This is a genomic window from Bacillus songklensis, assembly GCF_042649685.1.
GTDB lineage: Bacteria > Bacillota > Bacilli > Bacillales > Bacillaceae_H > Bacillus_BA > Bacillus_BA songklensis.
The window spans coordinates 57,672-115,342 of sequence record NZ_JBHRZT010000032.1; the positions used below are offsets into that span (position 1 = coordinate 57,672).

Here is a 57,671-nt window from a genome sequence, read left to right on the forward strand (position 1 = left end):
GAAGAATTTACAACGGTGAAATGGGTTTCAATCCAAACAGAAGCTAGAAAATATCCTTTTTGAACTAGATTGGTATAAGCGTAGCATGATTTCTTAATAAAATTGTAACCGCTGTCATCCTGGGGGGGAGAACAACGAAGAATTGTTTAGAAAAAATGACGGATTCAGGGAGCCTTAATCGATTAAAAGGAGTGAATAGTTAATGTTAAAAAAAGGATGGCAAAGGTATCATACAATATGGACAATGTTGTTTTTGGGTTGGTTTGTTTCCTATATAGATCGAACAGCGACCGGTCCCGTTATCACATGGATGATTGAAAACAAAGTTTCATTTTTCTCTAATATTCCTAACCCGCATGAATTTGGGGGATTAATCGGAAGCTTGTTTTTTGCCGGATTTATGCTCAACCAGTTTCCAGGAGGTTATTTGGGAGATAAATTTGGATATCGGCCTGTTATTATTTTAAGCATCGTCTGGGCGGGCGTAGCTACGATATTGACAGGTTTGACAGGCGGACTTGTCATGTTTGTCATGTTACGTGTGCTTCTTGGCCTTGGTGAAGGTATACTTTATTCAAATGATCGTTCCTACATTGTATTTAATACCCCTCCTGAGAAGATAGGCTTAGGAATGGGGGTTGTTATTACTGGATTGTCTGTGGGACTTACTGTTGCAACGATTGGAACACCGTTGCTCCTTGGATTGGCAGAACCGATGATGGGGAAAGAGGCATGGCGATTCCCATTTCTGCTAATGGGTGGTATTAGTTTTCTCGTTGTAATCCTGATGTTCAAATTTATGAGACCGAATTCTAAGCTGAAACAGTCAGTAGATTCTGAGTCTCCAGGTGTGAAAGAGTACTATGGAAAAGCTTTGGTGCAGCTTTGTATGTATTCCGTCGTTTTTCTATCGATCATTATGGCGATTTATTTTGCTTCTACGAAATTAGGAATATCGTCCGTTATGATTGCCTTTATTCTGACCGGTCTAGCCCCGTTGCTTATTCTTTATCTTTATAAAACAAAAAAATCGGACGTATACCCGGTTCTTATGAATCGAAACCTTATTTTTCTCTACTTATCTGCCATTGCGATTATGTGGCACCTTTGGTTTTACGGGTTTTGGTCTGTATCGATCGTCCAGGAATTTGGCGGCGGAGCGTTGATGGGGGCAGCATTGGTTGCTTCATTTAATGGGCTTGCAGGTATCATAGGGTTCCCGCTGGGAGGGAGAATTTCTGATAAGGTAGCGAATAGGAGGAATGGCCGCCGGAATATACTAGCGATTTTGACCGGCCTTTTAACCGTTTCCATTTTCATCTTTACAGCTTATGTACAGCTTGGAAACAATAATCCAGTTATCATGTCTCTGATTTTGTTTGTTTCCGGGTTGTTCTTTTTCGCCTTGCAGCCTGTGGCACATGCGTTAACGGCCGAACTTGCACCAGAGGGGAAACGCGGGACAGCCTTTGGGATGTGGAATTTAATTGCAGAAGTAGGCGCAGTTCTTTCTCCAGTTGTATCAGGGTTTTTACGTGACAGTACGCAAAGCTGGGGAGCACCATTGCTGCTGGATGGAGCCTTGATGGCCGCCAGCTGCTTGCTTGTCATGGCAATTTCAAGCAAGGGTCTTCAATCTTCTTCCCTTCATAAAGAGAATGAAGAAGTGTCCATTGAGAAGCAATCCATTCAGGCCTAAATCAGGAAATGTGTTCGACATAAGGAAGTATCGAGTCTAGGGGGAGTTGGCCGGTTTCTCTGTAAAGGGAAAGCGGCCAATATTCATTATGTCTGATAAGGGTTAGGAGGAGCAGATTATGAATAAAATTTCCATTATAGGAGGGGCAGGGACGCTTGGGGCAACGATGGGTTTTCTTCTTTCACTTGATCAAAAGATAGAAGAAGTCTGTTTGGAGGTTCTCAAGTTCCTATTTTCAGCCGCGTTTCTCTTAATGGCAAAACATTAGTGATTTCAAGAGAGAAAAAAGAGGAAATCTATCAAGAAATGCAAAGCTGGTTTTTACGGTTTAATTCATTAAATATTAACCGTACCACAGGTTGGACATCAGGAATCGGAATGGCAAGGCTGATTAGCAGGTTGGTTGCTTCTGAACCGTCTGAAGTAGCCACCTTAGTCCCATTAAATCCAGGACCAAGGTGGTTAATTTTTATAAATATTTCCCTCCAAAAGATCTTTTAAGGTAGTATGATCCAATAAATCTGCCACAACGTCCCGAATTAGAGCCCATAGGGGTTTTAATAAACAGCCGTTATCTTCAAGAGGACAATATTCATATGAGGTAATGCTTACACATCCCATAGGCGCAAGTGGACCTTCCAAGTCACGAATCACTTTTCCGATGATGATCTTATCGGGTGATTCCTTCAATGTATATCCTCCATATACCCCCCGTTTACTTTTAACATAGCCGTGGCTTTTTAAATGCAACAAAATTTGTTCCAGGTATTGTGGAGGCACTAATGTCTCTTGTGCAATGTCTTTAATCTGCATCAGTTCTTTTTCATCTTTGGCTAAGGTTATTAGAGCTCTTAGTGCGTATTCCCCTTTACTTGAAATCTTCATATGATGGTCACCCCAAAATTAACAACCTTTATACCATGTTATTGTATGTTTAAAAATTATATACATAGGAGTTCGTCCATTTACAATATGGGACAAGCACATCTATATAAAAAAATTCATAATGTAATTTAGAAAGTCGACAAACTTAATCATGTTACTTTGGAATCTTATTTTATGACGAAAAGGAGATTAAACCATAGCTAACACATTGAAATACTTTGTTGCAAAGGCTGATTGAAAAAATTGAAGGTCTGGACAATGAGGTGTGGTTAAAGGCATTTTATATTTAAAACAGGGGGATCATTTATGCGTAAATTAATCATTTTTGCTTTCATTGGGTTTTTAGCACAATTAATTGATGGTTCACTCGGAATGGCGTACGGTGTTACTTCGACCACATTATTACTTACATTCGGAATTGCACCCACCGTTGCTTCGGCATCGGTTCATCTTGCAGAAGTTGTCACTACAGCAGCATCCGGTGCTTCTCATATCAAGTTTGGTAACGTAGACAAACAAGCCGTGTATCAACTCATTATTCCCGGTTCAATTGGCGCATTTGTGGGAGCGTGCTTTTTGAGCAATTTACCAGGAGATGTGGCAAAGCCATTTATTGCTTTATTTCTTATGCTTCTTGGTTTTTACGTACTTTTACGTTTTTTGTTTACATTCGAATCCGGAATACAGAAAAAGTCAATTGAATTAACCCGAAAGCAATCCATCCCTCTTGGACTTATTGCAGGGTTTGCCGATGCCACCGGCGGAGGTGGATGGGGACCCATCGCTACACCGATTCTCTTATCTAAAAAAGGGAGTACAGCGAGAAAAGTTGTTGGTACAGTTGATACTAGTGAGTTTGCTATTGCGGTTTCAGCCACTCTGGGCTTTTTGGTTTCCCTTGGTTGGGAAGAAGTGAACTGGTACTGGGTCATTGCACTCATGATTGGAGGTGTAATTGCAGCCCCGATTGCAGCATGGTTGGTAAAAAAATTGCCTGCTTACCTTTTAGGTGTCCTGGTGGGAGGGTTTATTATTCTGACAAATGCCCGAACTTTAATCAATACATGGTCAGCGGATGCAGCCTGGGTACCTTTTATTTATGCATTTATATTGATTGGATGGTTCTTGGCAATCAATTATTCTATTAGAAAGAACAAGCTAAAATGAGGTGACTCTATTAAAACCAATGTAGACAATTCCTGACTCATTTGTAGATTTAAGAAAAATCGGAAGAATTATAGTTTGGAAGGAGACTTGTATGGGTAAGCAAAAAAAATCAATTTATTCAAAGTCTGCAAGATGGACGAAGTGTTTGGGTGGATGGCACAGAAGTTGATGTTGCGACGGACGAAAACTTTACTGGTACATTATCAACAATCTCCCGCTTATTTAGTATGTTCGATGAGCCAAAACAGAAAAATCTTGTAGGGTATCCTAGTCCTAAAACAATAGAGTTCGTCCATTTAGCTTTTTTGGTACCGCACTCTTATGATGATTTATTGAAGAGAAGAACCACTTTTGAAGTATGGAGTCAATCAACAGACGGTGTTATGAGCCGTTTATCAGACTATGCCAGATCAAGATTAATTCATTATCTTGATAGGATGACAATTTTTTACTCTTTTTCAAACTTTTTTGCCAAAATCCCGTGTTTGTTTATTGGAATAGTTTGTGTTGGGATGCAGGCAATTTAACATTTTTATAGAGAGAAGTTTAGGGAACCGGCCCCAATGAAGCTTCAGCAACTTCCAACAAAAGCTAGAAGGGGCTACATCATTTCTCTTCTATTGCAGGGCAGATACTGGATCGAATTATTTGGTCGTAATCGTGATTTTTAGAGAATATGATGGAATGAAATGGTAATGGAGGAGTGATGACATGAAAAACATTCTTCGTACAGCAGTTGAAAGAAGAAAGCAATACCTCATTCATAAGCTCATTCATTTGGGGGCGTATGAACGGAAAGATTGTCACCTGTTAAATCGTAATTTAACAGACCTGGAGGAGGAGTATAAATACATGATGGAGCAAGAAAAGGGGGAAATAGGGAGAAGATTGACTTAAGCCGAACAGATCATTGGAAGTTGCCTAAATGGTACGTATCCGGTAAGATGCAAAAAGCGAGGGAACCCTTGGTTTACCAAAGATTTCTCGCCTTTTGTTTTTTATAAGAACGGCGATGTTAACTAAGATTGCATATAGGATACAAAATGAGGTATTTTCTCTTCATTTGAAGACTTTAACATCATTTCTAAGCCCCTCAAGTAAGCTTTGTGAGCGAGAGTATCACGCCATGTTGGTTCCATCATTCCTTTTATCTAGCCCGGCTGCTTTAAAAATGCCCAGATTCGTCAATTGAGTCAATTGAGAAGCCATATATTCGGGCGTATAACTCATTCCGCTTTCTAACCAATAAATGATTAACCCTAAATAGGAAGAAGAAGCGTATGTACTTAAAAGATCTTTAGGAACGATGAGTTGCCGATCATCCGGCTGCAAGTTTAACTGGCGCTGGTAGACGGATTCACGAAGAATTTCCACCATTCGTCTCCAAAAACCGGGCCGGCCCCGTTTGCTGAGCATGGTTTTATAAAAGTCGGCATGTTTGCTGATTTGTTCGAACATGCGAACAAAGATGGAGTATGGTTTTGTCGTTTCATCCAGTTTGTATTTTTTTGCCTCAGGTATGTAACGGACGGCTTCCGAAAATTCCTCCAATATTTCATTGATGGTTTGCTCCAGTAAATCGTGTTTACTATGATAGTGGGAGTAAAAAGTGGCTCTATTTACATCTGCTCGTGATGTAATGTCTTGGACCGTGATGAGCTCAAAGTCTTTTTCCATAATCAGAGAAATAAGAGCGTCTTTTAATAATTGGCGTGTTCGTTTAATACGACGATCAATATTTTCAGTCTTATTCAACATTTTGGCTCTCCTTGTACTTTATTTCACAGTTAAACAACACAACAACCCTTTATCGTTGGTTAACCAACAATAAAGCCGAAACTATCGGTTGTTTGTTTTCCATCTTTAGATATAATTACAAACGAAATAAACCAGTAAAATCTTCCTGCAAAACTCTTAATCTGATAGTGCTAAATTTATATTTTAAAGATAAGTGTGGCCCGTTTCAATAAGGGAGAGTGAAATTTTGGGGGAAATGCTGGTGATGGGAAAATGAAATTCTGTGATTTTCAGCGGATGGGTTAATCAAGAACAACGATGAGGTGAAATGATGAAGCGAAAAATAGTATTGATGATTTTATTTGCGGTCATGATCGCAAGCGGGGGGAGCATCGGTTATTATTACTGGTATCAAGGTTCCCATTATGTCAAAACGGAGGATGCGCGCATTCAGGGAGATCAATACAAGGTGATGCCGCAAATTCCTGGGGAAATTACGAGCATTGATGTAGGGGAAGGCGATCTACTTCAACAAAATGAAGTCATCGCCGAACAGGATTTGGCGAATATCGATCCTAGTATGATCAACAAATCGATCATTCGTGCACCGATCAGCGGCAATGTCATAAAAATTTTTTCAAAAGAACACGAGACTGTTGCACCAGGGCAAGCGATCGCTTTAATGGTCAATATGGACGAGCTGTATGTGTCAGCGAATATTGAAGAAACGGAGATTGGAAAAGTAAAAGAAGGCCAGCTAGTTGACATTACAATCGATACGCTGGATGGGCAGATGATTCAAGGAAAAGTCCGAAAAATCGGCCAAGCGTCCAATTCTGCTTTCGCCCTTGTTCCGGCCGTGAACACAAGCGGGAATTTCAACAAGGTGAAACAGCGTATTCCAATTGAAATCGCCATCAGCAAACCGGAAGATATGAAACTTGTTCCCGGAACAAACGTTGAAATTAAAATCCATATTTCATAAAAGGAGGGGTAGATGTGGCATCAACTGCAGTTGCCGCTCCTTCTTCCGCTGAATCGTCAAGAGAACGCTGGCTGGCGCTACTTGCGATTATTTTAGGAGCGTTTGTGGCTATTTTAAATAACAGTTTAATTAACGTCGCCATTCCAAAGCTGACAAGCGACTTAGGATCGACGACGTCCCGTATTCAATGGGTACTGACAGGCTATATGCTGGCCTCAGGGGTCATTATCCCGATTACGGGTTATATGGAAGAGAGAATCGGCTACAAAAAATTTCTCCTGCTCGCCCTGGCTGTGTTTACAGGAGGAACCGCCCTTTGCGCTGTCGCTTGGAGCGACACCTCTCTGATTATCGCTCGTGTCATTGCAGGAATAGGAGGAGGAGTCATCGGACCTCTTAGCATGACCATCATTTATAAGGTGATGCCGCGTGAGCAAATCGGAACAGCTCTCGGTTTATGGGGAGTGTCGGCCATGGTGGCCCCCGCTGTCGGACCGACATTGAGCGGGTACTTGATTGAGTGGTTCAATTGGCGCTTTTTGTTCATTATTTGTATTCCGGTCGCGCTTTTTGCCATGATGATGGTATCCATTTTATTGAAAGAGCCCGCCAAAACGAAGCCAAAGCCGTTTGACTTTGTTGGTTTTTTGCTGGCGGCGATATCGGCAGGAACTCTTCTATATGCATTGAGCAACGGCCAGACAAAAGGGTGGACTTCTTTTGAAATTGTAGCCCTTCTTTTTGTCTCGTTCTGGTCACTCATTTTTCTTTTATTTGTTGAAAAACAAGTGGACAATCCGGTCATTGAGCTATCTTTGTTCAAAAATTTTGTCTTTGTTTTAAGTATTATCGTTTCAAGTCTTGTTATGGTCGGGCTGTATGGTGTGATGTTCATCATGCCGATTTACTTGCAAAACATTCAAGGCGTGACCCCGATCAATACGGGGCTTTTGCTCATGCCGCAGGCAATTTGCATGGCGTTTATGATGCCGGTTGCTGGAAAATTATTTGATAAAGTAGGGGTTGTTCCTTTAGGGCTTACGGGCCTCTCTCTTATGAGCGTCACGACATATGAGATGCATCAGCTGACAGCTGATACGCCGCATGAATGGCTCATCCCGTTGTTAATGATACGCGGAATCGGTATTGGACTTTGTATGATGCCTTTTTCGACTGCGGGAATGAATGCAGTCGAACCACATCTTGTCGGGAAAGCATCAGCTGTGTCCAATTTGATTCGGCAAGTGGCCGCTTCGATGGCGATTGCCGTGTTTACAGTGATTATGCAGCAACGGACAGCCATGCATTTTCAGCATATGACAGACTCCATTCCAGCTAGTTCCGCTCAATCTGTGCAGGGATTGCTTGGAACTTCATGGTCAACAACATTGGCGGGATTGATGCAGCGTGAGGCAACAGCACGGGGGATTGTCGATACATTTATCGTTTCGGCTATTCCGCTGTTTATTTGCCTTCCTCTCGTATTCTTATTCAAGAGGAAAAAAGAAATGAAAGCAACAGAATCTTAAGGATAGAAAGGTGAAAGAAATGAAAGAAGTCAGCATCAAAAAAGCCATGGGAATTCTTTCGCTTGGCGGCTTATTGGTTGTCTCGGGGTGCGGTGCAAGTGCCCAGCAGACATTCAAATCAAGTTCACCTGTATCTGTTGAGGTGAGCGGGGTGCAAGAGGGATTGATCGGAAACGGTAAAGTATATGCCGGTACGGTCACTCCAAGCGAAGAAGTGAAGATTATGTCAAAAATACCTGGAAAAGTCGTTGATATGCCGGTAGAAGTCGGAACAAAGGTTAAAGCCGGTCAAGTACTGCTAAAGCTTGAGGACAAAGATTTGCAAAATTCTTTGGATAAAGCGAATGCAGCAGTAGCGGCAGCGGAAGCCAATGTGGAATCGGCGAAAACGGCACGCGAAGCAAGCATCGCCCAGGCGGACACAGGGGTTGTACAATCAAAAAGCGGTATGGTCCAGTCAAAAAGCGGTATGGTTCAATCGAAAAATGGAATAGTTCAATCAAAAAACGGAATGGTTCAATCAAAAGGCGGTATGGTCCAGTCAAAAAGTGGAATCATCCAATCGGAAAATGCCATGGTTCAAGCGCAGGATAACATCACGAAAGCGCAAAGTGCGGTCATACAGGCAGAAGACGGTGTCAAAGACAATGCCATCACATTGAAAAAAGCGGAACAGGCATTGAAAGACGCCAAAACGAACCATGATCGTATGAAAGGATTGTTTGAAGAATCGCTCGTTTCAAAAGTACAGCTCGAACAAGCTGAAACGGCGCTTGTGAATGCACAAGCAGCTTATGATAGTGCAAAAGTGGCGAGCCATACGGTTCAAAATAAACTGGAAACGGCGAAAAAGGCATTTACAGCTGCACAAGAGGCATATGCGAATGCAAAAGAAGCGTATACGAATGCAAAAGAAGCATATACGAATGCACAAGAGGGCTTCGCCAATGCCCAAGAAGGCTACACTAATGCCCAGGAAGTCTATGAAACGGCAAAAGAAGGTTACGATACAGCATCTGAAGGGTATGCGAGTGCCCAAAAGCAGGCGGAAATCGCAAAAAGCGAATCGGGTATTAAGGCAAGTGAGCAAATGCTGAAGCAAGCGCAAGTGAATGTCAAAGCGGCAAAGGATGCTCTTGATGATGCAATCGTGACTTCTCCCATTAATGGAGTGATCGGCGCCAAATATGCAGAAAAAGGTGAAATGATTTCCAACCAAGCTCCTGTTCTTGTATTGGCAAATTTCGATAAAGTGAAAGTTTTAACATATATTCCGACAAGCGAGATCAACGAAATTGAACAAGGAAGTCAAGTGCAAGTCAATGCCATTGATTTTGACTTTACCACCAAAGGGGTAGTAAAAACGATCAGCCCTTTCGATGAAAAAGGAAAAGGCTATCCCGTTGAAGTCGAAGTTCCAAATCCGAATTTTAAGTTCAAGGCCGGAATGATTGTTGACCTTCGGTTAATTCCAAAAGGTGCAGAGCAAGGTATCCTCGTTCCCGTGAAAGCACTCGAACGTGAAAAGGGAAAAGCGTATGTTTATGTAGTAAGAGGCGACAAAGTAAGCCGCCGGGAAGTCAAGATCGGTAAAAGGGAAGGATCCTTCATCATGGTGAAAGAAGGTCTTTCCGAGAACGACATGATTGTGACAAGCAACTTGGCATTGTTGTCAGATAGTGCAACAATCAGTTATCGTAAAGAATAGTGTAATAGTGTACGTGATCGAATCATAAGCGAACCACCCGTTTCCTGTGTGCCAAAAAGGGAACGGGTGTTTTTGACATTAAAAAAGGACCTCTATTCTTATATAACAGAAAAGAAACTCATGAAATCTTATTTGATTCGAATTGAAAGAACAGGATTGGGAACTGTACCTTGTTATCATTACGGAGAAATTAAGAATGAAAGAGATTGCTTGAAAGAATGGCAATACAGCCAATATTTACTCCTATCATTTTCGAGAAAATTCTTTCATAATAAAATTCTCATAATCCATTACATAGGAGGGTGCAAAAGTGAAGAAGCTTCTTGCTATTTTAATAGCTTTATTTGTATTCATCCCGCTTCAGTCAGCAAGCGCTGCCACTCAGTACACTGTTCAGTGGGGAGATACAATGTGGAAAATTGCTGCTAGATATCAAGTGGGAGTATCAGAGATTTTAAGCAGCAACCCGCAGATCAAGAATCCGGATATGATTTATCCTGGACAAGCAATCAATATTCCTGATTTAAGTCAAACGAAACAGTTTGAACAGAAAGTGATTCAGTTGACGAATCAGGAGAGAGCAAAATACGGGTTAAAACCGCTTGTTGCAGATTGGGAGCTTTCTAGAGTTGCTCGTTTCAAGTCAGATGATATGCGAAACAAAAATTATTTTTCACATACTAGTCCTACATACGGTTCGCCGTTTGATATGATGAAAAACTTTCGTATTACATATCGCAGCGCCGGCGAAAACATTGCGGCGGGACAGCAGACGCCTGAAGCGGTCGTTCAAGCTTGGATGAACAGTTCAGGACACCGTGCCAACATTTTAAATCAAAACTTCACTCATATCGGTGTTGGGTACTCGAAAGGCGGAAGCTACGGAGTGTATTGGACACAAATGTTTATTTCAAAATAAAAAGAACCTTTTCCATCAACTTGTTAAGAAAACGAGTTTGGATGGATAGGTTCTTTTTACTTGTAATGAAATTTAGTGCATTCCTTTTTTGTGACGATTTTACACCAGATACTAATATGAGATATAATATCTATGTATTAGGCTTCTTAAGCTCTTCCTTTATGATTGTGCTATAATTTTATAGTGTCTTTGTCATTTGGTGAGAAAGCCAAGGGAAGGAGAATGATATATCTTGATTAAACTCAAAAATCCTTTTACGGATTTATCAGCTAAAACAGGTAATGGCCGGATCAATGTTTTAATTCCGGCAGCAGTTGCCATTGTATTTTTATATATCGCGGCGATGGACCTTGTATTTTTCCGTTTTATGTTATTGTTATTTACATTTAGTTTAGTCATTTTAGTATTCTTGTTATGTAAAAGAGTGAATCACTTACTCGACAAATTTCCGCTGGATGAGGCAAATGATGAAGCACTTGAAGCGCAAAATTCACATGACCGCTTCCATCATGAAAGCCGGCAGGAAATAGCATATGATCGGAAGCATGAAGCAACGGGAGAGGCATTCCATCCATTCGAGACTGATGAAAAACAAGTGTTGGAGGAGCTTTTTGATAAAGCACGCTTGAAAGAAGAGGAAAAAGAAGCCTACAGAAAAGTAATAAGAGGGGATGCAGCGGAAGTTTCCCATATCAAACAAGAATTACTCGTTTTGAAAAATGAGATTCAACAGGTTGTAAAGGAAAAAACCAACCTGCTATTAAAAAGAGACCATGACAGGGAACAAGTGGTACGATTGCTGCAACCTGAATTTATTATTGACAGCTCTTTTGAAGAACTTAATCAAAAGTTTGAAATGATGAGACATCAGCTGTCTCCGGAAGTCGTCCAATCACTTAAGGAATCCAATTACATCGATGAAGACTTCAAGTTTACAAGAATAGGCTATCGAGAATTGATCAAAACGGCCAAAAAAGTCCATTAACCGTTTTTAGATATGTGATAGATTCGAAACAAGAAAGACTGATATACCTTTGATTGCCGGCACAAGAGGGTATCTTGATGTTATTCATCGGATAACATCAAGATATCCTTTTTCTGTTTGGAAAATTGCCAAAAAATGCTGATAATGCTAGGGTTTCAATGAAAGCGATTACAAATAAACTAAAAATAAAAAATATTCAAAAATATTAAAAAAAGTATTGTGCAAAAAGTACACTCCTGCTAGAATAAAAAAACATAAGGGTGAATTTTTTTGGATTAATCGGGACATAATATGTCTTGGTGGGACTAATTATGTCCAGGGTAAATCCTGAACAAATTTTCATTATCTGAAAATACCGAAAATTCATTCTATTATAATCTATTTCCACTCATAATTAAAGGAGGATGTATGATGACGACAAACGTATTAACCTTATCAGCTTATGAGTTTTACATAAATGGGGAATGGAAAGAAAGCCAGTCAGGGCAGACCATTGATATCAAGTCGCCATATCTTTATGAGGTAATCGGAAGAGTACAAGCGATTACGAAAGAAGAAGTGGATGAAGCGATTTACTTTGCACGCGAAGCACAAAAAGATTGGGCAGAGACTTCCTTGCAAGATCGTGCAAAATATTTATATAAATGGGCGGATGAATTAATCGATATGCAAGACGAGCTTGCTGAAATCATTATGAAAGAAGTCGGCAAAAGTTATAAAGATGCAAAAAATGAAGTGGCACGCACAGCAGACTTTATTCGTTACACGATTGAAGAAGCGCTTCATATGCATGGCGAAAGCATGAGGGGCGACAGCTTTCCGGGCGGCTCTCAATCAAAAATTGCCATCATTCAGCGTGTGCCGCTCGGTGTAGTGTTGGCCATCCCTCCATTTAACTACCCTGTAAACCTGGCGGCAGCCAAAGTAGCGCCGGCATTAATGGCGGGAAATGCCGTCATCTTCAAACCTGCCACGCAAGGCGCTATTAGTGGTACGAAAATGGTAGAAGCCCTTCATAGAGCGGAATTGCCAAAAGGTCTTGTAAACCTTGTAACAGGACGGGGTTCTGTCATTGGCGATTATTTAGTAGAGCACAAAGGAATTGACATGATTTCCTTTACAGGCGGTACAAATACAGGGCTTCACTTAGCGAAAAAAGCAACAATGGTTCCGCTTGTCCTTGAGCTTGGCGGAAAAGACCCTGGCATTGTGCGAGAAGACGCCGATTTGTACGAAGCGGCAAAACATATCATCAGCGGTGCATTCTCCTATTCCGGCCAACGCTGTACGGCTATCAAGCGTGTATTGGTGCATGAAAAGGTAGCAGACGAACTTGTCGGAATTTTAAAAGAAGAAGTGGAAAAATTGTCTGTTGGTTCCCCTGAAAACGGCAATACGGTCGTTCCTTTAATTGATGAGCAATCCGCTGATTTTGTTCAAATTTTGATTGCGGATGCGATTGGAAAAGGCGCTGCAGTTATAACAGGAAACAAGCGTGAACATAATTTAATTTATCCAACTCTTCTTGATTACGTGACAGAGGAAATGCGCGTAGCCTGGGAAGAACCGTTTGGACCTGTATTGCCGATTATTCGTGTGTCATCTGATGAAGAAGCGATCAAAATCGCGAATGAATCTGAATTTGGCTTACAAGCAAGTATTTTTACAAAGGATATCAACAAGGCCTTTGTGATGGCTGACAAAATTGAAACGGGTTCTGTCCAAATCAATGGACGTACAGAACGCGGCCCAGATCATTTTCCATTTATCGGCGTAAAGGGATCCGGTATGGGGGCGCAAGGAATCCGCAAGAGCCTCGAATCGATGACGCGTGAAAAAGTAACGGTGTTAAACATCGGAGAATAATACAAAAAGCGAGGCCCTAGGAGCTGGCTCGTGCAAGCCAGATTAAGGCAGTGATCCCACACTTAAGCTTCACCGATTACACAAAGTTTGGAAGTGGGGCTCTTACTGCCCGTTAATGCGGGATAAAAGAAAAACTTCAAGATAATTGCAATTCATCTCCAAACATTGGACATGGGCGTTTTTTGCTCATGTTCAATGATTTATGTGAATTTACATAGAAAAAGGTGGATAAATTTTTTTGAAAGTGAATTGACCAATAAACCGCTTTCATATATAATGAACTCAAATCAAGTTAACCGTTTAACCGGAGGAACCATGAAACAAAAAGTAACGATCCGAGATGTGGCAAAATATGCAGGGGTATCTCCTGCAACCGTTTCATATGTTATCAATGATGTAAAAAAAGTATCAGATGAAACAAAGGATCGGGTCTCACAGGCCATTAAAGACCTGAATTATCAACCCGATTTTACGGCAATCAGCCTTTCGAAAAAAAAATCGAACATGCTAGGTGTCATGATTCCTTTAGTCGGCGATTCGCTTGCTCCCATTTTTAAAGAAAATCATTACTACAGTGAATTGATTAGCGGAATCGAATATGTGTCGCGAAAAAATGGGTATGATTTTCTCATTTCAGGTATCGGGAAGCCGGAGGACTGCAAAAATTGGGTCATGAAGCGCAACTTGGATGGACTTATTTTTTTAAATTCTTTTCCCGAACATTTATATGAAGAAATGAAAACGCTATCCACCCCCCTTGTGTTAATCGATACATATGAAGGGTACGAAGATTTTTATTCTCATATCCGAATTGATGATGAATTAGGAGGATATCTTGCCGCCAAGCATCTAATTGAATTGGGCCATACATCCATTGGATTTATTGCTCCAAGAATGAAAGGCGAGATTGACCAGAAACGTTTCCGGGGCTTTCAAAGGGCCATGCAGGAAGCCAATTTGTCAATAAATGAAGAGCTGATCTTTGAGAGTAAAAATGGTTCGTTCGAAAGCGGATATTGTATAGGAACAAAGATAGCAGAAATCAATACTGAGATGACCGCTATTTTTGCTACGGCTGATATTTTAGCAATGGGCATCATTAAGGCCCTGAATGAAAATGGAAAACAAGTGCCCAATGATTATTCGATTGTCGGGTTTGATGATTTGATGATTAGCAGATATGCTTCACCAAGTTTAACGACGATTAGGCAAGATGTTGTTAATAAGGGCGTCGTGTCGGCCCAGATGCTCATTGATGCAATTGAATTGAAAGAAACTGACCCGACAGCGATGACTCTCCCGGTTGAATTAGTAGTGAGGGAGTCAACGGCAAGGCTTTCTCTGTAAGCTTTGTGATAGAAGGGATGAAAAAAGGCTCCTGTAATGACCGTTTTCCATAATGAAGGAGCCCTCATCCTTAAGGGGGTGAACGGCGGTAAAGATTGATGGCGATGCACCTTTATCATGTTGAGCTGCGAAGTTAACCGGTTAAAATTACATAAACTCATTTTTCATGTCACCTGCTTTTTTGTGGAGTCAACCACTTCAATTAATAATATATTATATAGAATTATCATTATAAATAAATTATTAAGAAAGCCAGGTGTTAAACGTGATAAAGGTAACAGTATGGAATGAAAATCGTCATGAGCAACATGATCCGGTTGTAAAGGAAATTTATCCGGAGGGCATTCATGGCACGATTGCGGGATTTTTGAAAAAAGAAGGGTTCGAAGTAAGAACGGCAACGCTTGATGAGCCGAAACACGGTTTAACAGACGATGTATTAAACAATACAGACGTATTGATTTGGTGGGGGCATATTGCACAAGGTAAAGTGAAAGATAGAATCGTCAAAAAAGTGCAGCAGCGTGTTCATGACGGAATGGGGCTTATCGTTCTTCATTCAGCTCAATTCTCAAAAATCTTTAGATGGTTAATGGGAACGAGCTGTGACATGAAGTGGCGTGAAGAGGGTGAAAAAGAACGTCTTTGGGTCGTATCCCCAAGCCATCCGATCACTGAAGGAATCGGTGAGTACATCGAGCTGGAAAAAGAAGAAATGTACGGGGAGTATTTTGATATCCCTACGCCGGATGAGGTGATCTTTATAAGCTGGTTTGAAGGCGGAGAAGTATTCCGAAGCGGTTGCACATTTAAGCACGGTAACGGAAAAGTGTTTTATTTCCGACCGGGCCATGAAACATTCCCGACATACCACAATAATGACATTCAGCGTGTCATCATCAACGGCGTCAAATGGGCGACCGGTTGACCGCAAACGCCCGGTATACGGAAATGCAAAGCTGTTAGCAAACATTTCACCAAAAACAAACTAATCAAACATAGGAGAAAGAAATCATGAAAAAATTAAAAGTTGGAGTAATCGGATGCGGCAGCATCGCTCAGCATCGCCATCTACCGGAGTATGCATTCAATAAAGACGTGGAGCTTGCAGCTGTTTGTGATATCAATGAAGAACGTGCCAAACAAGTAGCCGAAAAGTATGGGGTCAAAGCGTATACAAGTTACAAAGAGCTATTGCAAAGCGGCGAAGTCGATGTGGTAAGCGTTTGTACACCAAACTATCTGCATGCTCCGATCTCAATTGCGGCGTTAAACGCTGGTGTTCACGCATTATGCGAAAAGCCGATGGCGACATCCAAAGAAGAAGCGGAAGCGATGATTGAAGCGGCTGAAAAGAGCGGCAAAAAATTAATGATTGCCCATAACCAGCGTTTCGTTAAATCGCATCAAAAAGCGCGTCAGATGATCGAAAGCGGTGAAATCGGCAAGATTTACAGTTTCCGTACAGCATTTGGACATCCTGGACCAGAGGCTTGGAGTGTAGACGGAAAAGAAAGCTGGTTCTTCAAAAAAGAACAGGCGTTCATTGGCGCAATGGGTGACTTGGGGGTTCACAAAACAGACTTGCTTCGTTACGTGCTTGGAGAAGAAATCGTGGAAGTCGGCGCATTTGTGGAAACGAGCGCAAAAGATTTTGCCGATGTGGACGATCATGCCGTTTGTGTACTGAAAACGGAAAGCGGCATCATAGGAACGCTTGCCGCAAGCTGGGCTTACGTTGGAAAAGAAGATAACTCTACCATCATTTACGGAGAAAAAGCAATTCTTCGTTTAGAAGATGATCCGAACTATTCACTAGTCATTCAATATGCAAATGGCGAAGTGGTTAATTATCAGCTTGGCAAAATTCAATCCAATGAAGAAGGCGGCCAGCAAAATTCTCATGTGATTGAACAGTTTGTGGATTGTGTGCTAAACGATAAAGAGCCCCCAATCAGCGGCGAAGAGGGCATGAAATCATTAGCAGTCATTTTGGCAGCTTTAAAATCGAACGATACAAAACAAATCACACGTGTTTAAGCGGGGTGTCTTATGAGCAAGCTTCGAGTCGGAATTATCGGGGTAGGCGGTATTGCACAAAGCCGCCATATCCCTGCCTTTTTACAATTGAGTGATAGATGTGAAATCACAGCGGTAAGCGATGTGAATATTGAGCGTGCAAAAGAGGTATCAGAAACATTTGCGATTCCACACGCGTTTGAAAGCTATCATGACTTGTTAGCGGAAGTGGATGCTGTCTGCATTTGTACGCCAAACAAATTTCATGCAGAAATTTCAATCGCCGCATTGGAAGCAGGCGTCCATGTTCTTTGTGAAAAGCCAATGGCACTGAGTGCGCTAGAGTGTGAAGCCATGGTTGCCGCTTCTAAAAAAGCGGATAAAGTGTTAGCCATTGCTTATCACTACCGTTTTATGAAAGAAGCACAGGCTGCAAAGAAGATGATGATGGAAGTCGGGACGCCGCTTGTGGCAAGAGTGGAAGCATTAAGACGCCGAAAAGTACCGGGATGGGGAGTTTTTACAAATAAAGAACTTCAAGGAGGCGGCAGCTTAATTGATTATGGGTGTCATCTTCTTGATTTAGCCATCTGGCTAATGGGAAATCCCAAACATGTTGCTGTAAGCGGAAGTACGTATAATTCGTTGAGTAAAGTACCGAGCCAGGTGAACCTATGGGGAGATTTCAATCATCAAACGTTTAATGTAGATGATCATGTCACTGCTTACATTAAATTTGAAAACGGCGCTTCACTACTGCTTGAAACATCGTGGGCAGCAAATATTAAAGACGATAAAGAACATGTGAGTATTTCAGGGATTGACGGCGGTTTAAGCGTATTTCCATTCGAGCTTTACACGACTAAAAACGGCATGCTGTTAAACAGTGAAGCAGCATGGCTTCCAGGTGAAGACAATCCAGGCCTTCCACAGGCGAAAAACTTTATTGATGCCTGCCTTGGACGGGATGAGCTTGTGGTCAAACCCGAAGAAGCGCTTCAGGTATCGAGCATTATCGATGCGATTTATGAAAGCAGCAATCCGGGCAATGGAACAGCCGCCACATTGTTATTGAAATAATATTTTAATAGAGGGAGAGAATTTGAGATGAAACTAGGTGTATTTACCGTCCTGTTTGCGGACAAATCATTTGACGATATGCTCGATAAAGTGAAAGCAGCGGGCCTGCATGCCGTTGAAATCGGAACGGGCTGCTATCCGGGAAACAGCCACTGTGACTTGGACGCATTATTGGAAAATGAAGCGCTTCGCAAAGAGTATCTTCAAAAAGTAGAGGATCGCGAGTTAATTATTAGTGCGTTCAGTTGCCACGGCAATCCGATTTCACCGGAAGAAGCCTTCGCGAAAGAGTCGCACGAAACGCTCTTAAAAACAATCAAATTAGCTTCCTTAATGAACGTACCGGTTGTGAACTGCTTCTCCGGAACGGCAGGGGACCACGAAGGGGCGAAATATCCAAACTGGCCTGTTACACCGTGGCCGAACGAATACGGGGACGTGTTAAAATGGCAGTGGGAACAAAAGCTCATTCCATATTGGAAAGAAGTCGGACAATATGCGAAAGAACATAATGTGAAAATCGGTTTGGAGCTTCATGGCGGCTTCTTGGTACATACACCATACACATTATTGAAATTGCGTGAAGAAACATGTGATGCCATTGGTGCAAACCTGGACCCAAGTCACTTATGGTGGCAAGGAATTGACCCGGTGGCAGCCATCAAGATTTTGGCGAAAGAAAACGCGATCCATCATTTCCATGCAAAAGACACCTACATCGATCAGGAAAATGTAAATATGTATGGACTTACTGATATGCAGCCATATGGCGATGTCCAAACGAGAGCCTGGACATTCCGTTCGGTCGGATGCGGCCATAGTTTAAAAGAATGGTCCGATATGATGAGTGCACTGAGAACATACGGCTACGATTATGTAGTCAGCATCGAGCATGAAGATCCAATCATGTCCATTGAAGAAGGATTCATCCGTGCGGTGAAGAACTTGAAGTCTGTGTTGATTGAAGAGTCGCCATTACAAATGTGGTGGGTGTAATGTTTGAAAAGAACATGTAGTATAACAAGGATATTTATGAGGAAACAAAGGGGGTGACTCAAAAGGAGAAAAATCGCCCCTTTTGAGTCACCCCACGCCAAATGGACCGTTATATAAATCCGGTAATACCAAGGGTTTTGATTGACGGTCCATTTTGCATAAAACATAAAACCCATCATTTTTTTGAACTTATGGGACACCCTCTTTGTTATTGATGAAATCAGGAGAGGAAAAAGGGGGATAGCACATAAGGCAGATCGTTCTATTTAACACTTTACAGAAACATCACATATACTGTTAACAACGATGTCAAATTTAAACGTCACCTTATAAGACAAGTGAAAATTTGCAAGAGGAGAGGAATGGTTTGGATGTGGCAGAAAAAGTAGAATCAACAATAAATGACCTTGTTCAACAGTTTAAAGGATACCAAAGCGTGGATGGTGCCTGGCGATATTGCTTAGAAAATGGTCCTGTAACAGATGCGTATTTAATTGTCCTTTTAAGAATACTTGAAATAAATGAGGAAGAGCTGATTCGCCGACTTGTTAACCAGCTTATGGCCAAGCAGGCGGAAAACGGAGCGTGGAAGCTGTTCCATGATGAGGAAGGGAATTTGGATGCAACAGTTGAAGCGTATTACGCCTTGCTTTACTCCGGCTATATAAAAAAAGACGAGAAACGGATGCAAGAAGCAAATCGATTCATCCGGGAAAATGGTGGGATTTCAAATGTCAAAAGCTTGCTGACACAAATTCTTCTTGCATTAACCGGACAAATTCCCTGGCCGGAGAATATAGAAATCCCGATTGAAATGATTCTTTTTCCTAAATGGTTTCCCTTGAATATATTTGATTTATCAGGTCATGCCCGTGTTCATCTTATTCCGCTTATAATTATGGCAGATAAAAATTTTTCGATAAAAAGCCGCTATACTCCTGATATTAGTGATCTTTATGTACAAAATAAACCCTTCAAAAAGTCACACTCTCCCATCGCCCTTTTATTTCAATCATTAAATTTTGGGGCCAGGTCACTCTCCTTTCTCTCTGATCGGCTTCATAAAAAAGCGCTCCAACAAGCGGAAAAATTCATGTTAGATCGAATCGAGCCTAATGGGACACTTCTCACTTACTCCACTTCTACCATTTTAATGATTTTTGCATTTTTAGCCCTTGGGTATTCAAAAAGCTCCGATGTTATAACCAATGCTGTACAGGGTGTAAAAACCCTTGTCTATGCAACAAATGAAGGACCTCATTTACAGTTTGCCGCTTCAACAGTATGGGATACAGCTCTGATTAGTCATGCAATGCAACAAGCCGGTGTTCCATCAACAGATCCAGTCATTCAAAAATCGTTTAGCTACTTACTTTCACGGCAGCAAAACAAAAAAGCAGATTGGAGCATTCATAATCCAAATGCGGAGCCGGGAGGGTGGGGTTTTTCAGACATCAATACAAAATACCCTGATCTTGATGATACTGTAGCGGCCTTACGAGCAATTAAAGATCCAGCATCAGATAATATATCATATCGGGAAGCGTGGAATCGGGGGGTAAACTGGGTTCTTTCCATGCAAAATTCTGACGGGGGGTGGCCGGCTTTCGAAAAAAATACAGACAAGAGCATGTTAAAATTGATTCCGTTTGAAGGTGCCAAGGATTTTGTCGTTGACTCTCCTACACCGGATTTGAATGGAAGAGTTCTTCAATTTCTAGGAAAAGAGACAAATTTGAAAAAAGATGATCGCCAAGTGAAAAAAGCGGTCAAATGGCTAATAAAGCAACAAGAATCCAATGGGTCGTGGTTTGGAAGGTGGGGAATTTCTTATATACACGGTACAAGTGCAGCAGTCATAGGACTCGTTTCTGTAGGGGTATCCAGGCAGCACCCAGCCATTTCACGAGCAGTTAAATGGCTGCTTAGCACTCAGAACAAAGATGGAGGATGGGGAGAATCTTGCAGAAGTGATGAGTTGAGAAAATATGTTCCTTTAGGATACAGCACACCAACTCAAACCGCCTGGGCATTGGAAATGCTGATTGACACACATGAAAAACCGACTGCAGAAATAAATCGCGGGACTGAGTGTTTGATGGAATCATTAACAAAAAAAGACTGGATAAGCACATATCCGACTGGAGGGGGACTTGCCGGCATTGCCTATTTTTATTTTCATAGTTTAAATCATGCCTGGGCCTTACTCACTCTCGCAAAATATAAACAAAAGTATATAGAAAAGAGACCTTTATCATTTTACTCACTCCGCAGATAGAGTGGGAAAAGATTCATATTCATCGTCATCACCTTGGCCATTCTGCGATTTGGCGTTCAGCGTATGGCTGCCCTTACTATTGTTAAGCATACATCGTATTCGAAGAAAACAAATGGCTGGGGAGAAGGAAAAGGAGGTGTCCCAAAACACTGAAGTCCTGTACCTCCCCCCTCCAAAAAAGAAGAAGCAAGTAAGTAACAAACTTTCCTACTCCATTTAAAAATGAATGGGGAACTAATAAATTTCTTTAATGTCGGATAAGCGGATGGAAAAAATTTGTTGTTGTTCGTCTTTTAAAGAAAGAGTTTGCTCGTTCAGATTCAGATTGCAAACGCGTCCCTTACATGTTTTTAATGTTCCGTTTTTATAATAGTTGACCGTCACCAGGTGATTTTCCCGTAATGCTTTTAGAATCATTTTTTAATCTCCTTTCTTTTTTAATGAAGAGTCTGTATAAAAAGTCGCTCGAATAATGGACTGAATTGAGTAAAATACACAACAGCAATTTATATTATTAGTATACATCAGAATTAAGTAAGCGTTTACATTAATGTTTGAACAATTTGTGAAAATTTGAACAAAAAAAGAGATTTATTTGACTGAGAAAAAACCCGGGATTTCACGGAGGTTTGTCAGACGCCGGAACATCAAGATGAAAAAATAAAGGAAACTTCCATCAGTGGGGGTCTTACTGTCCGTTAATGCGGGATAAAATCATTTCAAAGTTGATAACGATGTCTAAAGACACTTTTCATCGAAAAGCCAAAATGGATACGATTGACGTAATAGGATATAACGGAGTAACTTGGGGAAGGGGAATAGAAAAGTCATCATGAACTCTAAGGTGAGAAGTTAAAATAAGAACGACCTTATAGGAAGGAGAAACGAGACCATGAAACAAGTAGCTGTTGCAATCATTCATGGGATGGGAATTCAAAAAGAAGACTATGCAGAAGACATGGAAGTTCTGCTTCAGCAAGCGTTTTTGGAAAAAGCAAAGCCCTTCGTGAGCGGCCCTTTTTCTCCGATTGTGATCGAATCTGTTTACTGGGCAGAAATATTTGGGGACAGGGAAGAAGAGCTATTTCAAAGTTTGGTGATAAACAACCATCTTCGCTATAAAGGGCTTAGACGTTTTGTGATTCAGTATTTGGCGGATGTTATTGCCTATCAGCCTGTTGAAACCGCCAAACATAATTATCATCGTGTCCATCAAAAGCTGGCTGACGTTTTGCGTGTTCTTGCCGGGAAGGCTGGACATCATGCGCCGCTGTGTGTGATTTCACATAGTTTAGGTTCAGTCATTGCCAGCAACTATTTTTATGATTTACAAATCAACCAGGGAAACGCGCAATTGCCTGTAAGCGAATTGTCTCCTTTGGAAAAGGGGGATTCTTTGGCGCTGTTTTATACATTAGGTACGACATTGCCGTTGTGGAGCCTCCGATATGACAACTTTGACAGGCCCATTCAAATCCCGTCCCATAAACTGCACCAGTACTACCCGAACTTAGAAGGAGAATGGATCAATTTCTACGATAAAGATGATATCTTATCATACCCATTAAAACAAGTAAGCCCTGAATACAATCGAGCGGTGAATGAGGATAGGGAAATCAATGCGGGGGATATATGGAAAAGCTGGAATCCGCTTTCGCACTCTGCTTATTTAACCGATAAGGATGTCATAGAGCCGATTGTTAATGGGCTGTTTACGGTATGGGCACATATAAACAACATCGAATTACATGAATAACTGTTTCAAAGTAAGGAACAGTAGAAGCAATGCTCGAAAGATCAATAGCCGACCGAAAAATGACGGCCGGCTATATTTTATTTTGGTTTGATTGCTTCCGCAAATTCTTCCAGCGTTGTCGAATACTTGACATAAATACGGGGAAGAAGATAAAGCTCGTTCGGAACCCCTTTTTTAACATAAGGTCCGGGCGTTGTCGTAACCGCAAAGCGATAGTATTTTTTCGTTTCGTCGATTACCCGATTATTGAAGTCCCCATAAGGATAGGCAAGTGCAATGACCGGTTTGCCTGTAATTCGTTCAATCTTTTCTTTCGATTTCCCGAGTTCGTAATCATAATCCGTTATTTTCCTCAAATCGGGGTGTGTGGCGGTATGTGATTGGATGGAAAAGAAACCGGAATCGGCCAAGATTTTTAATTCCGATTTTGATAAACGATTGGAGCGGCCGATGAAATCAGAAATGACAAATAAAGTGGCGGCCGGCTTGAAACGGGAATCTTTAAGCTTTTGGAACACTTTCAATACATTCAGGTTATTTTTGTACCCATCATCCACTGTAATGAAAATGGGTTTGTTGACTTTATCGATGTTATTCCATTGTTCAAACGTTAACAATGTATAGCCGTTATCCTTCAAATAGGCCATTTGTTTTTCAAAGTTTGCAGGAGTGACATATAAGGCCTTCGAGCCGCTTCCTGTGAATTCATCAATGGAGTGGTAAATGAGAATGGGGACCTGGCGCTGTGCTGCTCCTTTTGATGGCGGCCCCAGTACAAGAAGAAACGAAAAGAGTACAACAAGGATTCGCATGAAATTCCTCCCTCTATCACCTAATCAGTGGAAATGCTCTTGTTCATTATTATTGTTCCGAACTGACTTCATATTATGAAGATGATAGACGAAGAGTTGAATACCATAATGAGACGCTCGAATTAGGATGCTATACATACAGGAGGGTTTTTTATTTAGGGGGACTTAAAAATTGTGTATTGAATATAGATGTAGAAAATATAGATGTAGAAAAAGGAGCGTTTAAAAAAGTGAAAAAAAGGTGAAAAACAAGTTTTTTCTGCTTGTTTTTTTATATAATATTTTTATACTTTTTAAGGCCAGGTGTATGAATTGGAAAAAATTAAAATTGAGCAGGTAATCAATGAGTTGCTAATGCGTTCAGGCAGCGCGGCTCGTGTGCAGCTTGAATCTTATTTTCCGGAAGGCCGTTTGGTCGGAGGAAAATACAGTATGAACCAACACACAATTACAATGTATATTGGAGTAATCACAGAACAGTGTTTGCAAATGTTTTCGTCGCTAGATTATATGATAGATTATTTTACCGTAGTGTTTGCTCATGAACTTGGACATGCTGAAGATCAAGATTTATCAAACCTTGCTGAGCAATTAGAGATATGCTCGACTGAAAGAGAACGAAATATGATTTCCTTAAAGATTGAGGAAAATGCCTGGGAATTCGCCGAGCGGCTGCTCCCTGAAATGGATCAGGCATTTATGAAGAAAATTGTTTTTTATTCTTTGGAGCCATACCGTGAGAAAATACAAATGGAAATCGCCTAATATATAAATCCACATAACTCATGGAACATGGATAAAAAAACATCCATGTTCCATGAGTGAAGCATCAGGGGTTGACAAGAACCTTTGGATTGTGTGCTCATTCAAGATGAGAGAACAGAAGGGCCGTGAATAGAACAAAGTGCGGTGACACGTATTAAAAATGAACGTGGATTTATATAATAAAAGGCTGTTCCCTCTCAATACGTTGAGAGGGAACAGCCTTTTGCGTTCAATACTATAAAACAAAACTTACGATAATAGCGGATAAGACACTGACTAATGTAGCACCGTATAATAGTTTTAAACCGAAGCGCGCTACTGCGTTTCCTTGTTTTTCATTTAGCCCTTTCACCGCACCGGCGATAATTCCGATTGATGAGAAGTTTGCAAACGATACAAGGAATACGGAAATGATTCCTAATGTACGCGGGCTCATTTCTGGTGCCACTTTCGCCAAATCCATCATGGCCACGAATTCGTTTGTTACAAGTTTTGTTGCCATGATTCCGCCGGCTTGAACCACTTCAGCAAGCGGTACACCCATAATAAAAGCAAATGGGGCAAAGAGATATCCTAAAATTTCTTGGAATGTGATTCCGAATGCTAAATCAAATACATTATTGATCGCCGCCATTAATGAAACGAAACCGATTAACATGGCACCGACAATGATGGCGACTTTAAATCCATCAAGAATGTACTCTCCCAACATTTCGAAGAAGCTTTGTTTTTCCTCTTCCTGAATTTCTAAAATATCCTCACGGTCATCTACTGTGTAAGGATTGATAATAGAGGTGATAATAAAACCACCGAATAAGTTGATGACAATCGCTGTTACGACATATTTCGGTTCAATCATGGTCATATACGCGCCGACGATTGACATCGACACTGTTGACATCGCTGATGCACATAGTGTGTATAAGCGGTGAGGCGGTAATTGACCAAGCTGTTTTTTCACCGTAATGAATACTTCAGATTGTCCGACCATGGCAGAAGCGACGGCGTTGTAAGATTCTAGTTTACCCATTCCGTTAATCTTGCTTAATAACAATCCGATTCCTTTCATGATGAAGGGAAGGATTTTGAAATACTGGAAGATTCCAATTAAAACTGAGATAAACACAATTGGAAGCAGCACGTTGATGAAGAACGGCATTGTGCCTTCGTTGGCTATTCCGCCAAACACGAACCCGATCCCTTCACCGGCATATTCAAGCAGCTTCTCAAAGACGCCTGCAATTCCTTTGATTAATACTAATCCAAATTTCGTGTTCAATAATACGTATGATAAGATTAATTGAATGACCACCATGACAGCGATTGGTTTATACTTAATATTTTTACGGTTATTGCTTGCTAAAAGCGCTAAACCAAGGACGACGATTAACCCTATAATAGAAATTAAATATTGCATGATTGCCTCCGCTAAGTAGTATAGTATGACAGAAGTATGGCTGCATCTTGTATACGATTTCAAACCTTGATGCGAAATTACTAACGATAAATATCCTTAAAATGTTATCGATTCAAATCTTTTGAAGAGAAAAAACCGGGTAACAATTCCTGTATAGATGTTTCTGTGACATCACCTTTTAAATTGGTTAAAATGATTTTCGTGTTTTCATCGCAAAATTCCGCGAGAACCTGGCGGCATGCCCCGCATGGAGAGATAGGTCCCTCTGTATCTCCGGTAATAACAATTGCCTTAATGTCTTTTTCCCCATTGGCAACCGCTGTAAACAAAGCCGTTCTTTCTGCGCAATTAGTCAGTCCGTAGGAAGCGTTTTCAATATTGCACCCCAAATATACATTGCCGTTTTTCGTTAAAACTGCCGCTCCTACCTGAAAGGCTGAATATGGTGTGTATGCCTGCTTACGGGCTTTGATGGCTTCATTAATCAGCATCTTTGTATCCATGTTCTATGCTCCATTCATCATATTTTTATAAAATATTGCTCTTCTTTTTTAGAAAAAATAAATAGGAGAGAAGAAAGAAATTACGTTTTTTAAAAACTTCTCACATCTGATGTCTGACATCTGATATCGGACAAACTAACTATAACGTTAAACTACTAAATTTTCAACAAAAAAATGATAGAATCATAAACTTTTAGAAAGCGCTTCATTTGATGTGGAGAACAGTACAATATATCAAGCTGATGTGGTATTGTTAAAGTGTATTTGAAAAGAAAGGGAGGATTTTTCCATGACAGATCAAAATGAAAATAATGTATTACCGCCAAAAACCTGTACGATTGATCGCCTTGTTACTCTAAAGGAAGATGTGGAGAAGGTTATCGCAGGAAAGAAAACAGCTACCCGCCGTAACGGGAGATATGCCGATGTTGGTGAAATAATGACATTAAAAGGCCATAATTATGTCGTTGAACGTGTTTACTCACAATCACTCGGCGAATTAACTGACGAACATGTCCGTCAGGAAGGATTCGAGAGTGTAGAGGATTATAAGCAGTCCATTTTGTCCATTCATCCAGGAATGCCTTGGCTTCCGCAAATGAGAGTGTGGGTTCACGAGTTCCGTCCGATTCAAGAGTAATTTGAATACATGATGACCATGCTATATCGATTGCTTCTTTACATACATATTTTCAGTGTTATCTTGTCTATCGGACCCTTTTTTGTACTCATACCAATAATCAAAAAACTGCGAGACGCCGAAATGCAAGTGCAGCATGCGTACTTGGATACGTTCCGGTTTGTAGTCAGGCTTGCCAAGCATGCCGGCCATGTGCTGGTTATATCAGGCATACTGCTTGTTACCGCAGGTCCCTGGTCATGGGGGACGCCATGGATTTTAGCAACCATTATAATCTTAGCAGGTTCCTTATTCTTCCTGGCACGAGCATTTTCACCAACCATCAGGAGTTTTAATGAACAGGGACGGGACAAAGAAGATCTAGTGCGAAAGCTTAACCGCTCGATCTGGATTTATCTTGGCCTGTTGATGATTATGTTATGGTTTATGGTAACGAAACCTGCCTTGTGGTAAAAATTTCAGGATAAATTTATTCAAACGCTGTAAAGTCGGTTTCAATGCAGGAATATAGCAGAACTTAGAGATAGGGGAGTAAAACTTCCCTATCTTGTTTTATTTTTTGCGGTATGCGGAAAATGAATAAAAAATGATAACAGGTGATCACATGTCAAATGAAGTGAAGATTTCGGTGAGACCGTTAGTAGAATATGTGTATAGAAGCGGCAGCATTGAATCCGGGTTTCGTACAAGCACCACACTTACCGAGGGAACAAGGGCGCATCAAAAGGTGCAAAAAATGTACAAAGAGGCAGATCAAAAGGAAGTATACATGAAAACGGAAATACCCTTTGAAGATTTGACTTTTCAAATCGAAGGAAGATGCGACGGCCTTCTTTTTTCAGGAGAAGAAGTAACAATAGATGAAATCAAATCCACTGCAAAAGATTTACACTCCATTTCGAAAGAGAGCTATCCTGTTCATTGGGCCCAGGCAAAGTGCTATGCATACATGTATGCAAAAGAACATGGGATCCAATCAATCAATGTGCAGCTCACCTATATACATGTTGAAACTGAAGAGAAGAAGCAATTTAAAGAAATGGTGTCGTTCCAAGAGTTGGCAGAATTTATACTGGATGTGGTGAAGCATTATGCACCATATGCTTCATTAAAACAAAATCACCGGGAGAAAAGAGACAGCAGCATTAAGAAACTGGATTTCCCGTTTGAAACATACCGGGAGGGACAACGGAAATTTGCAGGAGCCGTCTACAAAACGATTGCAGAGGGCAAGAGTTTGTTTGCGATGGCACCTACTGGAATAGGAAAAACGATATCAACGATTTTTCCTTCGGTTAAAGCAATAGGAGAAGGCCTATTGCAGCGGCTTTTTTACCTAACCGCAAAAACTACTACAAGAGCGACAGCGGAAGAGACCTTTTCTTTTATGCAAGACAAAGGGCTTTGCATGAATGTTGTGACAATCACAGCTAAAGAGAAAGTGTGCTTTCAGGAGGAGGCAGTTTGCCAGAAAAAGAGTTGTGAGTATGCTGATGGATATTATGACCGGATAAACGGGGCAGTGCTGGATATATTGTCAAACGAAACCATCATGAATCGTTCTGTTATTGAAAAATATGCCCGAAAGCACAAAGTTTGCCCATTTGAATTTTCACTGGATATTGCGTATGCAGCCGATGCGATCATATGTGATTATAATTATGTATTTGATCCCCGGGTCTCTTTGAAACGTTTAGTCGAAGAACAAAAGAAGCAAACGGCACTGCTGGTAGATGAAGCGCATAACCTTGTGGACAGAGCGAGGGATATGTTTTCATCAGAATTAAGCAAGTCCGCTTTTCTTCATGTGAAAAGAGAGTATAAAGGAAAGAGTGAAGCGATCGCTAAGGCAGCAAGCGATGTGAATAACTATTTGCTTGGGCTGAGAAAACGATGTGGAGAACAAAAAAATCTTCTGTTAAAAGAAAGGCAGGATGAGTTTGTAGAACTTCTTGAAGTATTTATCCTCCAAGCTGAAAAGGAGCTTGTGAATGAGTATGAAGGGCAATCACATACAGAGCTACTGGATCTGTATTTTTCCGTCCATAACTTTATACGAATTTCAAAGCTGTATGATGAGCGCTATGTCACATATATTGAATATGAAAGAAGTGAAGTTGTCATTAAGATGTTCTGCCTCGATCCATCTAATCTTTTACGGCAAATGGGCAAGGGCTATTGGTCAAAAGTATATTTCTCGGCTACGCTCGCGCCGCTTCGTTATTATAAAGAGATACTCGGCGGACAAGAAGAAGACCTGGCTGTTTCCATTCCTTCTCCGTTCAGGAAGGAGCAACTTGAAGTATTCATTCAGCCATTGTCTACAAGGTACCATGATAGAGAAAGGTCTAAGGATCCAATTGTAAAGATGCTTTCTAGCATTGTGGAGAAGAATAAGGGGAACTACCTGATATTTTTCCCTTCTTATCAGTATTTAAGTGACATTTACGAACAGTTTACAGAGCAGTATGGAGAAGAAAATACCATTCGCCAGAATGCCAAGATGACAGAAGAGGAGCGGGAACAATTTTTGGCCGCTTTTCAAGTGGATCAAGAAGAAACATTGATAGGGTTTGCCGTATTGGGAGGTATTTTCTCAGAAGGAATTGACTTAAAAGGGAACCGCTTAACCGGGGTGGTTATCGTAGGAGTGGGACTTCCGCAGCTTTCTTTGGAACGAAACATTATAAAGAATTACTTCAATGAAAATGGAAAAAACGGATATGATTACGCATATGTATTTCCCGGGATGAATAAAGTCCTGCAGGCAGGGGGAAGACTTATTCGTTCGGAACAAGATGAGGGAACCATCGTGCTTGTGGATGATCGGTTTTTACAATCGAAATATCAATCTTTCCTTCCGGATATATGGAAACATTACACTCTATGGCAGGAATGAAATTGGAAAGCTGTGTACAAATTACGTTTATTGTGATTTGTACACAGCTTTTTTCCTTCCTTTTTCAAAGGCGGAACATTAACTTCTTGCCGCTTTTTAACGATCTGTTCTCATTTGCTTACAGAAGCTGGTCAACTGGTTTTATTTTTTCTTGTTTTAACAGAAGCAGGAACAGTGCAAGAGTGCTCTGCCCGTTGCTCACATATTTACTAAAAAAGAACGAAGGAAAGGATTTGAGGAGCTCTAAAAGTCCTAAAATGATGAGAACACGCCCTTTTTCTTTTTGATAACGTCCTTTTTTATTTTAAAAGAATAAGATGTAGATGAATTTTTCTGCAAACGGAAAATTTGCTGAGGAAGCGGCAGCGCATGATACAGCCAAAAACGGGTGATAGATTTCCCGCGTATATGAATCTGGTTATAGGATCGAAATCTCGGAAAAGCGAAAGCAAAAAGGAGTTTTTATTATGTGTGGAATAGCAGGATATCTTACTTATTCTGATCAAAGAACAACGGAAGAAATGGAAAGAATATTAAAGAGAATGACCGGTACGATTATACATCGGGGTCCAGATGGGAGCGGATCATGGATAGATGTTGAAAAAGGAATCGCTTTGGGACACCGGCGTCTCGCTATTATCGATTTATCCTCTAATGGGAAGCAGCCGATGGTCTCGGCGAGCGGCCGCTATGTGATGACATTCAACGGGGAAATCTATAACTATCACGAATTGCGTGCAAGACTGCCGGAATATCCGTTTCGTGGTCATTCCGATACGGAAGTTATGATGGCCGCTATTGAAGCATGGGGGGTGGAGAGGGCATTAAAGCACTTTACAGGAATGTTTGCGTTTGCTCTGTGGGACCGCCAGGAAGGTCTATTGCATTTAGCACGTGACCGGATGGGAGAAAAGCCTTTATATTACGGCTGGATTGGAAATACTTTTGTATTTGGTTCAGATTTAGAAGCACTGCGTATCCATCCTCAATTTAACAATGAGATTGATCGAAATGTTCTTTCCCTTTATTTACGCTTTAATTACATTCCCACTCCTTATTGCATTTATAAAGGTATATATAAACTGCCGCCAGGAGCCTACGCAACTGTAAAAAGAACCGAGCAGAACCAAACAATAAGCCCGGTGTGTTATTGGAAAATAGAAGAGACTATTGTACACGCTAAAAACAATCCAACTTTTCAAACAGAAGAGGAAGCTGTCCATACATTGGATGAATTGCTGAAAGAAACGATTAAAAATCAGATGATTGCAGATGTACCCCTTGGAACCTTTCTCTCAGGAGGAATTGATTCATCTACCATTACAGCAATTATGCAAGCACAAAGCAGCAAACCGATAAAGACGTTTACGATAGGATTTACTGAAAAAGGATATAATGAGGCGAAACATGCCAAGATGGTGGCCCGTTATTTAGGTACAGATCATACGGAGTTATATGTTACTCCTGAAGATGCAATGAATGTTATCCCGCGGCTGCCTGTTTTGTACAGTGAACCTTTTTCCGACTCTTCTCAAATTCCGACGTTTTTAGTTTCTCAAATAGCACGTTCTAAAGTGACAGTCAGTCTGTCGGGTGACGGCGGCGATGAACTATTCGGAGGCTACAACCGCTATTTATGGACCACGCAAATTTGGGATAAGACCCGCTGGATTCCATACGGATTGAGAAAAAGTGCTGCGGGCGCTTTTACAAAAATTTCACCCCGGATGTGGGATTACTTCTTCTCTATTATTTCTCCTCTACTGCCGCAAAAATACAAGCAAACAATACCGGGTGACAAAATTCATAAAATGGCAGAAATCCTTGCTGAAAGAAGCGCAGAAGATATGTATTTTAAATTGGTTTCCCTTTGGAAATCCCCTTCTTCTATTCTCCTAAATGCAGAAGAACCTCTTACATTTCTCCATCAAAACAGGAATTGGGAAGTCCCGGGTAATGTGATGGAATTAATGATGTATTTGGATGCAAAGACCTACTTGCCTGATGATATTCTTGTGAAAGTCGACAGGGCCAGCATGGGAGTAAGCCTTGAAACACGGGCTCCATTCCTTGATCACCGTGTGGTTGAATATGCTTTCCAATTGCCGTTAAATATGAAAATCAAAAACAATAAAGGAAAATGGATCTTAAGGGAGGTTTTATACAAATATTTACCGAGTGAACTAGTTGAGCGTCCTAAAATGGGATTTGGATTGCCAATTGATGTTTGGTTAAGAGGACCGTTAAGGGAATGGGCGGAAGAATTGCTCGATGAAAAAAGTTTGTGTAATGATGGATTCTTCGATGTCTCCCCTATCCTTGAAAAGTGGAGGGAGCATTTGTCGGGGCGGCGGAATTGGCAGCATTATTTGTGGAATATTTTAATGTTCCAGGCGTGGTTGAATAAACACAAAGGAAAACTGCCATCACATACTGACATAGAGCTTTAAAGACTTAGTCTCCTTACTAATCTAAAAGCCAGAGGAATATGAAGATGAAAAGACAGTTTAATAAAGTTATTTTTGTAAAACATTTACAGGATGACACATCAAAAAAGCTTATAGATGGGTCTGCTATTGTATTTTTATTAAATGTTGCGGCTATCGGAGTTTCTTTTTTGACTGAAATTGTTTTGACCCGAACATTGGGAACGGCAAATTACGGACATTTCACATATGCGATGGCCTGGTTGAATTTAATGGTTTTGACGGGAAGAATGGGATTTGATACAGCGGCTGTCCGTTTTGTAGCTGAGTACCAAGAAAGGGCAAATGGGAGTCTATTAAAAGGTTTTATAACCCGAAGTCAGCAAATTAGCATATGTTGTTCATTTAGTTTATCAGTAATTGTACTGTTTTTTGGCTATGTATTGATGGATGAAGCAACATTTAGGACTTTCGCCATGTGTGCATTAATTGTCCCTTTTTGGAGCCTTTTATTTATTTACAGTGCCTATCTTCAGGGAACAAAATTCTATGCTCTAAGTGTCTTTCCTCAACAAATCGCAAGGCCATTACTGATTATTTTAATAGTTTTAATGATAAACGGCCTGTTTAATATCAAACCGAATTCATTTCATGCTATGTTGTCCGTTTTGCTAGCCGTTGTTTCTACGCTAATCATGGTCAGAGTTTTTTTTCAAAATAAAGTTCACCGCCTGTTTAGAGATATCCGTCCCCGATATAAAACAGCCTATTGGTTTAATGTTTCCTTTCAATTATGTTTAATTTCTTTTTTTAAGATTGCTTTAAGACAGATAGATATCATCGTACTTGGCATATTTGCCAATGCTTCTGCTGTCGGCGTTTATTCTATTGCGATAAAGATTTCTGAATTAACCACCTTCGGGATGATGGTAACAAATGTGATTGTTGCACCGATGATTTCTCAAATTTATGCACGAGGAGATAAAGAATTGTTGCAAAATACAGTCTCTTCTACAATCAGAATCATCTTAATCGCTACAGTCCCTCTTTCTATAGTTATGGCTATATGCGGGAAATGGATTCTAGGTTTGTTCGGCGCTGATTTCATGATTGGTTATACTGCTCTGGTCATTTTGATTATAGGGCAAATTGTTAATTCGGCATGCGGACCGGTAGGGTTCCTTATGAGCATGACCGGTCATCAAAATCAAAGTGTGACTGTATTTGGATCAAGCATTTTATTCAACCTGATACTGAGCTTATTGCTCATTCCGCCATTCGGGCTGATTGGAGCTGCCTTTTCTACATCACTTACGACTGTATTTTGGAATTTATTACTTTCTTACCTAACCTGGAAGAAGGTGGGCATCAAGACAAGCGTTTTTAAATAAAGGGCACTAGTAAAATGTGCTTTGTCTAGAACAAGAGATACCCCATTTTCATATAAAGAATAGAGAAAATATACAACGTATGAGAGGGGGCTTACAAAAGCATTTGTTGATAACAAGTATATAAGAACAATATTTTATTCTTCTTTAACGAAAGGACTGAATGAAACAATGGAACAAGATGGTATCCAGCTGTTTACTTACTCCAAGTTGATTCGAAAACGATTTTGGGCCATTTCTACATTTACATTGATTTTGACATTAGTCGGTGCGCTAATCACTTTCTTCTATATTCCGCCCGTCTACGAAGCTAGGGTTCAAATGTTGGTGAATCAAACAACGGGAGAAGAAGGGGCAGCTGTAATTGGAGATGTTAATAACCAGTTAAAGCTTGTTAAAACCTACGGTGAATTAATTGAAAGTCCTCGGATCATGGGCCCTGCAGCAGAAGAAGCTCCCGGAGTAAAAAGCCAAAGGGAGTTAAAAGAAAAAGTAAGGGTTGAAACACAGACTGACTCTCAAGTATTGACCATTGTAGTCAGAGGTGATAATACAGAAGAGGCAGCTTCAACAGCGGATATCATTGCAGATACTTTCAAAAACGAAATTCCCGACCTCGTAGGTGTTGATAACGTTCAAGTTTTGTCAAAAGCTCTGGCTGATCCTAAGCCCGTTCAACCACAACCATTGCTGTATATCGGGTTAACCCTTATCTTCAGCTTAATCCTTTCAACTGTATTCGTATTCTTGCAAGAGATATGGAGACAAGAATCAAAAAAGGAGAGCGGTAGCTAACAACCTTGCTGAAAATGCTCTGATTAACAATGACGGATCTATTATTAGAGCAGCCGTATACAAAAAGAAGAATGGGGGGATGAATCTTGTGACTCAAACACGGATCATTGATTGGCTCCAAAATTTATGGATATCCATCTTAATAATAAGTCCTTTAGTGATTATGATTAAAGCTGTTCCCCATGATTGGGCAGGCTGGGTTTTAGTTTATTTTTCATATGGCATTATTTTGTGCTTTAAGGATTTTTGGGAAGATGGACCTTTAACTTTTGTGATGTTTTTAATCATTTCTATTTACCATGCTTTTGCGATAACAAACGTCTACTGCGCAACCTTTTTGAGCGGGGGAGCAGATGCCCTTGATTTTCATGAAACAGCAGTACGATTAGTATACGGTGAAACAACATGGCAATTTGGAAGGGAAATTTATGAGCTGATCTTAAGTTATTTTTATAAAGTTTTTGGCCCCTCTCTTTTCTTTGGGGGTGAGCTTTCAGTTTTTTGGATGGTATTGTCTTTAATCATTATGGTTAAAACAATTAGACTGCTGGGACTGTGGCAATATCGGGTCGGCCTTATGCTTCTTTTTGGCCTCCTGCCGTCCGTGATTATGTTCGGTACTGTGTCATTGCGTGAGCCGCTTGAAGTTCTTTTTTTCCTGTTAACGGTCTATTTAACTCTTAAACAGAGAAAAAGTTCAACGGTAAAAAGAGGTTTACTTATACTTGCAGTTATTACAGCGTTTGGAATGCTGCATGACGGATTGCTGCTTTATTCAGTATTCTTGATTGTATTCAATCTTTACTGGGGATTTAAAATTGATAAAAAGAAAATATGGGGCAGGTTTCAGAGGTTTTTGGCTTTAATACTTTCGCTTGCCTTTGCTCTCGCCTGGATTTCCGTTACAAAAGAGTTTGGAAATGCCATTTCAGCTTTAGCAACCGGCGAGTCTTTAAACTATGTAGAAAATTACCGAACAGCAAGTTCCAGCTCGCGAACCACTTATGGTCTCCTTATTGATTCTTCTTCATCTTTCGGAACTGTAACAAACCTTCCCATCATGTTCCTCAATTATATGTTTGCCCCGTTTATATGGCAGATCGGACATTTATATGATCTTTATGCCAGTATGGAAGCAATACTGCGGTTTAGTCTTATCTGCTTTTCCTTGTTGTTATGGCGCCGCTCCCAGAGCGAAATGCGAAGTCAGTTAGGATTTTTGCTGGTTTTGTTTTTTACACTGGAATTTACATGGTCAATGGGTACAATTGCCTGGGGAACGGCTATACGCCACCATTTACCGGCATATGGACTTCTAGTTTTGACAGGCGGGCCCGGCCTGCTGGCATTCCTGCGAAAAATGGTCAGCAGAGCGGCTGCTGGCAGTGAACGGACAACTGGGGGGAGATAGAATGAAAATCCTCCATGTTATCACCTGCCTTGATGTTGGCGGGGCTGAGATGATGCTATACAAGCTTTTAAAGCATACAGACCATACAAAGTTTGAATCCTTTGTCGTGTCTTTAACTGACAAGGGAAGCATCGGCGAGAAAATAGAACATTTAGGCATTCCTGTTTATACTCTGGGATTAAAACCGGGCGAAATGGAGCCCGGGTCCTTATGGAAATTATACCGTTATGTTCGGCAGGTCAATCCTGACCTTATTCAAGGGTGGATGTACCACGCAAATTTTGTGTCGCAGGCTGTTGCCGGTCTTATGTTTCCCAAAAAGCCTGTACTTTGGAATATAAGACAGTCCCTTGATCATATTGCTCAAGAGAAAAAAATGACGAGGGCTCTTATAAAATTGAGTGCCAAAATGTCTTTTTTGCCTAAAAGAATCATCAATAACTCTTTAACCAGTGCTAAACAGCATGAACAAATTGGCTACCGGAACGATAAAAGGGTGATTATACCGAACGGCTTTGATACCGATTTATTTGCCCCTTCAGAAAAAGCCGGAACGAATCTTCGATCTGAACAGGGAATTACCGATGATCACTTGCTCATTGGACTGATCGGGCGGTATCATCCCCAAAAAGACCACACCACTTTTCTGAAGGCTGCTGCCCTCCTGATTGAAGAAGTGCCGAATGTCCGATTCATTTTAGCGGGAAGAGAAGTTGATAGCGGCAACCTTTGCTTGATGAAAGAAGTAGAGGCGCTTAGCCTCGATAATTATGTTCGGCTGCTCGGGGAAAGGCAAGATATCCCTGAAATCACAGCTGCATTGGATATAGCTGTCTCTTCTTCTAAAACAGAGGGGTTTCCAAATGTTATCGGAGAAGCCATGTCCTGCGGAGTTCCCTGTGTAGTGACCGAAGCAGGGGATACCCCCTGGTTAATAGGAGATACTGGATTGATTGTTCCCCCCGGCAATCCTTTACGGTTAGCGAGGGCCTTAAAAGAATTAATCGAGTGTGGCCAGGAAGGAAGGAAGAAACTGGGGTTTGCAGCGAGACAGCGGATTGTCCAGCATTTTTCGATTGCTCGAATAGTAACGCAATATGAAGAGCTGTACGAACAGGTAATAAACAACTAATGGTTAGTTAAGGACCTACTCTGTTTTATCACCAGACATGAAGCAGAGAAATTTTTAAAAAGAGCTGGGGATGTGAATGAAGAAGATTTTACAAGTATGTGCAATAGATGTTTCGGTAGATACGCTTCTAGGGCCCTTGATTCAAGCACTGATGAATGAGCAGTACACGGTTCATGTTGCTTGTACAGACACCGGTCATTTTAAAAAGCTGCAAGATCAAGGATTTCATATGATTGAAGTTCCAATCGACCGGAAAATAAGTCCATTATCAAACATAAAATCAATTATAAAATTGTATGCATTAATGAAAAAAGAACAATATGATATTGTTCATGTTCATACCCCTGTGGCGGCTGCATTAGGCCGTATGGCAGCAAAAATGGCAGGGGTGAAGCAAATTGTTTATACGGCACACGGCTTCTACTTTCATGATGGAATGCCGCGCGTGCAGTACCGCTTTTTTTATGAACTTGAAAGATTCCTGGCAAAACACTTTACCGATTACTTGCTTTTGCAGAGCAAGGAAGATTATGAATTGTGCTTAGAGAAGTCATTTAAGGAAACCTCTCGTATATGTCATATAGGCAATGGTGTAGACGTTTATTCAAGGTTTCATCCAAATAAAGTAGCGGCGGCCAAAGAAAAATTAAGACAGGAACTGGGAATTGCCGATGATGATATTGTCATTTGTTTCATAGGCAGACTTGTAAGAGAAAAAGGGATTTTTGAACTAATAGAAAGTTTTAGACTATTAAAAGAAAAACATCAGCAAACAAAGCTTTTAGTTATCGGAGACTTATCGCTGAGTGAAAGAGACCAAACAAGTTACAAGGAATTGCAAAAATTAATGAAAGATGAAAAAGTGATTGCAACGGGATTTAGAAAAGATATTCCCGAACTGCTTTCAATCAGCGACATCTTTGTCCTCCCTTCATACAGAGAAGGGCTTCCGCGTTCAATCCTTGAAGCAATGTCAATGGGGAAGCCGATTATTGCAACGAATATACGAGGCTGCCGTGAGGAAGTAGTGGATGGAGAAAATGGATTTTTGGTAGAGAAGGAAGACCATTTTCAGTTATCCGAGAAATTGGAGCTATTAATAAAAAACGAAAAAATTAGAGAACAATTGGGAATAAACAGCAGAAGAATGGCAGAAAAAGAGTTCAATGAAGAAAATGTTATTAAAAAGCAGCTGCAGATTTTTCACCATTTACTCAACCTGCAATTAGAAGGAAAAAGGGGAGAAGATGATTAATGAAAAGAATGTTTGATTTTATTTTTTCATCACTCCTCTTGCTTTTTCTTTCCCCTCTTATTTTCTTGATCGCTCTGCTGGTTCGGATTCATCTGGGAGCACCGGTTTTCTTTAAACAGCTCCGTCCCGGACTCCATGGCAAGCCATTTTTATTATACAAATTCAGAACAATGACAGACCGACGGGACGAAAATGGCAAGCTGCTGCCTGACTCCGAAAGGCTGACAGCTTTCGGGAAATTCCTTCGCCGTTATAGTATGGATGAAATACCCCAATTGTTCAATGTTATGAAAGGTGAATTAAGTATGGTCGGGCCCAGACCGCTTTTAATGGAATATTTGCCTCTTTATACAAAAGAGCAAATGCGCCGACATGAGGTTAAGCCGGGAATTACCGGATGGGCACAAGTAAATGGAAGGAATTCGATTACCTGGGAAGAAAAGTTCAAGCTTGACGTATGGTATGTGGATAATCAATCATTTTTCCTTGATTTGAAAATTCTTCTCATAACCATATTGCTGGTATTGCGTTCAAAGAATATTAATCAGCCAGGCCAGGCGACAATTGAGTTTTTTAAAGGAAATCAAAATAATAACGGGGATTCTGAGGTGGACCGGTAAAATGAAAGGAAAAAGTTTGAATATTATATTGTTGGGGAGAAAAACTTGGGCTGCAAAAGCACTTGGATTCTTGCTTGAGCAAGGTCACAATGTTGTAGCCGTTGTAGGAAAGGAAGCCTTTCTTGAACTGGATCACCGCAAAGGATCTTTGTTGGAAGAGGCAAAAGAGCGGGGAATCCAGACTGCAGCCATCAACGAATTGTACAGTTGGATTGAGGCTGGGGCAGGGAGCCCTGTCCCGTTTGAAAAGGTAGATTTAGTCATTTCATATTTGTTCTGGGAGAAGATAAAAGAACCTTTACTTTCAATCCCTAAATTGGGAGCCATTAATTTCCATCCCGCGCCGCTGCCGGATTTAAGGGGAGTGGGCGGATACAACAAAGCGATACTTGAGGAAAGGGAATATTACGGAGTTACGGCACATTATATGAGCGGAGAAATTGATGAAGGGGATATTATCAAGGTGCACCGTCTTAAAATAGATCCCCAAAATGAAACAGCTTTAAGTTTGGAACAGAAGAGCCAGGAAGAAATGTTTCTTCTTTTTAAAGAGGTTATAACCAGCCTGCAAAAGAATGTTTCCTTGCCAAGAATGAAACAGAACAAGCAAGAGGGCATTTATATCAATCGGGAGCAGTTCGAGCAAATGAAATACATTATGCCTCACGACAATGAAGAAGTAATCAGAAGAAAGATTAGAGCTTTTTGGTTTCCCCCTTACGATGGAGCAAAAATTAAAATCGCAGGGACCGAATTTACATTGGTCGACAAATCAATCTTGAATGATTTAAGCAAATGGCTCCATTAATTTTCCACAGTAAAAGCCCCTATTAACACTTACCGCTAACTTTTTATAAGGATTCACCACTTAATTGAAAAGGTGTGAGAAGAAAATGAATTCTTTTCAAAAGCGAATATATCTTTCCCCTCCACATATGGGGGGGCATGAAAAAGAATTTGTGGAGAAAGCATTCGCTGACAATTGGATTGCTCCTCTCGGTCCGAATGTCGATTCCTTTGAGCGAGAACTTGCAGACTATGTAAAGGTTCAGGGAGCACTTGCATTAAGTTCTGGAACAGCAGCCATTCATTTAGCTCTAAGGCTTCTGGAAGTAGGGGCCGGAGATTGGGTCTTCTGTTCCAGCTTAACATTTGTAGCGAGTGCCAATCCCATTTTATATCAGGGGGCCGTACCCGTTTTTATCGATTCAGAACCAGAAAGCTGGAATATGAGTCCCGGGGCATTAAAGCAGGCATTAAAAGAGGCTGCCTTTGATGGAAAGCTCCCAAAAGCTGTTATTGTAGTTAACCTGTACGGCCAAAGTGCAGATATGGCAACAATCATCGAGATATGTGATCAATACAGAATACCGGTCATAGAAGATGCCGCAGAGTCCCTCGGAGCGACCTATAAGGGGAAAGCGAGCGGAACACTTGGCCGTTTTGGTATTTACTCATTTAATGGAAATAAAATCATTACAACATCAGGCGGCGGCATGCTTGTATCTGATGATCTGGAGAGCCTGGAAAAAGCCCGTTTTTGGGCCACTCAGGCTCGTGATGCTGCCAAACACTATCAACATAGTGATCTAGGTTATAATTATCGGTTAAGCAATATACTTGCCGGTATTGGAAGAGGACAGCTAAAGGTACTGGAGAAGCGGGTCGAGGCAAGACGTTCTAATTTTAACCATTACTTTTCCCGCCTTTCAGATATTGATGGAATTGACTTTATGCCCGAATCCGTTCATGGAAAATCTACAAGATGGTTGACTGCTTTAACGATTGATCCTATAAAGTGCGGTATATCAGCACCGCAATTAGTCGAATTGTTGGAGAAACAAAACATAGAAGCTCGTGCTGTTTGGAAACCTATGCATCTGCAGCCGCTGTATCAGAACTTTAGCTATTATCCGCATCAGCCTGATCAGAGTATTTCAGGTGAATTATTTGAAAAAGGGATTTGTCTGCCTTCAGGCTCCAATTTAACGTCAACCGACCGAGAAAGGGTAATCGAATGTATTCGAGGGATTGTAAAGGGCCCGGGTAAATGATTCACTGTCCTTAGCGGATAGTTAGGGCCTCACTGATGGGAGGTTTCTTACTCTTAACCTCACCATTTTTCCTTTTATCTTTATAGGAGAAGGTTTGAAGATAAAAGCGCCACTTTAATTAGAAGGGAAAAAAAAATGACTTTTTTGGGAAAGACTTTGAAACAAACTTTAAGAAATAGTAAGAAGTTTATAAAAAGGACATTGGTAATCAATAGTATCGTTAGAAATATATATAATATGGTTCCTTCTGAATTGAAATTATGGTTTTCCAGAGTAAGTGAAAATCCATATAAAGAAATGGAAGATGACAATAAAGTGATTTTTGTGCATATCCCCAAGGCAGCCGGAAACGGAATAAAAAAATCACTGTTTGGCCAGACGATATCACCTGGCCATTATTTTGCTGTGCATTATAAAAAAGAAGATAGTCAAAAGTTTAATAGTTATTATAAATTTACAATAGTCAGAAATCCGTGGGATCGGCTGGTTTCTGCTTACTTTTTTCTTAAACAAGGCGGGAAATGTGCAGCTGACTACGAATTTTCACAACGATATTTGAAAGATTTCGAAAGTTTCAGGTGTTTTGTATTGAAATTGAAGGATACAAATTTCCAGAAGAGAATGATGAGATGGATGCATTTTATTCCGCAATATAAGTTTGTGTTTGATGAAAATGATAAACTGGCAGTTGATTATTTGGGAAAATTTGAAAGTATTGAAGAAGACTTCAATTATCTGAAGAACAAATTACAGAAACAAAGCGCGGTTTTAAAGAAGGAAAATCAAAGTAAGCATAAACCTTATTGGGAATATTATGATGAAGAGATGGTGGAAATCGTCGGGGAGATTTATAGAGAAGATGTAGAGCGATTTAAATATAGCTTTCCTCTTGAAAAACTTAAGAAACAAAAAGAAAATCTGTAAGCAAAAAAGAAGGAAAACGGATATCTAAAAAGATTTCGGTTTTCCTTTTTGGCGTTTGTACTTTTCTTTTTCTAACCTGAGGATTAAATATTGTATAAAGTCTTCTGTTGTTAAAGGCCTCTTTTCATATGCAAACTCATAAGCATCAAGCATGATTTTTAATAAATGATGCTGATTGAAGGGGAAGGTATGTTTTTTTCTGCTCATTTGATAGAACTCATTCCTTGATATAGTTTTAGGGTACCGTGCTCTTGATCATTAGATTTCACTAGCCGGATGGATTTGTTTCATTGAAGAAAGTTACATCATGGGGATAAAAGAACCCCAAAAGCGGTAGGAGGTTCTTTTATAGGCATAGGCTGAAAGGGTGGAGGCTTGATTGTATACAAAGCAAAAGGATATTCAATGATGGGGAAGTAAGAAATCAGGGGAGTTTCCAGCCGTCAGAAGGCCGACTCTACTTCCTCATTCTGATTTGCTGCAGCCTCCGCTTTGCGGTTGATATGCAGGAACAAGCTGTTTTAAGAGGGACTTAATATCATTTGCAATTTCGCACGATTCTTCCTGAAGAATCACACGTTCCAATTTATTTAAAGAGGACGGCAGATCAACTTCCCGTGATTTTGCCGGTTTCGCTACATAAATGAGTTGATGCTTTGAAGCAATGCTTCCTTCTTCTGACGTTAATATTTCCTCATAGAGCTTTTCACCAGGTCGTATGCCTGTATACTCAATTTTTATATCTTTTTCTGGCTCTAAACCGGATAAGGTGATTAAATCTCGAGCTAAATCGCTGATTCTAACAGGCTGGCCCATATCAAGGATAAAGATTTCCCCTCCCGCGGCTAAAGCACCGGCTTGTATAACCAGCTGCACAGCCTCAGGAATTGTCATAAAATAACGTGTCATTTCCGGGTGGGTAACAGTAACAGGGCCTCCCGCTTTAATTTGCTGCTTAAATAAGGGAATAACACTTCCTCTGCTTCCGAGAACATTCCCAAATCGAACAGCTGTAAATTTGGTATTGCTTTTTTGATTTAAATCCTGAATGATCATTTCGGCGACACGCTTGGTTGTTCCCATCACGCTAGTGGGATTAACCGCTTTATCGGTTGAAATGAGGACAAACCGCTCAACCCCGAAGCGATGGGAACATTCTGCGACATTCTTCGTTCCGAATATATTGTTTTTTACGGCTTCTGCGGGGTTGTTCTCCATCAAAGGGACATGTTTATGGGCGGCCGCATGGAATACGACGTGGGGACGCCACAAATTAAAAACATTGTCTATTCTCTTTTTATCCTGGATATCAGCAATGATTGATTTAAATGAAATCTGGGGAAACTGTCTTTTTAGATCATGTTCTATTGAATATATACTATTTTCTCCATGACCTAATAAAAGCAATTGATGGGGTGAAAATCTGGAAATCTGCCGGCAAATTTCAGATCCGATCGAACCGCCCGCTCCAGTAATCAGAACAATTTTGCCGGTTACGTATCCAGCAATCTCCTGTAAATCTATTTCAATAGGGGGCCTTCCAAGCAAATCTTCCACTTTTACGTCTCGAATCATATTGATACAAATCTTCCCATTTATAATATCGCCGATACGAGGAAGGATTTTGATGGCAGCTTTTGTTTTTTTACATATATTAATAACTTCTGCAATTTCCGATGAAGGGGCTGAGGGGATAGCGACAACGATTATCTCGATTTGATACTGCCTTACAATAGAAATAATGTCTTTTTTTGTCCCGACAACCGGAATACCCCATACCCGCATGTTTAATTTATTTAGATCATCATCTACAAAAGCAACAGGATACAAGGGGGTATCTATCGAGTTTTTTAATTCTCTCGCCACTAATACACCTGCATTTCCTGCCCCAATGATTAAGGTCCTTTTTCTATTCATTCTTATTTTCCGCTGGTTTTCTTGAATAATGCGGCCTAAAAATCTGGAGCCAAATACACCCAATATAATCATCATCCATGTAAGGGGAAACATTGAATGATGAATGGGCACATCTATCCCAGTTTGATTCCACAGAAATTGAAGGAAATAAACAAAGAACATTGATAAAGAAGTTGCTTTCGTAATAGATATAATTTCCCCTGTACTTGCATATCTCCATATCCGATGATAGAGTCTGAATGTATGAAAGAAGCTGATGGTAGTTAACCAGAATAACAGAAAAACAAGGAGTGTTTCAATGGCAAACTGATTGGAGACAGTGCCATGTAAAAGAAAATGAGAGGCTGCTACAGAAGAGAGAATGATTACTGTATCAATCAGAATAAATACGATATAACTCTTATATTTGTTCATGGAATTTCCTCCATTAAATTATTCTTGCCATATTGTTATGTGTAAAATTTCACAAAAACTTTAGGTAAAAAGACTTTTTTTTACGGATTTAGAGTCTCCATAGTTCAATAGAATTAGGTCTGGAATCTTGTGGAAGAACGCTCTTAATATCAACTAGGACACCCTGGCAATCAATCAACAAGGAACCTAAATCCTCCCAATTCATTTCCATATATTGTTTGTGTGGAACCGCTAATATAATAGCGTGGCTCGGTTGAAGATCATGAAACGGGCATAAAGTTAAGCCGTATTCTTTTTTGACTTCCTCCGGATCTGCCAGTGGATCTGCCACTTGCACCTTAATGCCGAACTGCTGCAGTTCATGGATAATATCAATAACTTTTGTATTTCGTATATCAGGTACATTTTCTTTAAAGGTTAACCCTAGTACTGTTACAACCGATCCTTGAACTGCTGTTCCTTTTTGAATCATTAATTTTAAAAGAGCCAACACGACAAATTGTCCCATCGTATCGTTTATTCTTCTTCCTGCTAAGATCACTTCCGGATGATAGCCGATACTTTCAGCTTTGAAGGTAAGATAATACGGATCGACTCCGATGCAATGACCTCCTACCAGACCCGGGCTAAACCGAAGAAAATTCCACTTTGTTCCTGCCGCTTTCAATACTTCAGCTGTATCCAATCCCATCCGTTCAAAAATAATAGCCAATTCATTCATTAATGCAATATTGAGGTCACGCTGTGTATTTTCAATTACTTTGGAAGCTTCGGCTACTTTTATGGAAGGGGCTTGATAGACTTCGTTAACGACCGAGCCGTATATTTCAGCAATAGCTTCCTTTGTTTTTTCGTCCTGGCCGGAAACTACCTTTACGATGTTTTGGAATGTATGTTCTTTATCGCCGGGATTTATTCTTTCGGGTGAATATCCCACAAAAAAATCCGCTCCTGCTTTTAAACCGGATTGTTTTTCGAGAATCGGAATGCACACTTCTTCTGTAGCCCCTGGATAGACAGTAGATTCATAGACAACGATCGTACCTTTTTGCAGATGGTCACCAACTGTTTTTGAGGCTGAAATAAGCGGTTTAAGGTCTGGCCTTTTCGTGTCATCGATTGGTGTAGGGACTGTAACAATAATGAAATTACATTCCTCCAGCTCTTTTGGATTTTCTGTATAGCTTATAGGTGCCCTTTTTAATTCTTCTTTCGAAACTTCTCCCGTATAATCAATATTCTCCTTTAAGGTTTGAATGCGTTTTGGATTTATATCAAATCCTACAACCGGAAATTTATTGCTGAGTGAGAGGGCTACAGGCAATCCGACATAGCCGAGTCCCACTACCCCAATTTTTCGATTAAAGTTTTTAAGACCATAATACTCCAAATACCAATCAACAAATTTTCCAACGCCTTCTTCTATGGAAGTTGAAGGTTTGAAATCAACAGCCTGCATTAAATCATCTACGTTCGCGTAAGTTTCTGGAACGTCGCCCGGCTGGAGCGGAAGGAATTCTTTTACCGCTTTTTTGCCAAGTTTCTCCTCTAGTACAGATATAAAGTCCATTAACTGAACAGGCTGGTTATTGCCAATATTGTAAACTTTGTAAGGGGCGCTGCTTGTGTGATCTTCAGAGCAGAGAGGAGAGGGTGTGCGTGGGATCAAGCGAACAATTCCCTCTACAATGTCATCAATATAAGTAAAATCGCGCCTCATTTCACCTGAGTTGAACACTTGGATTGGCTGGCCATCAATAATGGCTTTTGTAAATTTAAATAGGGCCATATCCGGTCTTCCCCATGGGCCGTATACCGTGAAAAAGCGCAACCCGGTTGTCGGCAATCTATATAGATGGCTGTAAGTGTGAGCCATCAGTTCATTTGCCTTTTTAGTTGCTGCATATAAACTAATAGGATAATCGACGTTGTCATCTGTTGAAAAAGGCATTTTTGTATTAGCCCCATACACGGAGCTTGAGGATGCATACAAAAGATGTTCAACTTGATGATGACGGCAAGCCTCCAAAATATTCGTAAAACCTACAATATTGGATTGGATATATGCATGAGGATTTTCAAGACTATATCGAACCCCTGCCTGGGCGGCCAAATGCACAACGGCAGTTATATGATACTTGGAGAAAAGTGTATCGATTGCTTTTTGATCTTCTAATGAAGCATAAAAAAACGTAAATCCTTCATGCTCTTTTAATAAATCCAACCTTGAATGTTTTAAATTCACCTCATAATAATCATTTAAATTATCGAGCCCAACCACTGTATAGCCTTCTGCCAATAATCGTTTTGATAGATGAAAACCTATGAATCCGGCGCAGCCTGTAATAAGAATTTGACTATCGGTCAACATTTTCAGCTCCTGTCCCTTCTAGAAAATTGATAGCTACATTTGTATATGAAGGGAGGAAAGGCAAGGTGCGTTAAACTATGAAAAATGGGTAGCAATCTATCAAAAATAAAAGATAGAGATATAGAATGTTTACATCTTTCTATTGAAAATTATTTTTATATTTTGGTTTTAATTAAGCTAATTCAGGGTAAAGTTTTCTGAAAAATTATATTTGAAAAAATCAGGTGAAGAAAGATGCATAAAGGGGAACTGCTGATTATCGGTGGAAGCGAGGGGAAGGAGCACGAAACCGAGATTTTAGATAAATTTATAGAATTGTCACGCGCACGGGGAGGAGCTGTCGGCATTTTACCGACAGCCAGTCAAATTCCAGACCAGGTCAGTGCTGAATATGTTGAAACTTTCCGCAGGCTTGGAGCGCAGGAAATAGAGATTATTGGTGTAGATTCAAGAGAGAAAGCTGAAAGCCCTGAAATCAGTGAGTTGGTATCGAAACTATCAGCTCTTTTTATAACGGGAGGCAACCAAAAACGGTTAAAAGATTTGATAAAAGGGACAGCACTATATGACACCTTATACGAAAAGTGGTCAAGCGGGATGGTGATTGGAGGAACAAGTGCCGGAGCTTCTATAATGGGTGAACATATGATTGTTTCCGCCCAAACGAAAGCAAAGGATGACGTTTTAGAGGTAGATATGGACGAGGGTTTTGGTTTGTTGAAAAACATGATCATTGACCAGCATTTTTCTCAGCGGGCGAGATTTGGGCGCTTACTGCATGCCATTGCTCAGGAATCTCAAACAATTGGAATAGGTATCGATGAAAATACTGCTATCCTGGTAAAAGGAAATGAGTTTGAAGTATATGGTCAGCACCAAGTAAGGGTGTTTGACGGAAAGAACAGGACCTATGTCGATGTTAATATAGCTGATAACGGAAGCGAAGAGGCAACAATGTCTGGCATACAATTGCATACGCTTACAAAAGGCTATCGTTTTGATTTATCCAAGCGCGAGTTACTAAATAGAAAAGGAGAATAAAAACGAAAATTAATTTGCTTTCCTAATTTTAAAACATCGGCGTCCACTTCATATTTTTTCCCGCTGAACGGATCGGTATAGGAATCCGTTGCTACAACCGCTGCAAGCTGTACCGGAACGGAACGGTTATCTTCGTCAGAAACTGTATTAAAGCCGCGATGGTGGACATCGACATACACGTCAGGCTTGAACTCTTTGAACACGCTTGTAACGGTTCTTGATTCAGCCGTTACGTAAAAGCCGCCGTTGCATAGCGGTCAGGGGAAAGATTTGAATAGCCGGCTATTTCCAGCTTCATTTTTCCTTTTGAAGAAGATTCTAGCTTTTGAAGAGTACTGTACAATTCAGGATTGCTCATATAGCTTGAAAGAGAAATGTTCTGCTCATTTTCGACCCACGGGCCGTTTGGTCTTGACTGCCCTTCTGCAAAGGCGGTTGTCGACGCTGCCATTGATAATGCAAGAGCTGCTGGAATCATCATTTTTGAAATTTTTCTCATATGATCCTCTCCATTAAATTATTTCGATTTACTTAAATTTAGAAAATCTAAATAACAGGTCGACGTGTTAATCTTCAATGTTTGCGGCAATAAAGATAAAGAGGCTTTTCAGGAAAACGGCTAACTTGAGGATAAGTGAAAGCCATGGATGAGAGTTCACAAGTTGTTCTTGAAATGATCAGAAATGACCCTGTTTTTTGAATATAATAGAGTTAATAGAAGAAAGAAATTAGAGGAGGCTAACACTTGCTTACAAATCACTTGGATTTTAGACTCGAGCCAAAGTTAAAAGAACTTTATGAGGAGCACAAAATAAGAGCAGAAAAAATAGACTGGGGATACCATGACTTTTTACCGTGGGATAAAGCACAAGATTTCCGGAGAGTCCCGTGGGATCCAAGTCAAGTAACCCTTCCGCAGGGAGTGGTTACGGCAGTGGAGACGGCTCTGCTGACAGAAGTAAATTTGCCATGGTTTACATCGCATTTGGAACAAACATTCAAAGGTTCACTCGCTGTCATACAGGATTTTGTACATACATGGACCGCCGAAGAGGATCAGCATTCCAACCTTTTAGAAACCTATCTTCTGATTACTAGAAATGTGGATCCTAAACGCCTTCATCAACTGCATAAACAAACTGTAGAAGGCGGCTGGCAGCCGGATTTCCATACACCGTTTGAAACCATGGTTTATACATCGCTTCAAGAATTGGCGACAATGGTTTTTTATATGAATGTGGCGAAAGTGGCAGGGGAGCATGATAAAGATTTGGGGGGACTTCTTAGAAGACTGGCCAAAGATGAAATTCTCCATTATGCTTTTTACCGTGACGTCATAAAATTTCATTTGCAATTGGAGCCGAATTATTGTTATTATCTCGGTCATGTTATTAAAAACTTCCAAATGCCGGGGGCTGTAATGCCGGATTTTGAAAATCGGATGTCAATCATCGCAAAAGAAGCCAATTACGGACCGTTGGAATATTTTGATCAAGTGCTGGATGTAATTGTGGAATATTGGGAATTGGAAAAATTAAGGCCGATTGCTCCTGAAGCCGAAAAGGCGCGACTGGACATCCTCAACTATCATGCACGGCTGAAGCGCGTAAGAGACCGCTTTAACGCTTCAAAAAGAACATGAGGGTAAATGTTGAATCGTGCACTGAAGAGACTCACTAAGTTTTTCATAACGGTTCATTTTTAGGAGGATGGCTCAAAAGCATGTTTTTATGCTTTTGAGCCATCCTCTTTTCCGTTTATCTCAATTCCGATAGTCGTCTTATTGTCTATTGATCGTACGTTTTTATTATATAAAAATCCACATAAAGAGGAGTTCTGTCAAGTAAAAAGGCAGGCATTCACCATAAGATAATCTATTAAATGAGCAAATGGAAAAAAGAAATCTACAAAACTTTTATTACCAAAAGTTTCAAAGAGAAATCCCCGGGGTAAACAAACTATGGGAGTAAATGTAAATTTATTTCCAAATGAAATGGATTTTAGGAGGGATAAAAGAATGGTCGGCACTTTTTATTCAGAGCAAGAGGTCTTGTATGCGATTGAAGGGTTGAAGCGTAAGGGTTATCGTGAAACCGATATCATGGTGGTGGCAAAAAACAGAAGTGATATTCCCTTGGTTGCTGCTCAAACTGGAGTCATGATAGAAGCGGATATGCAAGTGAGTACCTTAGCCGGTGCTATGATGGGCAGCTTGTTTACCATGATGACAGCCGGTATGGGCGGTCTTCATGCAAATGCACTGGCTGACAGACTCATGGAAAGAGGCATCCCGGAATTTACTGCAAAACAATGTGAGACGGAAGTCAATAAAGGGAAAATGATTGTATTGGTCGATATGAATCCAGCTTACAGCAGTCCGATTTACGATGATGCCGGAGACGTACAGGTTGAGGCTGAAGAACAAAAATCAGTCCGTCTCCGTGAGGAACAACTTGACGTCACAAGGGAACGTGTACAGATTGGAGAATTACAGCTCCGTAAAGAAGTGATTGAAGAACAGCGAACCATTCACGTTCCGCTTACCCGTGAAGAAGTATATGTGGAGCGCCGTCCCGTCGTAGACGGCAAGTACGATGGCGGCCCTATTTCGGACGATGAGCTCATTCACATCCCTATTATGGAGGAACGCATCGAGGTAACAAAAAGACCTGTAGTCGTTGAAGAAATCATTGTCGGCAAGAGAAAAATTCAGGAGACAAAGCAGGTACAGGATATTGTGAAGAAAGAAGAGGCCCGCATCGAACGTACAGAAGCTCCTGTCATGGAGGAAAACCCGTATATCACCCATTTAGCCAGTGAAGAAGACTTAAATATCGCCAGCTTAACGAACAATGGGAAAGAAGAAATCCGCACAAAGCGTACAGGCTCTCTTGCTGTTAAAGAAGATAAAGAAAATCCTGGCTCACCCAATAACCAAAAGAATGAAACGAGTGTAAATCAAAAAGATTCTTCTGATGTTGAAGCAAATAAAAATATTGCTATTTCAGCGAATAGCAAAAAAGAAGGAGCCACCCTCAAGGCTGCGGATTCTTCCGACGATGAGGAAAATAAAAACAATAAAACTCAAATTAATAAAAAGAAAAAGTAACCATTTCTAGAAAATAACATGGGGGTAAACATGAAATCCTTGGATAGTGTACAAAAAAGGCTGCCGATTTAACCGGCAGCCTTTTTGGCATTTCTTTTTCCCGCAGTTTTGCCGATCATTTACATATAGACAGTTTCTATCCCGTTAGAATTCAACGCCTTTAATGGTGGAAGCTTCACTTGATATAAAAAAAGAAAACAGGGAAAACTAGGGAAGGTTCGTTATACTCATTAGTTGACATATTGAAAGGGTGAAATTTTATGAAAAATTTAAGGTTTTTACTGGCTGATCAATTCCAGGCCGAGAGTCTAGCGGAAGACTTGAGGCTGCAGCTTGAAATAAACCGTTTTGAAGATGTCAAAGTGGTTCCTGTCAAAGATCGTAATGAAATTATCGTTCAAGTACCAGAGGCAAATGGGACGCTGGAGGAAACGGTGGATAGCTTCATGAAAAATTACAGAACAGGGGAAATACTTGAATAAAGCATCCTCTTGAAAAGAAAGCTGTTGATGAAGGGCAACAGCTTTTTTGCTTTAGAGTATATATGAATCCGCCAAACACCTTTGTAAGCTCGTTCAAGATGAAAAAACAGAAAAGCGCAAATAGAAGAAGGCTCGATGGCAGAGGTTAAAAAAGGAAAGGAAATATTTCTAGTGGAGTGAATGTGATAAGTATAGGCAGGCGTTATGTAAAAACGGTAAATGATCCAGCTGGCTTTAGGGAGTCTTTCATATTTTTGGGGACAGTTGAAACAAGACGTTTTAGTCAACAAATGGACGGGCACACTGATTATATATGTAAATAACACGAAAGTAAAAGGGGATTGAATTCATGAATCATTTACAAGGTCCGGTTAAATTTGACTTCCATACCCATCATGAACGCTGCGGTCACGCGATTGGAACGATTGAACATTATGTAAAATCAGCGGTCGAAAAAGGATTGGACCTCATTGGGATTGCAGATCATTCTCCTTACCTTTACAGCGAAGAAGACCAGCTTTACCCTACAATCGCTATGGCCAAAAGTGAATTGCCAAGGTATGTGGATGAAGTTTTGCGTTTAAAGCAGAAATACAGCGGAAAAATCCAAGTGCTGCTTGGTATTGAAAGCGACTTTTATCCTGAACACTTGGAGATTTATCGCCAGCAATTAAGTCTGTATCCGTTTGACTATATTATCGGCTCTGTTCATTATGTAGATGACATCAGCATTTTCAAAAAAGACCGGTGGGAAGGGCTAACCAATCAACAAAAAGTACAGACCAAAGAGAAATATTATAACTTAATCGAGCAATCGGCCCGCAGCGGCATGTTCCAAATTCTCGGTCACATTGATGCGATGAAAGGTTTTTACCCTGAATTTTCAGCAATTGAAACAGAGGTCATCGAGAATACGTTGAAAGTCATCGCTGAAAGTGATATTGCGATTGAAATCAATACATCCGGGAAAACAAAAGACTGTGGAGGGTGGTATCCGTCAGATGAAATCTTGGAAAGAGCACTTTTTTATGATGTAAAAGTCACGTTTGGATCGGATGCCCATACTCCAGATCGTGTAGGGGACGAATTCGAATTGGTCCAAAAGAGATTGAAAGAGCTGGGTTTTAAGGAATGGGCTTATTTTATTCAAAAGGAGAGATATATGACGGCTTTATAATATCCACAAAAATCAATTGACATAAATAAAAAGCATTTATGTCAATTGATTTTTGTATTCCACGATTCAATAAAAATGTCGCTCATGCACAAATCCTATATTCCGCCACCTTCATCATATGTCGCTCTTTTCTCTTTACGGACGATTTGGGACAGCCGTATGGTACCGATTGTAGCAACTAGGGTGCTTACAATGATAAAGAGATTGTATGTATTTGGCCTAGCGAACAAATTAATAAGAAAATAGGAAACTACGAGTGAAGCTAATGGAGAGATAATCCATACCATGATAATTTGTTTAATAACCCCTTTTTGCAACATGATAAATCCATCTTTAGCTGCCCCGACTCCAAGAATGCCGCATGTCGTTACTTGTGTAAGAGGAACAGGCAGACCAAATAATGAAGCTATAATAACAAGGGCTCCTCCCGTAAATGAAACAGTGCTTCCCTGCAATAATGAAAGTCTAGTAATCTTCTTGCCGTTTGTTTCCAATACTTTTCCTCCCAATGTGATGGCTCCCAACGAAACGAAGAGGGCTCCAAGCCAGAGACCATTCCCCTCGGAAAGAATATTCGCACCAACGAGAGGACCGACGGCATTTGCTACATTGTTCATGCCGGCGGAAAAGGCTTCCAAGCAGCCGCCAACCACAAGGAGTACTGACAGCCATTTCGTCCACTTCCCTTGTCCTTTCAATCCATTCCAGCGATTTTCTGCGTACTCAATAAGTTTTCCGAGTGTAAAGGTGATAAAGAAAGAGAGTACAGGCACAATAATCCAAAACGATACAATGATGGAAAGCTTATCAGTATATAAAGATTGATAGGCAATCCCGACTCCAATAATGGATCCGACGGTCACTTCACTGGTCGATAAAGGGATGCCGAGCAGGTTGGATAAAAACAGGGTAAGCGTCGCTCCAGCCAGAATAATCACGACAACTTCAACACTAAAGTGGTTCGAAGGGATAATGCCGCTTCCAATCGTCTTGACAACTTCGCCCCCTCCTAACACAGCACCCAAAAAGGCTGCCAATGAAACTAAAAACATGGCTAAACGTTTATTTTTTATTGCTCCTGCTCCGTATGCCGCTCCCATTGAAGCTGCCGTTCCGCTTGCACCAATATTCATAGCAAAGAAAAGAGCTACCACAATGGCAATGTAAGTTAGTATCATTCCGTTATCCCCTGCCCCTTATTATTTGTTTCTTGTATTCCAAGAAAATGTGGTCAATATATTGTTTAGAAATTTTGTACTTAAAAATAATAATCTAAGTAAAAATATCGGAATTAAAAGGATTAATATTTTGATTATATACACATTTTTGAAAAAAGCAAGCCCAAATTGATTTTTTTGAAATAATTATTTTAATATTTTTTCATAACCAAATGACGAAAGACTGCCCGATTGATTAAAAATATGAGGATACTCGAGATTTTCTATATTCTTTTAAGGAATGCATATGACTCTTATCGCAGGCTGAACATATACTATTTAAGGGACACTAGGCTAAGGGTGGAATCTACATGATTACAGCAAAAATCGGGAGTAAGACTTTTCAATTTGGAAGTGAACTAGAAGCTTATTTTCAGTCATTTCGTGAACATATCATCGGGAATGAGCAATATTTTCACTCCCCTTATGGAAAACAGAAAATCATTTATGCAGATTGGACCGCCAGCGGTCGTTTATATGGACCGATCGAATCGAAAATCAATCATGTTTTTGGACCGTTTATGGCTAATACGCATACGGAGTCCAATGTAACAAGCTCCATTATGACATTGGCCTACAAACAAGCGCAACAGATCATAAAAAGGCATGTAAATGCAGGTGACCACGATGTGATCATAATGGATGGATTCGGTATGACTTCTGTGGTCAATAAGCTGCAGAGAATATTAGGGATAAGGGTACCGGAGAAACTGAAACATAGACTGGTCATTTCTGAAGAAGAGCGCCCGATCATTTTCATTACACATATGGAGCATCACTCCAATCACACGTCCTGGCTTGAGACGATAGGGGATGTGGTCATGATGAAGCCACATTCGAACGGTAAAATTGAACCTTACCAGTTGGATCAGCTTTTACATGCCTACAGTCACCGTAAATATAAAATCGGTTCCTTTTCAGCCTGTTCAAACGTGACTGGAATCGAAACTCCCTATCATAAACTGGCAAGGAAAATGCATGAGCATGGAGGGATATGCTTTGTCGACTTTGCAGCGTCCGCACCTTACGTAGAAATCAATATGCACCCGGAGGATCCAATGGAGAAGCTGGATGGAATTTTCTTTTCTCCTCACAAATTTTTAGGAGGGCCAGGCACCAGCGGGGTACTTGTTTTAGATTCGGGACTCTATTCCAATGAAGTGCCCGATCACCCAGGGGGCGGAACGGTAGCATGGACCAACCCATGGGGAAAGCATCAGTATTTCTCCGACATTGAGGCACGCGAAAACGGTGGGACCCCTGGAATCCTTCAGGCCATTAGGACCGCTTTATGCGTGAAATTAAAAGAACAAATGGGTGTCGAAAAAATGATGCAGCGAGAAAAGGAACTGCTTGACATCTTGCTTCCGGAGTTGAAGAAAGTACCAGGATTGAATGTGTTCGAAGATCATATCACGGAACGACTTGGCATTGTCTCCTTTTACGCCGATAACATTCATTATAATTTGATTGTAAGGTTATTGAACGATCGATTCGGTTATCAAGTCAGAGGGGGATGTTCATGTGCCGGGACGTATGGCCATTTTTTATTTAACATCAATCCGAAACAATCGAAAATCATAACGGATAAGATAGATGAGGGGGATTTATCCTTAAAACCGGGATGGGTTCGCTTTTCCATCCATCCAACCATGACGAATCAAGAAATATACGGATTTATACAGGCTATGAAATTAATCGTAAAGAACATCAAAGAATGGGAAAAAGATTATTGGTATGATCCCAAAAGCAATGACTACTTTTATGTGGATCATCAAAGAGCGGATATGGAGATTCTTTTTCGATTGCATTGATGAGAGTTAAGGCATAAATCCATATAAAAAATTTGACATCAGCAAAAAATGCCCATGTCAAATTCTTTACGCATCAGCCATTCCCCTTTGCACATAGCATGATGAAGAAGCTTTTTCAATTGCCCATTTTTAGGCCCCCGGTGACAACGCTGTCCCCAAAAGAATAAATATGATAGTGAAATGGACTTATTTTTAGGAGGGAGATGGATGGAGAAGAGGGGGGAAGTCCCCATACTGTCTTATGCAGCGATAGGGGACTCATTAACAGCGGGCGTCGGGTCCTCGTTCTTTGCACCAGGTTTTGTTGGCAGATATGCCAGAATGACCGAGCATGAACTGAATTCCCATGTTTGCCCAAACATCGTTGCCAGAGCTGGATACACGACTGGTGATGTGTTAAGAAGTCTGAAGCATCCTTATGTAAGAGAGCGTTTGAAAAGGGCAAACATCATCACCATTACAGCGGGTGGAAATGATCTTATTCAAGCGGGCAGGCAGTTTGCAAGAATGAAACAAGAGGATGCGCTGTTTGAAGCACTTGCGAAGTGCAGAGAAAATATGTCGGAAATCGTTCATACCATTTATGAGTATAAACATGAAGTACATGAGCCCTTTATTATCAGAATAGTGGATTTGTACAATCCGCTTCCGGAGGTGGCGCTTGCGGGGAGATGGGTCCGGTTATTCAATCGTCACATAGACAGCTTCAGCGGGCACCCGCATATCAAAGTGGCTAAAATTTACGATGCCTTCAAGCGTTCTTTAGATGAATGGCTGTCACCAGACGGGATCCATCCGAATGGCAAAGGGTATGAGCATATAGCAGAAACCCTGCATCAATTAGGATATGGAAACCTTCATACTATTACGGAATAGCAATAACCTATGGAGAGTGAATCGGGAAATAAGCGATTTCTCTTTCCGCCTTTTCTTTGTATAGCAGAAAAAAAACGATAAGCGGCTATATGTTGTAGCAACCTACCGTTTTTTTATTTAAATACTTGTTTTCCTCATGAACAGATTTAATCGACTCTTGGAAAAGCTCACTTACAAATAAAATAAATGACGACCATGAATCATAATACGGTGGAGAAGAATGGGATGGATTTACGGCAGCACCGCATAAGCCATCCTTTAACCGAGGGATATCGGTGATGACCCCATCAATGTCCCAGTTTGTCATTTTAAGGTACGTATCCCTTTCGTTCACTGTCCAGGTGAAAATTTTAAAGCCGCGACTCTTGAGTGACTTTATGAGCTGATGATTTAAAACGCCATGATAAAGATTAATGTATTTCACATTGGAAGAGTATTCGGTCAGTTGTTGTTCGGATGGCGGGGATATAAGAAGAATGCCGGTTGGTACGGTAGGAAGGAGCCTGTTGAACTCCTTGATGCTGCCGTAATCAAATGATTGTACAATGATGGAATGATTTTTTCGCAAATGAAGCTTCCTTTTTCTTAGTTCATTTGCTAATAGACGCTCGATTCCCGGATAAAGGTGCGGATCTTTCAGCTCGATTAATAAGCCTATTTTATTAGAATATCGATCCAAAACTTCCTGCAATGCAGGGAGTTTTTCTTCTGAAAATTCTTCATTGAACCAACTTCCTGCATCTAAATGTCTCATTTCGTTTAAGGAAAAATCCTTGATCCTTCCCGTCCCGCTTGTTGTACGATTCAAAAAAGGGTCGTGAATGACAACAAGCTCCCCATCTTTTGCCATTTGAACATCCATCTCAATATAATCAGCTTTTTGCTGTACGGCTAAATCAAAGGCAGCCAATGTATTTTCGGGAGCGAACCTGGATGCGCCGCGATGGGCGACCGTCTTTATGCGCGGATTCAGTCCTCCTGCTTCTGACTTCTTCGGTTGTAACTCCTTCGACTCTAGCTCTTCTGCGAATATGGCGGCGAAAATGAATAATATATACAATAAAGCTACAAATAACATAAATGGGCCTCTCTTTAAATAAAGGATAAAGATCCAAATACGATCAACTTTAGTGTATGTCGATGGATGGTTACCGGTGCATGTACGCCAGATCGGAAAAGGTATGTGTCCTGAATCATTTAACATGAATAGTCTCTATAAGTGTATAGAATGTTAGTTAGAAAAAACGAATTGCCTC

The 57,671-nt window shown here is 40.6% G+C and carries 52 protein-coding genes and 3 pseudogenes (2 of these 55 cut by a window edge); 40 read left to right on the forward strand and 15 right to left on the reverse strand.

The annotated features are described in order from the left end of the window. From ACFOU2_RS08240 to ACFOU2_RS08250, 3 genes are all read left to right on the forward strand, one after another. On the forward strand, window positions 1-63 hold the end of the coding sequence (locus ACFOU2_RS08240; RefSeq protein WP_377914280.1) for an aldehyde dehydrogenase family protein. The gene continues 1,404 nt to the left of window position 1, outside the view; only the last 63 of its 1,467 coding nucleotides appear in the window; its start codon lies off the left edge, out of view; the stop codon is at window positions 61-63. Between the two features lie 139 nt (window positions 64-202). Continuing rightward, a complete protein-coding gene (locus ACFOU2_RS08245; protein WP_377914053.1) occupies window positions 203-1,699 on the forward strand; it encodes an MFS transporter in 1,497 nt (498 codons plus the stop codon). A gap of 118 nt (window positions 1,700-1,817) precedes the next feature. After that, window positions 1,818-1,967, forward strand: coding sequence for a hypothetical protein (locus tag ACFOU2_RS08250; protein WP_377914055.1), 150 nt, complete (start codon window positions 1,818-1,820; stop codon window positions 1,965-1,967). Between the two features lie 194 nt (window positions 1,968-2,161). On the opposite strand, the gene ACFOU2_RS08255 is transcribed toward ACFOU2_RS08250, so the two are convergent. Next, entirely contained in the window at window positions 2,162-2,584 is a 423-nt protein-coding gene (locus ACFOU2_RS08255; protein ID WP_377914057.1) for an RrF2 family transcriptional regulator, read from the reverse strand. Window positions 2,585-2,890: 306 nt separating this feature from the next. On the opposite strand from ACFOU2_RS08255, the gene ACFOU2_RS08260 reads away from it, so the two are divergent. From ACFOU2_RS08260 to ACFOU2_RS08270, 3 genes and pseudogenes are all read left to right on the forward strand, one after another. Beyond that, the gene (locus tag ACFOU2_RS08260) at window positions 2,891-3,751 is read left to right on the forward strand and encodes a sulfite exporter TauE/SafE family protein (RefSeq protein ID WP_377914059.1); all 861 of its coding nucleotides are present in this window, start codon (window positions 2,891-2,893) and stop codon (window positions 3,749-3,751) included. 116 nt (window positions 3,752-3,867) lie between these two features. Beyond that, window positions 3,868-4,233: pseudogene (locus ACFOU2_RS08265) on the forward strand (4-hydroxyphenylacetate 3-hydroxylase N-terminal domain-containing protein); the annotation flags it as partial. 229 nt (window positions 4,234-4,462) lie between these two features. Next, window positions 4,463-4,648: a Fur-regulated basic protein FbpA gene (locus tag ACFOU2_RS08270; RefSeq protein WP_377914061.1), complete on the forward strand. Its 186-nt coding sequence runs from the start codon at window positions 4,463-4,465 to the stop codon at window positions 4,646-4,648. A 222-nt stretch (window positions 4,649-4,870) separates the two neighbouring features. On the opposite strand, the gene ACFOU2_RS08275 is transcribed toward ACFOU2_RS08270, so the two are convergent. Beyond that, a complete protein-coding gene (locus ACFOU2_RS08275) occupies window positions 4,871-5,509 on the reverse strand; it encodes a TetR/AcrR family transcriptional regulator (protein ID WP_377914063.1) in 639 nt (212 codons plus the stop codon). Between the two features lie 310 nt (window positions 5,510-5,819). Here ACFOU2_RS08275 and ACFOU2_RS08280 point away from each other — a divergent pair, with 310 nt between their 5' ends. The 12 genes and pseudogenes from ACFOU2_RS08280 to shc all read left to right on the forward strand — a co-directional run bounded on the left by ACFOU2_RS08280 (window position 5,820) and on the right by shc (window position 21,200). Continuing rightward, complete coding sequence (locus ACFOU2_RS08280; RefSeq protein ID WP_377914065.1) at window positions 5,820-6,473, forward strand: HlyD family secretion protein; 654 nt, start codon at window positions 5,820-5,822, stop codon at window positions 6,471-6,473. Between the two features lie 14 nt (window positions 6,474-6,487). Continuing rightward, complete coding sequence (locus ACFOU2_RS08285) at window positions 6,488-8,002, forward strand: DHA2 family efflux MFS transporter permease subunit (protein ID WP_377914067.1); 1,515 nt, start codon at window positions 6,488-6,490, stop codon at window positions 8,000-8,002. A 19-nt stretch (window positions 8,003-8,021) separates the two neighbouring features. Beyond that, window positions 8,022-9,710 (forward strand): efflux RND transporter periplasmic adaptor subunit, encoded by a 1,689-nt coding sequence (locus tag ACFOU2_RS08290; RefSeq protein ID WP_377914069.1) that lies wholly within the window; start codon window positions 8,022-8,024, stop codon window positions 9,708-9,710. Between the two features lie 310 nt (window positions 9,711-10,020). Next, entirely contained in the window at window positions 10,021-10,629 is a 609-nt protein-coding gene (gene safA / locus ACFOU2_RS08295; RefSeq protein WP_377914071.1) for a SafA/ExsA family spore coat assembly protein, read from the forward strand. A gap of 232 nt (window positions 10,630-10,861) precedes the next feature. Continuing rightward, window positions 10,862-11,614 carry a hypothetical protein gene (locus ACFOU2_RS08300; RefSeq protein ID WP_377914073.1) on the forward strand — a complete coding sequence of 251 codons (753 nt, stop codon included), beginning with the start codon at window positions 10,862-10,864 and terminating at the stop codon, window positions 11,612-11,614. Between the two features lie 411 nt (window positions 11,615-12,025). Beyond that, complete coding sequence (locus ACFOU2_RS08305) at window positions 12,026-13,480, forward strand: NADP-dependent glyceraldehyde-3-phosphate dehydrogenase (RefSeq protein WP_377914075.1); 1,455 nt, start codon at window positions 12,026-12,028, stop codon at window positions 13,478-13,480. 315 nt (window positions 13,481-13,795) lie between these two features. Beyond that, complete coding sequence (locus ACFOU2_RS08310; RefSeq protein ID WP_377914077.1) at window positions 13,796-14,827, forward strand: LacI family DNA-binding transcriptional regulator; 1,032 nt, start codon at window positions 13,796-13,798, stop codon at window positions 14,825-14,827. A gap of 265 nt (window positions 14,828-15,092) precedes the next feature. Further along, window positions 15,093-15,819, forward strand: a pseudogene (locus ACFOU2_RS08315) (ThuA domain-containing protein). Window positions 15,820-15,841: 22 nt separating this feature from the next. Then, complete coding sequence (locus tag ACFOU2_RS08320; RefSeq protein ID WP_377914078.1) at window positions 15,842-16,867, forward strand: Gfo/Idh/MocA family protein; 1,026 nt, start codon at window positions 15,842-15,844, stop codon at window positions 16,865-16,867. 12 nt (window positions 16,868-16,879) lie between these two features. Continuing rightward, window positions 16,880-17,926 (forward strand): Gfo/Idh/MocA family protein, encoded by a 1,047-nt coding sequence (locus tag ACFOU2_RS08325; protein ID WP_377914079.1) that lies wholly within the window; start codon window positions 16,880-16,882, stop codon window positions 17,924-17,926. A 27-nt stretch (window positions 17,927-17,953) separates the two neighbouring features. Further along, the gene (locus ACFOU2_RS08330; RefSeq protein ID WP_377914080.1) at window positions 17,954-18,922 is read left to right on the forward strand and encodes a sugar phosphate isomerase/epimerase family protein; all 969 of its coding nucleotides are present in this window, start codon (window positions 17,954-17,956) and stop codon (window positions 18,920-18,922) included. A 373-nt stretch (window positions 18,923-19,295) separates the two neighbouring features. Next, window positions 19,296-21,200, forward strand: a complete 1,905-nt coding sequence (shc, locus tag ACFOU2_RS08335) for a squalene--hopene cyclase (RefSeq protein ID WP_377914282.1) — start codon at window positions 19,296-19,298, stop codon at window positions 21,198-21,200. Between the two features lie 234 nt (window positions 21,201-21,434). Here the strand turns inward: shc and ACFOU2_RS08340 are convergent, their stop codons facing one another. Beyond that, entirely contained in the window at window positions 21,435-21,617 is a 183-nt protein-coding gene (locus ACFOU2_RS08340; RefSeq protein ID WP_377914081.1) for a YolD-like family protein, read from the reverse strand. 475 nt (window positions 21,618-22,092) lie between these two features. On the opposite strand from ACFOU2_RS08340, the gene ACFOU2_RS08345 reads away from it, so the two are divergent. Next, entirely contained in the window at window positions 22,093-22,956 is an 864-nt protein-coding gene (locus tag ACFOU2_RS08345) for a chemotaxis protein (protein WP_377914082.1), read from the forward strand. A 77-nt stretch (window positions 22,957-23,033) separates the two neighbouring features. On the opposite strand, the gene ACFOU2_RS08350 is transcribed toward ACFOU2_RS08345, so the two are convergent. After that, window positions 23,034-23,768 carry a polysaccharide deacetylase family protein gene (locus ACFOU2_RS08350; protein WP_377914083.1) on the reverse strand — a complete coding sequence of 245 codons (735 nt, stop codon included), beginning with the start codon at window positions 23,766-23,768 and terminating at the stop codon, window positions 23,034-23,036. A gap of 312 nt (window positions 23,769-24,080) precedes the next feature. Between ACFOU2_RS08350 and ACFOU2_RS08355 the strand changes: the two genes are divergently transcribed. Beyond that, window positions 24,081-24,533 (forward strand): hypothetical protein, encoded by a 453-nt coding sequence (locus tag ACFOU2_RS08355; RefSeq protein WP_377914085.1) that lies wholly within the window; start codon window positions 24,081-24,083, stop codon window positions 24,531-24,533. Between the two features lie 235 nt (window positions 24,534-24,768). On the opposite strand, the gene ACFOU2_RS08360 is transcribed toward ACFOU2_RS08355, so the two are convergent. Both ACFOU2_RS08360 and ACFOU2_RS08365 read right to left on the reverse strand, forming a co-directional pair. Then, window positions 24,769-25,950 carry a NupC/NupG family nucleoside CNT transporter gene (locus ACFOU2_RS08360; protein WP_377914087.1) on the reverse strand — a complete coding sequence of 394 codons (1,182 nt, stop codon included), beginning with the start codon at window positions 25,948-25,950 and terminating at the stop codon, window positions 24,769-24,771. 104 nt (window positions 25,951-26,054) lie between these two features. Further along, window positions 26,055-26,453 carry a cytidine deaminase gene (locus ACFOU2_RS08365; protein ID WP_377914089.1) on the reverse strand — a complete coding sequence of 133 codons (399 nt, stop codon included), beginning with the start codon at window positions 26,451-26,453 and terminating at the stop codon, window positions 26,055-26,057. A gap of 289 nt (window positions 26,454-26,742) precedes the next feature. On the opposite strand from ACFOU2_RS08365, the gene ACFOU2_RS08370 reads away from it, so the two are divergent. From ACFOU2_RS08370 to ACFOU2_RS08430, 13 genes are all read left to right on the forward strand, one after another. After that, window positions 26,743-27,093, forward strand: coding sequence for an ASCH domain-containing protein (locus ACFOU2_RS08370; RefSeq protein WP_377914091.1), 351 nt, complete (start codon window positions 26,743-26,745; stop codon window positions 27,091-27,093). Between the two features lie 18 nt (window positions 27,094-27,111). Then, window positions 27,112-27,546: a hypothetical protein gene (locus ACFOU2_RS08375; protein ID WP_377914284.1), complete on the forward strand. Its 435-nt coding sequence runs from the start codon at window positions 27,112-27,114 to the stop codon at window positions 27,544-27,546. 151 nt (window positions 27,547-27,697) lie between these two features. Next, window positions 27,698-29,992 carry an ATP-dependent DNA helicase gene (locus tag ACFOU2_RS08380; protein ID WP_377914093.1) on the forward strand — a complete coding sequence of 765 codons (2,295 nt, stop codon included), beginning with the start codon at window positions 27,698-27,700 and terminating at the stop codon, window positions 29,990-29,992. A 467-nt stretch (window positions 29,993-30,459) separates the two neighbouring features. Then, window positions 30,460-32,442 carry an asparagine synthase (glutamine-hydrolyzing) gene (asnB, locus tag ACFOU2_RS08385; protein WP_377914095.1) on the forward strand — a complete coding sequence of 661 codons (1,983 nt, stop codon included), beginning with the start codon at window positions 30,460-30,462 and terminating at the stop codon, window positions 32,440-32,442. 44 nt (window positions 32,443-32,486) lie between these two features. Next, on the forward strand, window positions 32,487-33,809 hold the full coding sequence (locus tag ACFOU2_RS08390; protein WP_377914097.1) for an oligosaccharide flippase family protein: 1,323 nt from the start codon (window positions 32,487-32,489) through the stop codon (window positions 33,807-33,809). A gap of 168 nt (window positions 33,810-33,977) precedes the next feature. Beyond that, on the forward strand, window positions 33,978-34,601 hold the full coding sequence (locus ACFOU2_RS08395) for a YveK family protein (protein WP_377914099.1): 624 nt from the start codon (window positions 33,978-33,980) through the stop codon (window positions 34,599-34,601). A gap of 88 nt (window positions 34,602-34,689) precedes the next feature. Beyond that, complete coding sequence (locus ACFOU2_RS08400; RefSeq protein WP_377914101.1) at window positions 34,690-36,012, forward strand: hypothetical protein; 1,323 nt, start codon at window positions 34,690-34,692, stop codon at window positions 36,010-36,012. A gap of 1 nt (window position 36,013) precedes the next feature. Beyond that, complete coding sequence (locus ACFOU2_RS08405; RefSeq protein WP_377914103.1) at window positions 36,014-37,144, forward strand: glycosyltransferase family 4 protein; 1,131 nt, start codon at window positions 36,014-36,016, stop codon at window positions 37,142-37,144. Window positions 37,145-37,220: 76 nt separating this feature from the next. Continuing rightward, entirely contained in the window at window positions 37,221-38,399 is a 1,179-nt protein-coding gene (locus ACFOU2_RS08410; protein WP_377914105.1) for a glycosyltransferase family 4 protein, read from the forward strand. Then, the gene (locus tag ACFOU2_RS08415) at window positions 38,399-39,019 is read left to right on the forward strand and encodes a sugar transferase (protein WP_377914107.1); all 621 of its coding nucleotides are present in this window, start codon (window positions 38,399-38,401) and stop codon (window positions 39,017-39,019) included. The genes ACFOU2_RS08410 and ACFOU2_RS08415 overlap by 1 nt, the downstream gene beginning before the upstream one ends. Window position 39,020: 1 nt before the next feature. Continuing rightward, entirely contained in the window at window positions 39,021-39,827 is an 807-nt protein-coding gene (locus ACFOU2_RS08420; protein WP_377914109.1) for a formyltransferase family protein, read from the forward strand. A gap of 85 nt (window positions 39,828-39,912) precedes the next feature. Further along, a complete protein-coding gene (locus ACFOU2_RS08425; protein WP_377914111.1) occupies window positions 39,913-41,073 on the forward strand; it encodes a DegT/DnrJ/EryC1/StrS family aminotransferase in 1,161 nt (386 codons plus the stop codon). Window positions 41,074-41,208: 135 nt separating this feature from the next. After that, on the forward strand, window positions 41,209-41,997 hold the full coding sequence (locus ACFOU2_RS08430; protein WP_377914113.1) for a sulfotransferase family 2 domain-containing protein: 789 nt from the start codon (window positions 41,209-41,211) through the stop codon (window positions 41,995-41,997). Between the two features lie 24 nt (window positions 41,998-42,021). Here ACFOU2_RS08430 and ACFOU2_RS08435 read toward each other — a convergent pair whose 3' ends face one another. The 4 genes and pseudogenes from ACFOU2_RS08435 to ACFOU2_RS08450 form a co-directional block, all read right to left on the reverse strand. Further along, window positions 42,022-42,204, reverse strand: coding sequence for a hypothetical protein (locus tag ACFOU2_RS08435; RefSeq protein WP_377914115.1), 183 nt, complete (start codon window positions 42,202-42,204; stop codon window positions 42,022-42,024). Between the two features lie 258 nt (window positions 42,205-42,462). Beyond that, a complete protein-coding gene (locus ACFOU2_RS08440) occupies window positions 42,463-44,328 on the reverse strand; it encodes a polysaccharide biosynthesis protein (RefSeq protein WP_377914117.1) in 1,866 nt (621 codons plus the stop codon). A gap of 88 nt (window positions 44,329-44,416) precedes the next feature. After that, window positions 44,417-45,718: a nucleotide sugar dehydrogenase gene (locus ACFOU2_RS08445; protein WP_377914286.1), complete on the reverse strand. Its 1,302-nt coding sequence runs from the start codon at window positions 45,716-45,718 to the stop codon at window positions 44,417-44,419. Next, window positions 45,701-46,699, reverse strand: a pseudogene (locus tag ACFOU2_RS08450) (NAD-dependent epimerase); the annotation flags it as partial. The pseudogene ACFOU2_RS08450 and the gene ACFOU2_RS08445, both read right to left, overlap by 18 nt. Before the next feature lie 234 nt (window positions 46,700-46,933). Between ACFOU2_RS08450 and ACFOU2_RS08455 the strand changes: the two are divergent. Then, a complete protein-coding gene (locus ACFOU2_RS08455) occupies window positions 46,934-47,740 on the forward strand; it encodes a cyanophycinase (RefSeq protein WP_377914119.1) in 807 nt (268 codons plus the stop codon). On the opposite strand, the gene ACFOU2_RS08460 is transcribed toward ACFOU2_RS08455, so the two are convergent. Both ACFOU2_RS08460 and ACFOU2_RS08465 read right to left on the reverse strand, forming a co-directional pair. Continuing rightward, complete coding sequence (locus tag ACFOU2_RS08460) at window positions 47,689-47,919, reverse strand: hypothetical protein (RefSeq protein ID WP_377914121.1); 231 nt, start codon at window positions 47,917-47,919, stop codon at window positions 47,689-47,691. The two genes, ACFOU2_RS08455 and ACFOU2_RS08460, sit on opposite strands and share 52 nt — an antisense overlap. Before the next feature lie 50 nt (window positions 47,920-47,969). After that, entirely contained in the window at window positions 47,970-48,239 is a 270-nt protein-coding gene (locus ACFOU2_RS08465) for a hypothetical protein (protein ID WP_377914123.1), read from the reverse strand. A 246-nt stretch (window positions 48,240-48,485) separates the two neighbouring features. Between ACFOU2_RS08465 and ACFOU2_RS08470 the strand changes: the two genes are divergently transcribed. The 4 genes from ACFOU2_RS08470 (at window position 48,486) to ACFOU2_RS08485 (ending at window position 52,508) form a co-directional block, all read left to right on the forward strand. Beyond that, entirely contained in the window at window positions 48,486-49,382 is an 897-nt protein-coding gene (locus ACFOU2_RS08470; RefSeq protein WP_377914125.1) for an acyl-ACP desaturase, read from the forward strand. 375 nt (window positions 49,383-49,757) lie between these two features. Further along, entirely contained in the window at window positions 49,758-50,849 is a 1,092-nt protein-coding gene (locus tag ACFOU2_RS08475) for a YsnF/AvaK domain-containing protein (RefSeq protein ID WP_377914127.1), read from the forward strand. A gap of 260 nt (window positions 50,850-51,109) precedes the next feature. Then, entirely contained in the window at window positions 51,110-51,331 is a 222-nt protein-coding gene (locus tag ACFOU2_RS08480) for a hypothetical protein (RefSeq protein ID WP_377914129.1), read from the forward strand. 349 nt (window positions 51,332-51,680) lie between these two features. Further along, window positions 51,681-52,508 (forward strand): histidinol-phosphatase, encoded by an 828-nt coding sequence (locus ACFOU2_RS08485; protein WP_377914131.1) that lies wholly within the window; start codon window positions 51,681-51,683, stop codon window positions 52,506-52,508. A 95-nt stretch (window positions 52,509-52,603) separates the two neighbouring features. Here ACFOU2_RS08485 and ACFOU2_RS08490 read toward each other — a convergent pair whose 3' ends face one another. Further along, the gene (locus tag ACFOU2_RS08490) at window positions 52,604-53,686 is read right to left on the reverse strand and encodes an inorganic phosphate transporter (protein ID WP_377914133.1); all 1,083 of its coding nucleotides are present in this window, start codon (window positions 53,684-53,686) and stop codon (window positions 52,604-52,606) included. Between the two features lie 350 nt (window positions 53,687-54,036). On the opposite strand from ACFOU2_RS08490, the gene ACFOU2_RS08495 reads away from it, so the two are divergent. Next, window positions 54,037-55,539 (forward strand): aminotransferase class V-fold PLP-dependent enzyme, encoded by a 1,503-nt coding sequence (locus ACFOU2_RS08495; protein ID WP_377914135.1) that lies wholly within the window; start codon window positions 54,037-54,039, stop codon window positions 55,537-55,539. A gap of 207 nt (window positions 55,540-55,746) precedes the next feature. Next, a complete protein-coding gene (locus tag ACFOU2_RS08500) occupies window positions 55,747-56,415 on the forward strand; it encodes a GDSL-type esterase/lipase family protein (RefSeq protein ID WP_377914138.1) in 669 nt (222 codons plus the stop codon). An 85-nt stretch (window positions 56,416-56,500) separates the two neighbouring features. Here ACFOU2_RS08500 and ACFOU2_RS08505 read toward each other — a convergent pair whose 3' ends face one another. Further along, window positions 56,501-57,493: a glycerophosphodiester phosphodiesterase gene (locus tag ACFOU2_RS08505; RefSeq protein ID WP_377914140.1), complete on the reverse strand. Its 993-nt coding sequence runs from the start codon at window positions 57,491-57,493 to the stop codon at window positions 56,501-56,503. A 153-nt stretch (window positions 57,494-57,646) separates the two neighbouring features. Further along, window positions 57,647-57,671 carry the final stretch of a GtrA family protein gene (locus ACFOU2_RS08510; RefSeq protein WP_377914142.1) on the reverse strand. 374 nt of this gene lie beyond the right edge of the window, so only the last 25 of its 399 coding nucleotides appear in the window; its start codon lies beyond the right edge, outside the window; it ends in the stop codon at window positions 57,647-57,649.

Coding starts and splice junctions, on each gene's coding strand:
- ACFOU2_RS08480 (WP_377914129.1), top strand. CDS start 51,110: ATGAAAAATTTAAGGTTTTTACTGGCTGATCAATTCCAGGCCGAGAGT.
- ACFOU2_RS08280 (WP_377914065.1), top strand. CDS start 5,820: ATGAAGCGAAAAATAGTATTGATGATTTTATTTGCGGTCATGATCGCA.
- ACFOU2_RS08320 (WP_377914078.1), top strand. CDS start 15,842: ATGAAAAAATTAAAAGTTGGAGTAATCGGATGCGGCAGCATCGCTCAG.
- ACFOU2_RS08325 (WP_377914079.1), top strand. CDS start 16,880: ATGAGCAAGCTTCGAGTCGGAATTATCGGGGTAGGCGGTATTGCACAA.
- asnB (WP_377914095.1), top strand. CDS start 30,460: ATGTGTGGAATAGCAGGATATCTTACTTATTCTGATCAAAGAACAACG.
- ACFOU2_RS08375 (WP_377914284.1), top strand. CDS start 27,112: ATGCTATATCGATTGCTTCTTTACATACATATTTTCAGTGTTATCTTG.
- ACFOU2_RS08370 (WP_377914091.1), top strand. CDS start 26,743: ATGACAGATCAAAATGAAAATAATGTATTACCGCCAAAAACCTGTACG.
- ACFOU2_RS08365 (WP_377914089.1), bottom strand. CDS start 26,453: ATGGATACAAAGATGCTGATTAATGAAGCCATCAAAGCCCGTAAGCAG.
- ACFOU2_RS08310 (WP_377914077.1), top strand. CDS start 13,796: ATGAAACAAAAAGTAACGATCCGAGATGTGGCAAAATATGCAGGGGTA.
- ACFOU2_RS08455 (WP_377914119.1), top strand. CDS start 46,934: ATGCATAAAGGGGAACTGCTGATTATCGGTGGAAGCGAGGGGAAGGAG.
- ACFOU2_RS08425 (WP_377914111.1), top strand. CDS start 39,913: ATGAATTCTTTTCAAAAGCGAATATATCTTTCCCCTCCACATATGGGG.
- ACFOU2_RS08250 (WP_377914055.1), top strand. CDS start 1,818: ATGAATAAAATTTCCATTATAGGAGGGGCAGGGACGCTTGGGGCAACG.
- ACFOU2_RS08505 (WP_377914140.1), bottom strand. CDS start 57,493: ATGTTATTTGTAGCTTTATTGTATATATTATTCATTTTCGCCGCCATA.
- ACFOU2_RS08255 (WP_377914057.1), bottom strand. CDS start 2,584: ATGAAGATTTCAAGTAAAGGGGAATACGCACTAAGAGCTCTAATAACC.
- ACFOU2_RS08330 (WP_377914080.1), top strand. CDS start 17,954: ATGAAACTAGGTGTATTTACCGTCCTGTTTGCGGACAAATCATTTGAC.
- ACFOU2_RS08420 (WP_377914109.1), top strand. CDS start 39,021: ATGAAAGGAAAAAGTTTGAATATTATATTGTTGGGGAGAAAAACTTGG.
- ACFOU2_RS08395 (WP_377914099.1), top strand. CDS start 33,978: ATGGAACAAGATGGTATCCAGCTGTTTACTTACTCCAAGTTGATTCGA.
- ACFOU2_RS08415 (WP_377914107.1), top strand. CDS start 38,399: ATGAAAAGAATGTTTGATTTTATTTTTTCATCACTCCTCTTGCTTTTT.
- ACFOU2_RS08290 (WP_377914069.1), top strand. CDS start 8,022: ATGAAAGAAGTCAGCATCAAAAAAGCCATGGGAATTCTTTCGCTTGGC.
- ACFOU2_RS08500 (WP_377914138.1), top strand. CDS start 55,747: ATGGAGAAGAGGGGGGAAGTCCCCATACTGTCTTATGCAGCGATAGGG.
- ACFOU2_RS08305 (WP_377914075.1), top strand. CDS start 12,026: ATGACGACAAACGTATTAACCTTATCAGCTTATGAGTTTTACATAAAT.
- ACFOU2_RS08275 (WP_377914063.1), bottom strand. CDS start 5,509: ATGTTGAATAAGACTGAAAATATTGATCGTCGTATTAAACGAACACGC.
- ACFOU2_RS08245 (WP_377914053.1), top strand. CDS start 203: ATGTTAAAAAAAGGATGGCAAAGGTATCATACAATATGGACAATGTTG.
- ACFOU2_RS08465 (WP_377914123.1), bottom strand. CDS start 48,239: ATGAGAAAAATTTCAAAAATGATGATTCCAGCAGCTCTTGCATTATCA.
- ACFOU2_RS08490 (WP_377914133.1), bottom strand. CDS start 53,686: ATGATACTAACTTACATTGCCATTGTGGTAGCTCTTTTCTTTGCTATG.
- ACFOU2_RS08485 (WP_377914131.1), top strand. CDS start 51,681: ATGAATCATTTACAAGGTCCGGTTAAATTTGACTTCCATACCCATCAT.
- ACFOU2_RS08430 (WP_377914113.1), top strand. CDS start 41,209: ATGACTTTTTTGGGAAAGACTTTGAAACAAACTTTAAGAAATAGTAAG.
- ACFOU2_RS08380 (WP_377914093.1), top strand. CDS start 27,698: ATGTCAAATGAAGTGAAGATTTCGGTGAGACCGTTAGTAGAATATGTG.
- ACFOU2_RS08345 (WP_377914082.1), top strand. CDS start 22,093: ATGAAACAAGTAGCTGTTGCAATCATTCATGGGATGGGAATTCAAAAA.
- ACFOU2_RS08360 (WP_377914087.1), bottom strand. CDS start 25,950: ATGCAATATTTAATTTCTATTATAGGGTTAATCGTCGTCCTTGGTTTA.
- ACFOU2_RS08475 (WP_377914127.1), top strand. CDS start 49,758: ATGGTCGGCACTTTTTATTCAGAGCAAGAGGTCTTGTATGCGATTGAA.
- ACFOU2_RS08340 (WP_377914081.1), bottom strand. CDS start 21,617: ATGATTCTAAAAGCATTACGGGAAAATCACCTGGTGACGGTCAACTAT.
- ACFOU2_RS08270 (WP_377914061.1), top strand. CDS start 4,463: ATGAAAAACATTCTTCGTACAGCAGTTGAAAGAAGAAAGCAATACCTC.
- ACFOU2_RS08390 (WP_377914097.1), top strand. CDS start 32,487: ATGAAAAGACAGTTTAATAAAGTTATTTTTGTAAAACATTTACAGGAT.
- ACFOU2_RS08405 (WP_377914103.1), top strand. CDS start 36,014: ATGAAAATCCTCCATGTTATCACCTGCCTTGATGTTGGCGGGGCTGAG.
- ACFOU2_RS08350 (WP_377914083.1), bottom strand. CDS start 23,768: ATGCGAATCCTTGTTGTACTCTTTTCGTTTCTTCTTGTACTGGGGCCG.
- ACFOU2_RS08440 (WP_377914117.1), bottom strand. CDS start 44,328: ATGAACAAATATAAGAGTTATATCGTATTTATTCTGATTGATACAGTA.
- ACFOU2_RS08495 (WP_377914135.1), top strand. CDS start 54,037: ATGATTACAGCAAAAATCGGGAGTAAGACTTTTCAATTTGGAAGTGAA.
- ACFOU2_RS08260 (WP_377914059.1), top strand. CDS start 2,891: ATGCGTAAATTAATCATTTTTGCTTTCATTGGGTTTTTAGCACAATTA.
- ACFOU2_RS08435 (WP_377914115.1), bottom strand. CDS start 42,204: ATGAGCAGAAAAAAACATACCTTCCCCTTCAATCAGCATCATTTATTA.
- ACFOU2_RS08410 (WP_377914105.1), top strand. CDS start 37,221: ATGAAGAAGATTTTACAAGTATGTGCAATAGATGTTTCGGTAGATACG.